Below are 44,377 nucleotides of genomic sequence, written 5' to 3'. Positions count from 1 at the left end.
ATTTGTGGCCGTAATATCACTCTGCCCTGATTTGGTTAATTTTACTGTTGCCCCACTAACAAAGTTTGTCCCCGCCAGATTCGTTATGTTTAAACTTGCATTATTTAAGCCCGAATTTGGCGTAATCGTAGTTATTGTCGGCGGAGTATTTACAGAAAAAGAACGGCAACTTGAATACCCGGAAGCTCCGGCTGAATTATTCGCCTGCATCCGCCAATAATAAGTCTGCCCGTCCGTTAATCCTGAAACTGTTCTATTGAGATTGCTTGTATTCCCACTGTAAAGACTGCTTGAACCACAACTGCCTCCGACCTGCAAATCATAAGATGTGGCGCCTGTGGCGCTATTCCAGGAAAGAGTAGCAGATGTCGTTCCGGAAGGATAAGAATATCCATTGGCAGGAGAAGCAAAACCAGGGATTGGCGGAGCTATAGTAAAGGAATAACAACCTGAGAAATTGGACACGGTACCGTTATTATTTCCACGCACCTGCCAATTATAAGTCTGACCGCTACTCAAACCCGAAATCGCCTGATTGAGATTTGTTGTATTTCCAAAGTAAACACTGTTATCTCCGCAACTACCGCCGACCTGTACATCGTAAGAAGTGGAATTTAAACTACTGTTCCAGTAAACAGTTGTAGCGGTAGTTCCTGTGGGATAAGAATACCCATTAGCGGGAGAGGAAAGCGTAGGGGTTACGGGGATGGGCGATGCAACGGAAAAAGAGTAAACACTTGACCAATGCGAGGCACCAGGTGAATCATTATAGGCTATCACTTGCCAATAGTAAGTTTGTCCATTTGACACTGAGATTGTCGCGCTGGTTCCCGATGCGCCTTGGTTGCTTATATAAGGGCTTGCAAGAACACCATACGACCCTGTAGTATTGTAAAGACTCACATTAATGGCATAACTGACAGCACCTGGCACGGAGTTCCAGGAAAGATTTGCGGATGGCGTCCCGCTTGGATACTGGTAACCGTAGGATGGAGAGGAGAGCGATGGTTGTGACATCGGAGTAATACAGACTTGATTAGATTCACTTGACCACCCGGCCGCATTGTGGGCCATGACAGTGTAACAATGGCTGGTGCCGTAGGAATATAAATCAGTTGTAGCTGTAGTAATGTTGGGGCTAAAAATCCCAATATAGGAGCTATCTGTTATTGCGTGGACATCGTACTGATCTGAAGGGGAGTTGTTCGTCCACGAAAAAGTTACATGAAGGTCATTTACCGATGCCTGAAAATTGCTTGGGGCGGTGGGTACTGAAAGTGGCGTATAAGTTAAACTGACATCATCAATGCGAAATACAGTAGTGTTTGAAACATCTGTAGTCGCAGCAAATTTTAGGGTTATTGTTTGCCCAGCGTAGGAAGAAAGATTTATTGCGGACCGTTGTTGATAACTCCCTGATGTATTGTTTACATTCGACAAGGTATCAACGATATTGGCGTTGTTAACTACAACGCTTAAAATATCATAGGCACTCCCGCCGATTTCTTGAGTTGTAATACTATACCAGTAGGTCAGTGTAACACTTGTCGCGCCACTTGGAATAGTCACTTGTTGACTCATTGAGCCATTTGCGCTGTTCTTTGCTGTCCCAGCGCCATCTACACCTCCGGCTGCATACCCAGGTGAAGTATGATAATTTGACAGATTTGTCCCTGCCCAAAAATCCCCTGACAATGTCCATCCGCTTGAGCCTGAACTAAAGCTTCCGTTTGTAATGGCTTCAGTAGCAAATATTTGCCCACATAAGGCCACAAATAGCACAAACGCCGCAACAGAGGTTCTCGTATAGGAAAATAAAAATCTTTTAAATTGGTGCTTAATGTAATCAGGCATATCCAACCCGGTTTTTTTGAATAAGTTTGTAATATTCATTCTTTATCGCCTCATCTTGCATTCCCTGAATACTTCCTCCAAAAATTGGGGGCGGAGTCACCCCACCACCTGCTTATAAAAGATAGACGCTATCTTTTAAGGTCGCATGGGAATGCGACCGCTACATTAAAAAATTGTTGTTTAAACGTCCCCGATTTCCCCCCTTCATGTTATGACAAATGCAACGCCGAACCGGCGTTTAGCAGATTTAATCAAAATACCAACTATAAGTCAACAATACAATCCACCAGTATATTATGGTTTTACACTTATGGAAGCTTTAGAATAGGGGTTGCGTATAAGAGAGAGATTGCTTCGCCTTCGGTTCGCAATGACAAAACGAAGTAGCAAAAAGGTAGAAAATAGAAAAGGTAGCGTCTACCTTTTCGTTTGCGGGTTTGAGCTTCGGGAGGGATTATGCCCAGGAACATTTACGACATTGTTGGGGAAAGGATTCGGGAAGAGCGGAAAAAAGCGGGGCTTACCATTGAACGCCTGGCCGAACTGGCGCAGATAAGTTCAAGTTTTCTGGCTTACATTGAGACCAAGGGCAGGAAAGCGAGCCTTCAAACCATACAAAAACTGGCCGAAGCCATGAGAATCCCGGTAGCCAGGCTGTTTGACACCACCCCCGGCCCCGGCAAAGACGCCGTTTACGCCGCCACCCAGCAGTTCGCCCAGCTTATCCGCGACAAAACCGCCAATGAAACCGCCGGCATCCTTGAAGTAGCCAAATCCGCCGCCAAACACCTGCGCCGGAATTAAACAGACCCATCATCTTTTTTGAATTGGAAAAATTAGCCCAGTATTTCAGGGGCGTCTACCTTAGGCGGAGGAATTTTTCCAGGTTAAGGATACCGGGAGCCGGACTTTTTTAAACCGCGCCGGAGCCGGGCGGCCTCTGCAATCAGATCAAGCCGGCGGCGCGCGTGCGCGGCCGCTTTGCGGCTTTTTAGGGCGGCAACCCAGCCGTAAGCTTTCCTGAAGCTGAAGCCTGCGGAGAAACGTAATTCCGGAAAATGGGAGAACTGCCGTTTGCGGAAAGCGGAAACATAAAGACAGTCAACAAGGGCCTTTTCGGGCTCGGCCAAAAGAAAGCCGCCAGCCCCTTCGCGCCAGCCGAAACCGCAGAAAAACGAGGGCGACAGGCGGTGCACGGTAAACATCCCCGCGCCGGTTTTTATTTCCCCGCTGTGCGCCACCGAGGCCAGTGTGACATACTGCGGAATCTGCTCAATAATGCCATGCAGATACAGAGCGCTGGTAAAAGACACATAAGCCCGCTGTTTAGGTAATATATGCGTTATTACGGCATAAGGGCCGGGCATTGAACCGCCAGCCGCCCAAACGCCGTGCGCCACCTTTACAACAAGCCCCTGCCCGCGCAGAAAAGCCAGCCCCTGTGAAACGGTTGAGGGGGATTTACCCGAAACAGCGCTTAGTTCGCGCGCGCTGAACACGGGACGGCCAAGCCCCAGCACATAGGAAATAAGCGTTTTTTTAGCCATTGTTTTTTTTAAGTTCATCCACAAAATCAGCGGCCTTAAGCTTAATTTCGTCCCAGACGGACGGCACGGAGTAAATTTTCCGGTCTTCCGGGGCCAAATAAGCCGCCACCGAATCCCGGAATATTTCAAAACCCGGCTCAAAAATCTTTTCCTTTGCCCTGGACAGATCCTCCTTATCCGGGAGCGGAACGCCGGCCGCGCCGGAGCGCACCTGCGTACTAAGCTGGTAGAGGTCAAAAATGTCCCTGGCCTGGAGTATAGAACGGGACAATACCGCCGAAATTTTCTGGGCCGCGGCTATTGCCGCCGGGTAATGCCACGCAATGAGCGGGGCCATACCGTAAGGCCGCAGAACAACCGCCGGAACAGGCTCCGCAACAGGCCCCCCCTGGAAACCGCGCCGGGAGAATTCCACCTTGGTAAAATAATCCTCGCCGGATGAAGTCATAATGTGTATCTTGAAACGCTGCGTGGTTGCGGTCTGTTTGGCTTTAATTATATCCGGCGGTTTTATTGCATTGATGCCGTACGTTTTAAGGTTTTCCCTGAACGACGGAGAAGCCAGGATGCGCATAACGCGATGTTGAACAGACTTCACCGGCAGCTCTTTAACATCCAGGTCCATATCTTCGGAATAACGTATGCTTTTAAAGAACAGGCGCAGATTAACCCCGCCTTTAAGCGCCCACAGGCCGGACGGCAGATCCGCCGCAAGATAGCGCAGAAATTCAATATGAAATATCTCCGTCAACTGCAATTGTGTATACATAATATGTATTATAATTTAGTTAAGGCTAAACTTCAAGACATTACATGAAAAATTCGCACGCTATTTCAATGCCTGCGTATAAGGGCCCCCCATGCGGCGCCCCCTAAACAGTTGGGAAGTGGTTGTCTATCAAGGGTAATTTCAATACGCCTAAACCAAAAATCCCATATCGCCAATTGAAGCCGCAATTTCGGGCAGACCGCCGAGCACATGAAACAGAAACCGAAATATTCGAGATCTTCTTCAGCCGGGGTCTTTTTCTATAAGGTCTTTAATTTCGCGCGGCAGTTCTTTTGAGGCTTTCGCGCCCAACTCCCGTATCTTTTCAGCCTTTGTCAACATGTTGTCGCGGCCGTCCTTCATCTTTTTCATGGCGTCTTCGTAAGAGCGGTTAAGCTGGCCCAGGCGGCCGCCTATTTCATTCATCACTTCCACGAAAGCCACTATTTTATCGTAAAGTTCGCCGGCTTTTTTGGCTATCTCAACGGCGTTCCGGCCCTGCTTGTCCTGGCGCCAGATGCTTTCTATCAGGCGCAGCGTGGCCAGAAGCGTTGAATTGGTGACCAGTATCACTTTTTTCTCAAGGGCGTATTCCCAAAGCCCCGCGTCGCTCTTCATGGCCAGATAGAACGCGGGCTCCACCGGCACATACATAAGCACCTGGTCAGGGGATTTCAGCCCGGGCAGCGATGAATAATCCTTGGCTGACAGTTCGTCTATATGGTTTTTAACCGATAAAAGATGCGCCTTAAGCGCTTTGGCGACGGTTTCTTCGTCTTTGGCCGAGGAATACTCCACATAGGCCGAAAGCGAAACTTTGGAGTCAATTACCACCTGGCGGCCCTCCGGCAGGTATACCACCACATCCGGAAAATATCTTTTTTTCCCCCCTTCTTCTTCGCGGGTAAGTTTTTCCTGGCGCTTATAATGCTCGCCCTCCACCAGGCCGGAACGCTCAAGGATCTTATCCAGCAGGATCTCGCCCCAGTTACCCTGCATCTTGGATTCGCCTTTAAGAGCCCTGGTCAGGTTATCCGCGTCTTCGGTGATCTGCTGATTCAAGGTCTTTAAATTCGCGAGTTCGGATTTAAGGTCCGCCGCGCGGCTTGCGCCGTCCACATTAAGCTTGCGCACCTCCCCCTCAAAATTGGTCAGCCGTTCCTTCAGCGGAATAAGTATCTCGTCAATTTTCTGCCTGTTCATATCGGTGAAGCGCAGGCTCTTATCCTCAAGTATTTCATTGGCGATATTTTTGAACTGCACCAGCATCTCCTGCTTCTGCTTATCGAGCTCTCCGGAAAGCAGGTCAAGCTCGCGGCGGGTTTTGGCGTAATCGGCGTTAAGCTGCTGCGACTTGGCCCGCTCGCTTTTAAGCTCGCCGTCAAGTTTCACCGTTTCGCCGCCTAGCTGCGAGGAACGCTCCTGCAATTTCGCGTTATCGGCGTTAAGAGACTCCAGGCGGGTCTTCATAGCCTCAAATTCCTCCCTGGACGCGCCCCGGGACCTGGCAAAGAAGTAAGCGGCAATAGCGCCCAGGCCCGCGCCGAAAAACATAAAGAAAAATTTATCCATAACTGACCTCCGCCTATATTTAATGATAAATATGGGTCCGCTGTCATTGTTATTATCCCGAATTCTGCGATTGCTGCGCTAATTTAATAATTAAGTGACCATTGTGGATTAAATTGAGCGGGGTGGCGGCAGGGGTATTTCGCAGCAGCCTCCGGAACCCGACTTGGGTTTGCCCCGCTCTTTTGGCCGCAGAACACGCACACTGGAGACTGAACATAAATTTATGGCCTACCCCTACCAAACCAAAAGGGCGGTGCTTGCAGTAAGAAAAGGGAAATTTCTCAAACGGGAAATCCAGGTTATGCAAAAGGAAGGCCGGAAACTGAAAAAGGGCAAAAAATGAGAGCCCCCGCTACCGGGGGCTCTTCACTTGGCTAACGCCACACTACACTAAGGGGCGGCTCGCGGGGCCGGAAAGCGCCGAACGCGCCTGGCCCGAACCGCCCACCCGGTGAAACCACCCAACCTGGAACCTACCGCGCACCGGGGGAACCGCGCCGGGGCCGGGGCAGCCCCCGAACCCAACCACACTCACACCGAACCGCAACCATCTAACCGGCGCACCGAGAGATCGCAACTACATATCGAGTATAGCAGAGGTTTCTTGACTTGTCAAGACCCAGGAAATTTAAACGGAAAAATCGCCAGTCAGAGCACAGTAGTCACAAGTCACAATTGAGAAATTCCCGCGCTTTATTTTACCAAGCCGGGGTTTTTTTATACGGGAAATTTGCGGGAAACATTCCATAATCACAAAAAACAACGCGACAAGACGCTGTCGCGTTGGTGTGCTATAACATAAGGGCAGCGGATAGAGGATAGGGGCTAGCGGTTAGGGACTGAATAAACAACTCCTTCTCTAACCCCTATCCGCTACACGCTATCCGCTGTCCTAAAGGAGGCCTTATGAAATGGCAGGTAAAAGAGTGGCTATATGAAAGCTATAAAGCGGAAAAGGACAACGGCCTGAAAGCCTATATATATAAAAGCGCCCTGTGGGCCGGGTTTTACCTCAAGCAGAAGAATCCCGGCTACGACGTACGCTACAAGGGCCGGACGATAGCCCGCATTTATTTTGAAAGAAAGGGGGCCACAGTGAAAGCGTTTAACACAGCGGCCGACTATCCGGAGATTTCAGATCTGGACCTGGTGGAAATTGCCATGTGGGTCAATAAATTGAGGTTCGCAAACGTTCAGCTGAATTAGGGGTTTCCGTGATCTTACTCTTCCGCGCCTAAGATGGCGTAGGAGAGGCCGCACATCACACTGGAGCGGCGGGTGACCCCTTCCTGAATATTCTGCTGGTATTCAATGTTGAGACTGGCCTTGCTGGTGACATTAAACTCAAGCCCCAGCCCGAAGGTGGGTGAAGCAAAAGTGATTTTATGGCTTTCATCACTGGAATTTTCCTTAAGCGCGGTCAGTTCCATGCCCGCAAGCAGATAAGGCCGGACAGCCTTCAGGTCCTTGCCGTTAAGCCGCGTAAGCATTATTTTGGCTAAATTCAGCCCCAGTGTGCTGGTGAGCAGTCGGTTGTCGGGCCCTTTATAGCGGTTATAGTCGTAATAAACTTCCAGCGACCACTCAAAAGCGTGGTTATAAAATTTCATATTAGAGGCGCATTCCACGCTAAGGCCCGGCCTATAGTGCACCGTCCTCGAATCGCCGGTTGTTTCCAGGTTGAAATCCGAAGTAAGCGATATGGTATTTGGCTCCAGGTCCATGCTCAGGTTTTTTAACAAAGCCGCACCGGCGCGGCCCGGAGTACCGCAGGCGAGAAGCGCGGCGAGGAAAGAGGCTTTTATTGTTTTTTCCATGCGAACACGGGTTTTTATTAATAAACAAATACCAGCAGCGGAACTAAACGAGCGCGGGAATTATTTTCGCGTTTTTTATTTTTTCGCCGTTATACGTTCGGCTATCTGCACGGAATTCAGGGCGGCGCCCTTATAGAGATTATCAGACACTATCCAAAGCTGGAATTCGTCGGGCGAGGTTTTCGCTTTTCTGAGGCGCCCGGCGAAAACCTCAAAAGTGTTATACCCCTGTTTTAACGGCACGGGATATTTATAGGGGTCGGGCGAGAATTTAAGCCCACGGGTCTTACTTAAAACGCTTTTAAGCCCCGCAAGCGTCCAGTGCCGTTCAGTTCTGGCCCATACGCTTAAAGAATGGCCCCGCAAAACCGGCACGCGCACCGCCGTTGAACTTATCCTGATCGCGGGCGAATTCCAAATTTTCTTCAGCTCGGCCTCCACCTTGTTTTCCTCAACGGAATGCCCGTTTTTATCAAAGCCGCCCACTTGCGGAAATAAATTGAAGGCTATGGGGTGCGGAAACCTGCCGCCTTTAACCTCCGGAACCCTGCCGGTTTTGAGGTAAGCCCTCAGTTCGGCTTCAAGCTGCAGCATAGCGCCCCTGCCTGCCCCGGAGACGGCTTGATAGGTGGCCAGCCGCAATTCTTTTATTTTAAATTTTTTATGCAGCTCAAAAAGAGCCACGGCGGCGCCCGTAAGCGTACAGTTGGGGCCGGCTATCAGCTTTTTTAAAGGTTTAAGCTCTACCGCGTTTATTTCCGGAATTACCAAAGGCACGGCCGGATCAAGGCGGAAACGGGAGGAATCGTCTATGCACCATACGCCGGCGGCAGCCAGCTTTTTGGCAAAGCGGCCTGACACCTCGTCGGTGGAAACAAAAAAAACGATATCGGCTTTTTTCAGGAGCGCGAAGGACGGCTTCAGGCAGGGGTATTTTTTGCCTTTAAAAACCACTGAAGCCGGCTTTCTGCCGGAGTTGAAAGGATAAAATTCGCCAACCGGGAAGCGCCGGCCCTCAAGCAGGCCAAGAAGCTCCCCCCCCACCATCCCGGAAGCCCCCACAACGGCCACATTGTAAAGTTTCATTTTATTTTTCCCCCGGTTCGCGCGCGTTAATTCTGCTGCGCCGGAGCCGGCATGGCCGGGATCACGATTTCCTTTGAATAACCGGTATTCTCAAGGTTATCGGAGGCGGCGGCGCGCAGATAGAACATATCTTTTGAAATTTCATCGCGCCTGAAGGTCCAGAAATACGGCGCCCGGAACAACAGGCGGGTAGCTCTCTGCCAGTCAAATTTATCGTAAGACACTTCAAGCCAGGTGGCCCGTATGTCTTCGCCTATGGCGGAGAAGGAAACAGTTATTTTTTCAGCGTCCACCTCGGCCATAAAGCCCTTAATAAACACCTTATATTCGTTTTGCGGCACCAGCTTTATGGCAAGCGCGGGTTTCAGGCCTGAGATAGGGGTTTCAAGCACATCGTCTCCGGAGGGAGGGTTGCCCATTATTGAGTGGTTTAGCCACACATTCTCATTCTCATCTTTATCTTCTGAGAAAGCGGCAGCGATTATGGGCGAGCTGGAAGCCGAGGTGAAGTATCGCGAAGATGCCCATATAGCAAGATAATTCGGGTTTTCGGCGGAAATTTTTGAGAGCGAGACCTCGGCCCAGAACCAGCGCGACGAATCTACGGCGTCAAGATAATCATTCGGCAGCGGCTCAAGGGGCAGATCCGCGCTGTCGGCGAGAAAATACATATTGTCCGAGTTGAATTTCGGCTGCTGGTTTATGGCCATGTATATTTTGCCCGGGATCGGCGTTTTATCCCAGGAGAGCGGCCAGGAATTTATTTTGGCGCGGCCTATTTTCGCGCCTATATACGCCCTGGAATAACCAAGCGAGGGCGCGGGCGGGAGCTTTACTATCCAGCAATTGTTGTAGCCTATATACCAGTCAGCGTGAAACCCGCCGTCGGCGTAGAGGTAATACCTGCCAAGGTTTTTTTCCGCCGCCAGATACGCGGGCACAGGGGATTTGGCGGAAAAAGAGGGAGCCTCCGCCGGAGCCTGGGCGGCGGCGCCGGGGCCGAGGGCCGCCGTTAAAAAAAAGAAAACCGTAAAAAATTTCATGCGTATCCTATTTGCCCTGAAGTCTGAAGCGCTGAAGACTGAAGCCTGGAAGCCTGTGGTTTTTCCCTCAGCTCTTCAGCGCTATCCTCTTTCCGTGTTACTTTTTCAGAATCTGTGTTACCCTGTCAAAATCATCAAGCGAGTAATAATGTATGACTATTTTACCATTCTCCGGGCCGGCCCCCGGATGAATTTCCACTTTGGTCCCCAGGATATTCTCAAGGGAAGATTCAAGTTCGGCGATTTCCGGGCTTTTATGCGCTCTTGCCGACGCTTTTGAGACGGAACGGGGCCTGCGGGCGTGAAAGCCCTGGGCGTAAGCCTCAACGTCGCGCACGGAGAGTTTGTCGGAAATTATTTTTTCGTAAGCCTCCCGCCTGCGGGTCTTGTCGGGTATTGAAAGAAGCGCCCTTGCGTGGCCTTCGTCTATCAATTCGCTCTGCAGGCCGTTCAGGATGGTTTCCTCCAGTTCAAGCAGACGCAGGGTGTTTGAAACCGTGGTCTTTGATTTGCCCACTTTTTTTGCTATTTCCGTCTGGGAGGCGCCGAACTGATTCATAAGCTGGCGGTAAGCGAGCGCCGTATCCATGGCGTTCAGACCTTCGCGCTGTATGTTTTCTATCAGAGAAAGCCCCAATTTTGACTCGTCGTCAAGGTCTTTGCGCACGATAGCGTCTATCTCGGGCAGGCCGGCAAGGCACGCCGCACGCCAGCGGCGTTCCCCGGCGATAAGCTCATAATGATCGTCGCCCGAGTCCTTCCACACGGTAATGGGCTGAAGGAGGCCGCGCTCTTTTATAGAGTCGGCCAACCCAGCCAGAGCCCCGTCGTCAAAATTTCTCCTTGGCTGGAAGCGATTGGGACGTATTTTATCAACGGGAACGCGCTGCACGATATCGCCGGAAATATCGTTATTTTCCACCTTTGTGATCAGGGAATCTATACCTCTGCCCAAAGCTGTTCTCATATGTTCTCCTTGCTAAACAGGTTGTCCGCCGGACCGCATAAATAAAATACTCTGAATCTATCCCACAAGCCGCCTAGCCGCCCAAGTCGTATTCAAGTTCGGGCTCCTCATTAACATAGAGGGACGAGTTTTTATACGATTCCACGTCCACGCCGCGGCGACTGAGGAATTCTATGGCCAAGTCCTTATAGGCCAATGCCCCGCGCGAGCTGGGATCGTAAACGAAAATGGGCTGCCCGAAACTGGGGGCCTCCGCCAGGCGGACATTGCGCGGAATGACGGTTTTGTAAAGCTTGTCGCCGTAATACTTGGAAATCTCGCCCTTTACCTGGTTGGCCAGATTTATGCGGGAATCGTACATGGTGACTATACCACCGTCTATTTTCAGCTTCGGATTAAGGGCCTGACGGATTTTTTCCACCGTATTCATGAAATAAGCCAGCCCCTCCATGGCATAATATTCGCATTGCACCGGAGTTATGACGGAGTCGGAAGCATTCAGGGCATTGACGGTTAAAAGACCCAGTGAGGGCGGGCAGTCTATTATTATGAATTTATACATACCGCGCAACTTGTCCAAAGACCTTTTAAGCACCGCCTCCCTTGAGAATTCGTTCACTAATTCTATTTCAGCGCCCGCCAGATTATGACTGGTTGGCACGATATCAAGCCATTCCACGGAGGTCTGCTTGATGGCGCTTTCTATTTCGGCCTTTCCCGAAAGCACATCGTAAATATTGTTATGCTTCTTTGTAATGTCCACGCCCAGCCCGGATGTGGAATTGCTCTGCGGGTCAAAGTCTATAAGCAAGGTCTCGTAATCAAAAGCCGCCAATGCCACAGCCAGGTTAATAGCTGTGGTGGTTTTCCCCACCCCGCCTTTTTGATTCGCTATTGATACTATTTCCGCCATAACTGGTTCTCCGTGTGTTTTTAAGATTCCCTGAATTAACCCGAGTTTTCACGTGCAAACATTATCTTCGCCTTACAGCGTCCCATACAGGGACCCCGTCTTCGTTCCTGAGCTCCAACACATAATTACCTTTTATGATCCTCGCCGGGATAAAAAATGTTTTCTTGTGCAGCGTTACCCTGACGCCTCTCACTTCTATCATGTCGTTTCTTGAAAAAGAGATTTTTTGGTTATTTATGAACCACTTGGGACCAAGCGCCAGTTCAATCGTGCCCTCTTGCGTTTTCAGCACCGCGATAACGCCTTCCGTCATACCCTTTACGGGTGAAACAGGCTTTATTCCTTCAATTGTTCCGGTCAAAAAAACAATGCCTTGCCTGTTAAACATCCGCGAAAACTCCCCATCCGCTCCCCAGCCCCCCATTTCTTGCCGCGTTTTATCCACAGCTGGAGCAACTGTATTTGCCTCGCAAAAACAAGCCAACACAGACATTGCTAACATTATAAACAGCCATCTCTTCATATGTGCCCCCACAATCACTGTTGCTGTTAACCCAAGAATACTATATTTGAAACCGGCATTTCAAGAGAAAACGTGCAGTGATTAAACTAAGACATGATTTTCGACCGGGACTGTTTGGGTAAGTTTTCACGTGAAAACCCTGGCCTATGGCCGTGCCATAACAAGGGCTATGCCCGTCAAACGGCCTGGCCTATGACCGTGCCGTATCAGGGACTATGCCCATCAGACGGCCTGATGGCGGAGGTCCGCCAGGTTTTTTGGGTTCCAGGCATGTCACGGTCTCTGGCCACTGTTGCTATGTCAATTGTCACTTTTCCATTCTTTTCGCGGCTTCGTCAGCGCTTATATCGCCTTTTTCCAATTCTTCAAGGATTTTTTTGATCTCCCCCTTCTCCCAATTGCGGCCGCGGGGGTCGGACTTGGCGCTCCACCAATGCCTCCCGAACAAGGCGTTCCAAACCGCCATTAATCCGAAAACTACAATTATCAGAGGCCAATCCCTTGAAAGACTTATGGAAAATGCCACCAGACCGAAGTTGTGCGCCCACAAAAGCCCGCCTATTACTATAAGGATGAGCCCCCAAAAGAATTTCCGCATACTGAATGCCAGCATATATTGCCTCCTGATTTTTTGCCGCTATTCTATATAGATCTCAACTCTGTTTTTGCCATTGTTTACTTCAACGATCTTACCTATTTCTCCCGACTCAAGCGCTTCCTGTATTTTTTCCAGGTCCATGGGATAGCCCTTGGCATCCAGCTCCTCCTTAATTTTCCCCCCTATGAACGGGGTCAGGAATTTTGACCAGACAAGCGGCACATTGACGTTTACTTTCGGCTCACTGGAGTCTTCTTTGTACACTCTTATTTTTAAGGTGCGTCCCTTCCCCCCGCCGGCGCCCTGCGCTTTAGAATCGAGCTTATCCAGGCTTTCCAAGAGCTGCATGGCTTCCGACGAGGAAATTTTTTTCTCCTCGAGCATTTTAAGTATTTTCATTTTTTCTTCGTTCATATTTTCCTTTTTATTTTCGCCCCGATTTTCCCCCTACCCCTCCAGCTCTTTCAGCAGTTTTATCGCTTCCTGGGCGGAAACCTCCCCCCTCTCCAGTCTATCAACTATTTCAAGCCGTTTTTTTCGAACTTCTTTACTCAGATCCCCAAGCCCCAGTTTTGAAAGCATATTTTCCAGTTTTGATTTCACCGTGGGATAGGAAATACCCAACTGCCTTTCCACTTCCTTTATATTGCCCCGAGCCGCCAGAAAAACTCTTAAAAAATATTCCTCTTCATGTGAAAGAAGAGAAAATTCGGGCAAGTCAAAAACACCTTTTATGGAAGTTTTGCACTCCGAGCAGCACAACTCAGTTATAACCAATTTTCCCTCGCAAGAAGGACACTTATTAGGAATATTCATTTTATTAATATTATCCTTAATATAATCAATTTATAAATTAACTATCTAAAGTTTAGCACAAATTCTAAACATTGTCAAGTGGTTATTTTTAAATTGGAAAATTAGCCAGGATAATGGATGGAGGGGCAGTCTGTAATCGACATGTTGTGCGGCGGAAATCCGGGCGAGGGCCTACAACCCACACATAGCCGCCTCATAACCCGCCCGTCCTCGATAGACGGTATTTTTATAACCACCCGCCTGTTGACGGACCCACCGCGCAAAAATAATATGGGATATTAACTGTAGCGCCTTTTAATACCTAAGCGAAAGACAGCTGCGCTTAAAATATTTGGATCAATCCCAGCCCATATCGCTCATTTCTGCGTCTGGCGAAGGAGAATAGGTTACGGTTTTCGTTTCATGGTGTTTTGCCGGCGGTTTTGCGGCAGGAGGGGGGGGATTGGCGGATTTCTCGTTATATGAATTTAAAACGGAAGCGGCTATGGCCCAATTACGCCCCACGCGAATAGCCGCAACCTGGCCTTTGCGCACTTTTTTAAAAACCGCAATACGCGAAATGCCAAGTATTGCCGCCGCCTCGGGAAGAGAAAAAAAATCTTTTGCCATATGATTAACCCATGTTAACCACCAATTATAGCATATAAAACAATCGTTCAGGAAAGAACAGCGCCAGTCCGGTGCGAGTCAGGGAAACAAACCCGAATTCAGTTGGAATCCGAATTGGCAGGCGCTGTATTATCCACTGGTTAACATATGTTAACCATAAAACCACAAGAGCCGACCCTTTCCTTATATAGAGAAGGAATGGGCGACATGTTATCCGGCAGGGCAAAAACACAAAACCGCTCCGCTAATCCGGAATTTTCAGCTTTACCTGCCAGGCGGCGCAAGACGCGGCCACCGCCGATTCCCCGGTCCGGGCTTAAAATAACACAAAGTTACGCAATTCCGAAAGGGGGAAAACACACAAAAGGAACCGGAAGAAAAAAAGCCTGTAAAATTTATATACTATCTGTAATTACTCAGGTGTTTAGGCTGAAAGCTATTCGGTTGTCCGTCTGTCCGCCTGAGCAATTACAAAAATCATATGAATGTAAAAGTAAAAAAGCTGCACCCCTCGGCGTTGCTGCCTGACAGGGCGCATCCCACCGACGCCGGAGCAGATCTCTTTTCGCTTGAAGCCGTGGAAATACCGCCTCAAAGCGCGGTAAAGGCAAGAACCGGGCTTTCCATCGCTCTGCCCGAGGGCACCGCCGGCATAGTCTGGGGCAAAAGCTCGCTTGAATCGCAGGGACTCATAGTAACCGCCGGACTAGTGGACGAAGGCTACAGGGGGGAAGTGCTGGTGTGTCTTTTCAACCTAACGAATGAGCCTAAAAATCTGGCAAAGGGCCAGAAAATGGCCCAGCTTCTAGTGATGCCTGTTCGCTACGTGAATTTTGACGCGGCAGAGGAACTTGAGGCTTCCCGCAGAGGCACGGGGGGATTCGGCAGCACAGGAAAGCATAAAGGAGTTTAGGCTGAAGGCTGTTAGTCAGTTAGTCCGTATTTCTGCTTCTTACCCGATAGTCTAACTGCCGACAGTCTATCCACCTAAGCCATTACCGGTTTGCTATGAAAATTCTGATACTGGGCGGCACACGTTTTTTCGGCAAGGAAACGGCGGCCCTGCTTTTTGACAAAGGCAATGAGGTGACCGTGTTTTCAAGGCGGGCGCCTGTTGAGGGACTGCCCCTTGATATAAAGCAGTCGCGCGGAGAGCGCACGGTGGAAATTGACCTTTCCCGCATGGCCGTCAAAACCTGGGACGCCGTGATAGACAATATCTGCTACACCGCCGAAGACGCGCGCAAGGCGGTAAAAATTTTCTCCGGCAGGACGGGGCTTTATATTTTTACCAGTTCCGCTTCGGTTTACACGGTGCTTGAGGGCTCTTCTTCTCCGTACAGGGAAAACCAGGTCCAGCTTTTACTCCGTAAGCCCGAATTGAAAGAAAAACACGCCTACGCGCTGGGAAAATATGAGGCTGAGGGGGTGTTTCTTTCCGCTTTCCTGGAAAAGGCTTTCCCGACCGTTATTGTAAGGCCGCCTGTGGTCATCGGCCCGCACGACCCCACACTCAGGGCCTATTCTTATTGGCTTCGGCTCGCCGACGGAGGCCCGGTTTTCCTGCCCGGTTTCGCTTTTTTAAGCCGCTATATTTTCTCCAAAGACCTGGCCAGGGTTTTTGAAACGATCATTTACTCTGGAATCACGGCCGCGGGACAGGCATTTAATTTCGGGGATTCGCTCCAGCTTACCCTTGACGATTTCGTGAAACTCTCGGCCCGCATCCTGCACAGGGACGCCAATATCCTTTACCCGCCGTATTCGTGGCTTAAAGAAAACGGCTTTAATTTTGACGCCTCCCCGTTTTCCTACGGAGGGGATTTTGTGACGGACATAGCCAAGGCCGAAAAGACTTTCGGCTGGACTTCAACGCCCATGGACAAGTGGCTTGATGAAACCATCAACTGGTTTTTATTTAAATACTGCGGCCCGCAACCCAAAAATTTTACGGCAAGGAAAGCGGAGCTGGAACTGGCGGAAAAGTGGCAACTTAAACTCTGAGGAAAATATGGTTTCAAAAAAAAATATCGCGAAAGCTAAAAAGATAAAGATCCTGCTTATGGACGTGGACGGCGTGCTGACGGACGGCAAGATGTATTTTCTTCCGGACCATAAAGGAAAAATCGTGGGGATGAAAGCCTTCCATTCACTGGACGGCATAGGCCTGCGGCTTTTAAACCAGTTCGGGATATGGACCGGAATTATCACCGGCATGCAATCGCCGGGCACGGAAGAAAGGGCCCGCCAGCTGGGAATGAACTATGCCTACCAGGGTTTTCTTTCAAAGCTCGTTCCGCTGGCCGAAATCCTCAAAGATTCGGGTCTTAAAGAGGAAAATGTGGCTTACATCGGCGACGATCTTACCGACATCCCGGTACTTAAAAAAGCGGGGCTTGCCTGCGCGCCCAAAAACGCCCTGGACGAAGTAAAAAAGGTCTGCGACCTGGTAACGCAGAAGGAAGGCGGCAGCGGAGCCGCCCGCGAGGTGTGCGATTTTATCCTTAAAAGTCAGGGGCACTGGGGAACGGTTATGGGTTACGTGGAAACCGCGCATTGGCCCGTTCCGCCGAAAAAGCCGATGAAAGTGTTTTTATATTCGGAAAAGAAGGGGGGAAAATGAAAAAATTAGCTTTGGCAATGTTTGTAACGGCGGGGCTGGTGCTTGGCGCGGCGGCCATTGAAGACGACGACTTTAACGACCAGTTGGTTTCCACCGACACCGCCAAGCAGGCGGATGAAGATGACGATCAGGCTGTCATACAGGAGTCGGACTCGGACCTGGCGGCCTTTGTACACGACTATATAACCAAGGATTCCCAGCTTAAAGGCGCGTTCTTTATCGAGAACCCGGCCAAAAAACAGATCCTCAGACTTAAACTGGTTTCACTTGAGAAAAACACAAAAGACGCCCCCGGCAACGCCAAAACACTTGCGGCGCTCTTTGCCGACGCAGGAAAGAGCTACACGGTATTGTTCTATCTGCAGAGCTCGTCCTTCGGCGGAACGGAAATAACAAAGATAGAGTTAAGCCCAAAACCGGCGGCCGTCGCCGCGGCCGGAGCCCCGCCTAAAAAATAAACAAGGATCCTTATCATGGGACATTTGATTACGGCTTTCGGAGCGGGGGTGATGTCGTTTTTTTCTCCCTGCGTTTTACCGCTTTTGCCGGGCTACCTGTCCATGCTCTCCGGCTTTTCGGCGAGCGAACTTATAAAAGGCGACCCGAAAGTGCTTACGCGCAAAGTGGTGATTTCGGCCGCTTTTTTTGTGTTGGGTTTTACCGTGATTTTTTCAATAATGGGCGCGGCCGCTTCGGCTCTTGGCGATCTGCTGGCTTCCCATAAAGAAGCCCTGGCAAAGGTATTCGGGGTAGTGATGGCTCTTTTGGGCGTGCATATGACCGGCTTGTTTAATCTTAATTTTCTTAACTATGAAAAACGCTTCTCACTGCGTGGGCTTGCCGGCGGGCCGGCGGGGGCTTTTTTAATGGGATTCGCCTTCGCTTTGGGCTGGTCGCCCTGTATAGGGCCGATACTCGCTTTCATACTGAGTCTGGCCGCCGTTTCCGGCACAGCCGCAAAAGGCGTGACGCTGCTTCTGGTTTACTCGGCGGGCATGGCCGTGCCTTTTCTGGCGGCCGCATTTTTAACCGCAAGGTTCTTTGCCTTCATAGGGCGTTTTAAAAACGCTCTTCGTTATGTGGAAATAGCATCCGGCTTGATACTTATCGCGGCCGGCGCCTTGCTTTTTTTCGACCGCCTGATGTGGATGGACTGACCCTAAAATTGCCGACTGGCAAGCCTATGGCAGTGACTCTGGCCTGTCGCGGGCCTCTGGCGCTGTCCGCGACTGTGCCATATCAGGGCCAATGGCCAACAAACGGCCTATTTTAGGAGGCTGAAGAGCTAAAGATATGGAAGCTCCGAGATCCGATAAACTTCAGACTTCAGCGCTTCAGAACTTCAGCTCTAGAATTTGCGTGACCCGGGTTTTACCAGCGGTAATTTTCGGGCGCAAAGCGGGCAGGTTTCCGGCTTGTAAAGCGTCAAGTCCAGTTTAAGCAGGCTTACGGACAGGAATTCCAGTTTCCCGGTGTCGCCCATTCTGTCTATCACCGACATCGCCCCTATAACTTCGGCACCGCAGCCGGCGGCCACCGCCGCGGCTTCGCGCGTGGATTTGCCGGTGGTAAAAACATCTTCAACAATAATTACTTTGGCGCCTTTTTTAAGACTGAAGCCGCGTCTGAGCGTCATTGCGCCATTTTCCCGCTCGGTAAAAAGAAAATCCACGCCGAAGACCCTTGCTGTTTCATGCCCGATTATCAACCCGCCCATGGCCGGCGAAAGAATTAAATCCGGTTTTTGCCCGTGCCATCGCGTCTTAAGCTCCGCCGCCATTTCAGCGGCTTTGGCCGGGTTTTTCAGCGCCAGCGCGCATTGCGCGTAGTTCGGGCTGTGCAGCCCGGAGGACAAAATAAAATGCCCCTCAAGCAAGGCTCCGCAGGCTTCAAAATACGCCCTTAAATCCCGCTCAAAACTCCTCACCTTAAAGCCTCAAGGAAAGCCATGGCCGCGGCAGCCGGGTCTTTCGCGTTGATTATCGGCCTTCCCACAACGATAAAATCCGCTCCGGCCCCGGCCGCTTCTTTCGGGGTAAGCGTTCTTTTCTGGTCGTCGCCGGCGTTTTCAAGGCGCACGCCCGGAGTGATGACGGTTATCTTTTCGCCGTGCATTTTTTTAATTTCCGCGGCTTCAAGGGGCGAACATACCACTCCGTCCACCCCGTTCTCCTCTCCAAGGTCCGCCAGGCCGCGCGCTGTTTTCAGTACGCCGCAACGGAATCCCGTCCTGAAAAGCTCGTGCTCGTCAAGGCTGGTCAGCACCGTTATTCCCCACAATTTCGGCTTTTTCTCGAGCGCCGCGCAGGCCTTCAGCATTTCCGCCCCGCCAGAGAGGTGCAGGGAAACGGAATAAACGCCAAGCGTTGCCGCGCTTTTTACGGCTGCGGCGACGGTATTGGGGATATCGTGGAATTTCAGGTCCAAAAAAACTCTTTTGCCGTACTTGAGCGCCAGCTCGACAGCGGCGGGGCCCGCGGCGGTAAAAAGCCCTGAACCCACCTTGTAAAAATCAACCAGGCCGCTCAACTGTTTAAGCAGTTCCTCCGCTTTTTTCAGGTCCGGCGCGTCCAAAGCCGCTATCAGGCCGGTTTTTTTTGTCATGCCGCTCCCCTGTAACCGGTTTTATCCATATATTCAAGAATTTCTTTCACCAGAAACGGGCCCTCATAAACAAGCCCGGAATAAATCTGCACCAGATCCGCGCCAAGTCTGAGCTTTTCCACGGCGGAGCGCCCGTCGAAAACTCCGCCCACGCCTATAATGGGAACCCGCCCGGCGGCGAGTATGGCCGTTTTTTTAAGCGTTTCGTCGGCAAGCGCTTTAAGCGGTTTCCCGCTTAAGCCGCCCTCGCGGCTTTGCCAGCGCAGAGGCAGGCCTTCGCGTTTTATGGTGGTGTTCGCGGCTATAAGCCCGAAGCCGCGCGCCACGGCGGTGGAAACAACGCTTTCAAGTTCCGCGGCTTCAAGGTCGGGCGAGATCTTTATAAAAAACGGTTTTTTTGTTTTTTGCCCTGATGCGAATTCAAGCAGCGGGTCAAGCAGGCGCTCCAGTTTCTCTTTCTGATGAAGCTCGCGCAGCTGCAGGGTGTTCGGAGAGCTGATATTAACGGCGAAATAATCGCCGTACGGGTAAAGTATTTTAAGCGCCTCCAGATAATTTTTCGGCGCGAGAGCAAGCGAACAGTCCGCATTCTTGCCGATGTTTATGCCGATAGGGATATCCAGCGGCAGAAGGCGCTCAAGCGAGCGCGCGGCCTGGTAGGCGCCCACATTGTTAAAACCCATGCGGTTGATGAGCGCTTTTTTTTCGCTTATCCTGAAAAGACGCGGCTTGGGGTTTCCGTTCTGGGGGCGCAGCGTCACGGTACCCAGTTCAAGAAAGCCGAACCCAAGACGTGAAATAAATTTCGGAACCTCGCAGTCTTTGTCAAATCCGGCCGCGAGGCCTATAGGATTTTTAAATTTCAGGCCGGCGGCGGCCACCGGGAATTGTTTGGCCTTGGAGAGCAGTTCCGTTATTAAATTCGCCAGTTTAAAACCTTGAAGCACACTGGCGGTTCTGATGGCGGTGTTGTGGGCGAGCTCCGGATTCATACCGAACAGCAGGCGCCTGACGAGTTTTCTGTATAAGAATCCCATGGTGTTATTCAATTTTACATATTACGGAGCGCGCGGGCCACTGAGGCGGCGGTTTCGTGCAGCTTACTTCAAAACACGGCCGCCGGAGAACACAAGTTTGCCCGCCACTATGCAGGCTTCGGCACGGCCCTTAAGCCGCCGGCCGATGAAAGGGGAATTTGCGGATTTTGAAAAGAATTTTTCCGGCACACTGTAAATAGCGCGCGGATCTATTATCGTTAGGTCGGCGTCAAAACCTTTTTTAAGGGCGCCCTTTGTTTTAAGACCGAGTATACGCGCGGGATTGAAACTTAAAAGCTCCGCCAGGCGCAGCCTGGTCACGCGGCCCTTGCCCACTAGCTCCGTCAGGGCGAGGGGAACCATGGTTTCAAGCCCGATAATTCCGAAAGGGGCTTTAAGAAAACCCCGCGCTTTTTCCGCAGCCGGGTGAGGCGCGTGATCGGAGGCGATGACGTCGATAGTTCCGTCGGCAAGTCCCCGTATTACGGCCAGCCGGTCGGCTCCCCTCCTTAAGGGAGGTTTCATTTTAAAATCGGCGTCGGGCCGCTTTATATCGCCGGATGTCAGCGAAAAATAGTGCGGGCAGGTTTCAGCGGTTACGGGCAGACCGAGTTTTTTAGCCGCGCGCGCGGCCGCCACGCTGCCTGCGCAGCTGAGGTGCTGTAAATGTATCGGCCCGGCCGAGCCCGCTGCAAAAATATCGCGCAAAACGGCGAATATTTCCGCTTCCCTCGCTATCGCCGGAAGTTTAAGCCGCGCGGACGCGGATTCGTCAACCACTCCAATTCCGGTCAGGTTAAAATCCTCCGGATGGTCAAGCAGCGGTATTTTAAGTTTTTTGGCGGTCTCAAGAGCAGACATCAGCAGGGCGGGACCGGCAAGCGTTGAGCCGTCGTCGGTAAAAGCGACGGCGCCGGCGGTTTTAAGCTTTTTTAACCGGGAAAGTTTTTTACCCGAGCGGCCGGCGGTGGCGGCGGCGGAGAAAAACATGTTCACCGGGCACTGACGGCGCGCTTTAATGATAAACTTTCTCAGCAAAGCCGGGCTGTCCATGGGCGGCTTTGTGTTCGGCATTAAAAGAACGGAGGTTATGCCGCCCGCGGCGGCCGCGCGCGCGGCCGTGAGCAGCGTTTCCGCGTCTTCATCCCCCGGCTCGCGCGCATGAACATGCATGTCTATGAATCCGGGAAAAACCCACAAGCCGGCGGCGTCGTAAATTTCAATTCCTGTCCGGGGGGGTGCAATGCGTTTTCCAATTGCGGCGATGCGGCCGTTTTTTATCAACAGGTCGCCCTTATGCTCGGTTTTGGAGGCGGGGTCAATGAGAAGGCCGTTTTTTATCAGCAGGCTTGGCATTTTTTTTTGCGGGAATTTTTTTTACCGCCGGGATCTGCGGCGCGGGAGAAGACTGAATGGTTACCAGCTGGTATTCAAAAGCGCGCGGGTCTTCGCGGTAAATAATCAGCTGGCCGGCCGTGGCAAATATTAAAACGGCCCATATTACATGGAAGGCCTTTTTCTCAAAGAAAAAGTGAAAAACTTTCATAAGCACGGCGGCGATCAAAGTTAAGCCCATGGCCGTGTGCGCGGTAAATACCGGATCCCAGGCCGCTTCGTTAACCCTGTAAGGCACGCTGAAGTAAAGCAGGCCTATCACGCAAAGGAATCCCAGGAAAAGAAATTGCCAAAGCCCGCCTTTTTCGCCCATGTAGAGCGCCATCAGGCGGCTCAGGCCGGCTGCCGCGAAAAACCAGGCGAAAGCCGAGAAGACATAGAAACCGCCTTTCAGTTCAAGCGCGTCGTGAAACAGCTGCAATTTCCAGCCGCCCAAAAAATAAAACATGGAGCACAGCATGAGGGCTGAGCCGAAAAGAAAAGCGGCGGGGGGAAGAAAATTTATTTTTCCTGATTTATTGCCCAGAGCGCGGGCTTCCACCGCGCCCAAAACCAAAAGGGCGGCCCCCTGTGAAACATGAATAAAAGTTGAAGCGCGCCTGAAACTTTCCGGATCGACAAAATTCATTTTTTTCTCCCTCTGCGTTTCCCGTCTTTCAAATATTGGTAAAGGACGGCAAGTCCGCCGGCAACAAGCAAAAGCCAGGCCGGCCTGGAAAAACCGCCCTGAGCGGGGGCCGCGCTTCCCTGGGCCGCCGCGGCGGCGGAAGAGTTAAGTACCGGAACCCCGCCGGGCTTGGAGGAAACTGTTTTTTTTACCGCCGAGGCGGGAGGCGGTTTTTTCTGGGCGGCTTCAACGTCGCTCAGAAACCCGGATTTTTTCTTTACCGGATCGGAGCAGGAATCCTGCCCCCTGGGGCAGCCGCTTGCGGCGAGCGCCGTTGCCGGAAAGAGAGCCGCCGCTAAAAACAGAAAAAATATTATGGTTTTCATTTCAACACCTTTTCCAACGACTGTAACCAGCTCTGCTGAATTGTGCCGCACTCGTTCCACCCACACCTGTCTCGTTTTCAGCAGCCGCCGTTAAACACGGAAAAGTCCTCCATGCTTTTTCTTTGCCGCTGGGAGGGAGCTTCGTCCGGGTAGCCCGCGGACAGTATTATTTCCACCTTCTTGCCGGGCCCTAGGCCAAGGGCGCGCGCCGCCGCCTTAGCGTTAAACCAGCCGAGCCAGCAGGTGCCGATGCCCTGCTCCGCGGCCGCCAGCACAAAATGCTCGGCGGCTATGCCCACATCCACCAGCCGGAAATCCGTGCTTTGCACACGATTGCCGAACCAGGCGCTAAATTTCCCGCGCTCCGAGACCACGAACACCAGCGCGCCGGCCCCCGCGGCGAATTTGCAGACGGAGTAAATGCCTGAGAAAGCGGCTTTTGAAACTTTTCCTTTCAGCTCAGGCTCGTCCACAACTATAAAGCGGTAAGGCTGGGCGTTGCAGGCTGACGGGGCCAGGCGCGCCGCCTCAAGGCAGAGCGACAGTTTTTCCCTTTCCACCGGCAGGGGCTTATACTTTCTTATGCTGCGCCGCTTTGCGACAAGCTCTAAAAACGGGGATTTGAGCATAGCCATATTTTATAAAATAGAACGGCGGGCTAAGTAAAAGTATTTTGATTTGAAAGGAAATAATTTATGGACAACTGGCAGGAAGAGGTTAATTTCGCTATTACGGTTTGTGACCTGGAGGGAAAAATACTCTCCATGAATAAAAAATCCGGGGAAACTTTTCAGAAAAAGGGAGGGGCATCCCTTGTGGGTGCCAATGCGCTTGACTGCCATCCCGAACCGGCCAGGGCAAAGCTTAACGCCATGCTGAAAACGCCCTGCACGAACGCCTATACCATAGAAAAGAACGGGGTTAAAAAGCTGATCTACCAGACACCGTGGTTTAAGGACGGCAAACCCCGCGGCCTGGTGGAGCTTTCTCTTGAGCTTCCGGAAAAACTTCCCCATTTCTTCAGAAAACAGGATGAAGAAAGCCATAAGCCGTAGGCTTTATGCCATAGGCAGGATACAGTTATTCTTGCTGTTTCGGAATAGGGACCGCGCGCCAACTTCCTGACGGGATATTGCCAAGCTCAAACGGGCCGAAACGGGTTCTGACAAGTTTCAGCGTCCGCCTTCCCAACGCCTCAAACATCCTTCGTATCTCGCGATTTTTACCTTCGGCAATAGTAATCTCCAGAGTCTGAGCGCCGCCTTCCTGTTTAAGGGGGAAAATATTCGCGGGACCGGTAAACTCGCCCCTGCCGATGTCTATTCCGCCGTGAATTATTTTTTCGATATCGTGCTGCGACAGTATCCCGTCTATGGTAACCTGATAAGTGCGGGGGATCTTGTAGCGCGGATCGGTCAGCCGGTTACCGAGATCGGTGTCGTTCGTGAACACCAGAAGCCCTTCCGATTCCAGGTCCAGGCGGCCTACCGGAAAGACCCAGCTTAGCGCGCCGCCCAGATAATCATACACCGTTTTCCGCCCCAGTTCGTCGCTTCTTGTGGTGACGCAGCCGGCCGGCTTGTTAAAAAGGAGGCAGATCTTTTCCCGACGCGCGGGAGGTTTGCCATCCACCAGTATTTTGTCTTTGGCCGTGGCGGGCTGTCCGGGATTGGTGGTTACCCGCCCGTTAAGGGTTACTCTGCCGTCGCGAACATACTCAACGGCCTGTTTCCGAGAGCAGAACCCCAGTTTCGAAAGCATTCGAATAATGTTATGCGACGCCTGCATATTTTTCTCCGATTTCCGCTCCAAAAGCCGCGGCAACTCTTTAGAGTCTAGAAAATTGAGGGGGATTTGTAAAAATATCTATTGCATTTTATTTAAACAATAGATAAAATCAATAAGCGCAAAATAAGCGCCAGGAGAAAAAATGCCTAAAGCTAAAAAGAAAGTCGCTAAGAAAGTAGCCAAGAAAAAAGCGAAAAAAACCTCAAAACGGAAATAGTTCCGTTCTGAAACCTAAGCATCGGAAAGCGGCACAAGAAGCGCAAGTATAAGGCTTTGAAGTGCCGCTTCTGTTTTAGTTCAACTGAGCACTTGCGAATCTCAGCGTGTTCACCCGCGTTGCGATTTCCACCAGGTCCTGCCCTGAAATCTCCGGATAGGCTGCCGCCGCATCAAATGTTTTCACCAAGGCGCCCTTTCTTTCAAAATAAATGCGGGCTATGGAATGTCCTTTATACAGCACATCGTAGCCTGGCGTTCTCCACTTAAGATAAGACCCCGCCCATAAAACGCTTTTATAAACATAGGCTTTCAAGCCATTGTCTTTCTCCAGCTTATAGCTTTCTCCCAGCCACGCTTTTACCTGCCATTTCATAAAGCCTCCTTTAGGGCTGCGGATAGCGTGTAGCGGATAGGGATTAGAGAAGGAGTTTCCTGTCCGGCCACTAACCGCTAGCCTCTATCCGCTGCCCCTATGTTATAGCACACCAACGCGACAGCGTCTTGTCGCGTTGCTTTTTATGTTTTTGCGGCAATAAAATGTTTTTCCTGAATTTTAGGACAACAAAATTTACGGGCACTAAAATGAAGCGCAAAAATCTCTCACTGGTGCCTTGCAACTGCTGTATTCTGACTGGCGGCAAGGACTATTCCGGCGCAGGCCTCGGCGTCGGAGAGTGCGTTGTGATGGTTGAGTTCTATGCCAAGACGCAGGCAGACATTGGAGAGGGTTGCCGGGCGGATCTTTAAAACATGCCTCGCCAACTGCACAGTGCACACGAACGGCTGAGGCGGTTTCGGCACTCCGGCGGCGGCGCAGCAGGCGTATAGAACCCTTTTATCAAACCCCGAGTTGTGAGCGGCGAGTGTTTCGGCTGTGCTTATGAAGTCCGCTATTTTTGGCCAGACGCCTTTAAAATCGGGCGAATTTTCCACATCCTCCCATGAAATGCCGTGAATATCGGTAAAAAGGAACTCCTCTCTGGGCGGGCGGATGAGGCAATACAGCCTTTGCGCTATTTTCCCGTTCTTTACTTTAACAAGCCCCACGGAGCAGGCGGAATCGGGCCCATAGTCGGCTGTTTCAAAATCTATAGCTATGAATTCACCCATACTGTCACCATCCTTCAGCGGATACTGCTAATAGTATAGCTCATCAATGCGACAGCGTCTTGTCATGTTAAAAAATATCGTTTTTCTATTTTCGAACCAGTTGCGAGTCGTCCGCTAAAGAGCACCTGAGCGACCGAAGCGGCGGGCGATTTCCGAGGGGGAAAGATAAAAAAGAGTGGGGCGGCCGTGGGGGCAGTGGAAGCTGTCTTTGGCGCTTTTAAGGTCTTCCAGCAGGCGCAGAGCCTCCTGCGGCTTTATGTAATCGTGCGCCTTTATTGACTTTTTACAGGCCATGGTGGCTATAGTATTCCTCTTAAGCTCCTCCGTGGATTTTGACGGGTCGCCCAAAACCTCGGAAAGATAGCCGAGGAATTCATTAAACGCTGACGGGGTAAAATAAAAAAGCGCCGGAGTAGCGCGCAAAAGCGCCGTGCCCGGCCCACCCTGCTCGATTTCAAAACCAGCCGTGGCAAGCCAGTCTTTCCACTTTAAAATGGTTTCCAGCTGAGAACGGCTGAGCTCAACTGAGACAGGCAGGATAAGCGGCTGAACTTTTATCGACCCTTTTGAAAATTCCTCAAGATATTTTTCGAAAAGCACCCGTTCCTGCGCCGCGTGCTGGTCGACCACAAGAAGGCCGCCGGCCGATTCAAAAAGCAGATAGCTTTTGGCCACCTGGCCAAGATAGACGATAGGCGGGGCATACCAGTCGGGTCGCGTTTCAGCGGTAAGGGATGCGCCTCCAGGCACGGCCTGCGGTTCAAAAAGGGAATCTCCGCCTCCGGCGGCGACGGATGTTTGCGCGGGGCCTTGTCCATAAGGGGGAGCACCCGCTTTCACCTTAACTTCGGAGGGCAGATCCGGCGCGCTGAAAGTGTTTTTGGAGGCATCGCCTGAAAAGCGGACCTCGCCTGTCTGCTTTTTTAAAAGCTCGGAATAAATCGTACCCGAAACGGCCTTGAAAATCTCATTATCGTTCGAGAATTTGACGTCTTTTTTCTGCGGGTGGATATTAGCGTCAAAAACGGAGGGGTCAAGCTCAAGAAAAAGCGCGCAGGCGGGATGTTTGCCGGCGAGCATATGCTCGTAGCCGCGGTAAAGCGCCTGCCTGAGGAGTGTTGAGACCACCGGCCTTTTGTTCACGAAAAAATGCTGGTTGAAGCGCGTGGCGCTTAAGGCGTCCGGCCTTGAAAAAAGCCCGTAAACGGCAAGCCCCGGGCGGCGGCTTTCAACGACTATAAGCCCGCCGTAAACGTTTTTTCCGAAAATGACGGCCGCCCTGTGCTTAAGGTTCTCCATATCCCCGCCGGGAAGCACCGGAAGAGAAAACATTTCAGCCCCGTCAAGTTTAAGTGTAAAAGCGGTGTTTAAATTTGCCAGCGCCGCCTCTTCCACCGTCTTCATAAGCTGACCGCGTTCCGTGTTGTCGCTTTTAAGGAACTTGGCGCGCGCGGGGATATTAAAAAAAAGCTCGGCCGCTTCGACAGTGGTGCCCTTAACCGGGGGGGCGGGCATTTCTTTTGTTACCTTGCCGCCCTCCCCTACCACGGCGCAGCCGAAATCGGCGCCTTTTTTTGCGCTTGTGATAGATAGTTTTGAAACGGCGAAAACAGAATACAGCGCCTCGCCCCGGAAGCCGAAAGTTTTTAATTTGTCCAAGTCCTCAAAAGAGCTTATCTTGCTGGTGGCATGGCGGCCGAGCGAGAGAAGCAGGTCTTCTTTATCCATACCCTTGCCGTCGTCGCGCACACGGATGAGCTTTTTGCCGGCTTTCTCTATTTCTATCTCAATTTTAGCCGCGCCGGCGTCAAGGGAATTTTCGATCAGTTCCTTAAGCGCCGAGGCGGGCCGCTCTATAACCTCGCCGGCAGCGATCTTCGCCACCACTTCTTCAGTAAGGACTTTAATTTCGGACATGTATTTATTTTACAATAAAAAGGTAGCGTCTACCTTTTTGAAAAGGACTGACGAAATAATCGGTCGCCCAAACAACCGTTACGGTCCTTATCAAGGGCTTTCCATTCTTTTTGCGGGATATTCTGATTTATAAACTCAATATACTGATTTAAAGCGCTCCCGTAATTTTCGCTGAAAAGAGCCAGGGCTTCAGAGGGGGTCTCAACCACGCCATCGCCTCCGATAAGGTATGCCCTGTGACTGGACCATCGGTAGTCTTCAGGTTTCGCAGCGATTCCGGCTTTAACCGGGTTTAAATGTATATAGCGCAGCAGAGCGAGGAAATACCTGTCCTTTTGAACCAGCCGGCTTTTAAACCTCGTCTCAAACAAGTGTCCGGTCCGCGAATATTTTGAATTGAAATACTTGGTGTAGTCCAGTGTCAGTCTGAACATCCAATCACTGATATTAGCAAGCCGTGTTTCGACGAAGAGATGCACATGGTTTGTCATTAAAGTATAAGCATGTATCCTGACATTAAACTCCGCAGCCCTGGAATTCAGCAATTTAAGATATTCAAACCTGTCCGCTGTGTCCAAAAACAGTTCTGATTTATTATTTCCACGGGTTATTACATGATAATACGCCCCTGGATAAGCTATTCGTAATGGCGCAGGCATAATTCCTCCTCAAAAAGGTAGACGCTACCTTTTGAGTATAGCAGGCCGACACGACAACAGTGTGTCGTGATGAAATGAGGGAATTTTACTGGATAAGAAAGAGACCCTGTCCCGAAAAACGAATCGCTGGAAGAATCCGGATTAAAGCTGGCCGGTGTATTCAATTACGTATGAATATTCACCGTTCGCCGCCACCACGCGGGAACTTAACACTTTAAGGCCAGCCCCGGTAAAAGCGGCCGCCTTCTCTTCCATGGCGGTGCGCGCGTCGTCCTCGTAGGAAAATGTTTCGGGGCTGTTATAGACCTTCACCGCGGGGGCCGGAGGATTTGGGCCGGGGTTGACGGAAGAAGAAGCCTTGGATATGTAGTCTATCGCGTATGAATAACTGTTGAGCGAGCCGACGGTCCTTGAGCCTACCACGGCAAAACCCGCGCCGTTCAGGACGGCGGCCTTTTCCTGCATGGCTGTTTTCGCCTCGCTCTCAAAAGTGAAGGTGTCCGGAGCTTGATAGGTTTCAATGGCGGCCGACGGGATCACTCCGCCCTGCTGGTATATATTGAACACTATAAAATCCACGCTGAAAGAATAATCGGTTCCGACGGGCCGCACTATATTGCTGACAGGGGGGACGCCGGCGCCGGAGAACACGGCCAGCCGCTCTTTTGAGGCCTTGAGCGCGTTGCTGTCAAAAGGAAAGATATCCTGGGCATCGTAGCGGGCCACGGAGAATTGCGGGCGCGCGCCGTATTTATTGGTCTTCACCACATATTCCATTTCAACGGCGTAATCGCCGTCGGGCCTTTTAACGGCTTTGCCCCTGATCGCCGGAATCCCGGCCTGCTTGAACAGCGCCGAGAAACTGTTTACGGCTTTCTGCGCCTCGCTCTCAAAAGTGAACTTGCCGCCGGTGTATTTATCGAACTGCACATCATATTCGGCAGTGGGCCTGAGCATGTTCTTCATTACATAATCCACCGCGAAAGCGTTGTCATTGCCTGCGGCGTAAAGATACGCGCTCAGAACGGGTATCTGCGCGCTCTTAAAGTTGGCGGAGCAGGAGTTCATGGCGTCCTGCGCGTCGGCTGTGCGCCAGTAGGCTGCACCGTTCTTATATGTGTCTATGATCACGGCGGGAGGAAGCTGGGCGCCGTTCTTGACGGTGGGCACGTAATCTATGATGAAAGTGTAGTTGTGGTCCGGGGTTTGCGCCACCCGGCCGCCCAAAGTGGTCAGGCCTGCGGCTTTTAGCACGGCTATCCTCGCGTCCATGGCCGGCTTGGCCTGGGTGTCAAAGCTGAATTCTTCGTCGGTGGTGTAGATGGCGATGGTAACGCCGGGAGGGGTCACCGGGTTGACCGGCGCGGGCTTTGAGGAAGCGGCCGCTTCGGTCCGTTTTATACCGCTCAAATCCACATCTTCAAGGTTTTTAACTTCGGAAAAGGCCTGCGCGGAAAGCACAAAAAATACCGCTGCGATAAATGTGACTTTTCTCATTCTATCCTCCGTGTTTTTATGGCTTCCGGTTATAAATCCAGCTTAGGAACTCTCCCCATCGGGTTTCGCGCGCGAAAGGCAGGTCCCAGTAGATCGTCTCCATATTTTTCTCAAAATCCGAGAAAAGACCCGAGGCCGCCGCCACCCTTATGGGCGGAATATGGATAGCAAGGCCATGCGCCCGGCTATAGTCGAAACCGGTGTTGGATACGCCGGTATATGAATACTTGTAAATAAGCTCCCCTGATATGAAGTCCATCAGCTCGCGGCCTTTCTGCCTGGCAAGCGACTGTTCCGGCGTGTCCTGCGACTGGCCTGCGTTCATAATGTCGACGAAATCATAGAGATCGCCCGATATGGAGAACGTGCGCGCTATAACGGCGGTGGTGGCGGTGGTTATCCCGAATATGTCGAAGCGGGCCACCTGCTTACCGGCCGCGGTTACGGCGGCCCGGTCCTTAATCGCCAGTTCCGCGTCCACCCAGGCGTTAAGTTTCCCGGCAAAAGCCGGGAACTTGGAAGTAAGTATTACTGATGCGTGCCCGCCGGGGATCTTGAAAGCCTTAATTCTGGCGATATACCCGTCGGCAAGTGTCGCGCCCAGCCGCTCGCTTGTGATAGCCGGCTCCGCGTTCAGGGTGTCCAGCATGCCTTTCAGATCATAGCCCACCGCCGACATAAGCTCGCTGGACCCCACGACCACATCGGTATAATCCTTGATCTGCCAGGCCACTTCGGCCATCTGCATAATGCAGGACGTCATAACGAACGCATCCACCCTGCCGGTCTCCGCCATAAGCAGGCGCAACTCGGGCAGTGTAACATAGTTTTGTGTATCCGTGTCTATCAGCGTTCCCTTCTGGGGGCCTTTTTTTTGGTCGAAAATGCCGTTGCCATGCCCATAAATTGCAAAAACGTACCTTTTGGCCGGATAATTGGTCTTGGCCCATTTGGTGAAATCCGCCACGCGGTGCCAGTCGCCGGAGTCCGTATTGTTTTCAGTTTTGACCATATCGGGCGCGAAAGGCGCGAGTATAGCGGCGTTGATGGGCCCGTCGCTCTCATTAAACATATTCTCTATCAGCTTATCCAATTCAGCGGCATTGCCGGCGTTACCCAGAGCCATCCTGAAAGTCGAAGTGGAAACCGAGCCGTCCGCATATTTAACCGGGATGGAGGCCTCAACCACCACGTTCACCCGGTCCGTGGAGCCGGTCTTCTTCATTTCAAGCAGCTGCCACATAAGCGTATAACGGAGCTTGTCTTTGGTGGTGGAATAGAACATCACGGTCCAATCCTTCGGACCGGAGACCCGCGGCGTTGCGACGGGCGTGCCGGCGGCCGCGCGAACGGCAGCGGCGTTCAGGCCGTCAAGGTTAAAATCGCCGGCTTTTGCGGAAAAAGAGGGAAGGCACAGCACAGCCAAGAGGTATATTCTTTTCAAAGCATTCTCCTGTAAATTAGATTCTTCTGATATTATAATATAGACGCCCCTGGAAACACTTGGGCCTAAAGGGCAATGGAATTAGGCCGAAAGGCCCAGAACGAGGTCGCCGGAGGCAGGCGGATTTTTTAGTTGTTGGTGGTTAGTTGACGTTGACAGAAGGGAAACGACGGGAAAAAACCGCCGCTTTTCTTACGGCTATTTCAAAAATACCGGTGGTTTATTTGCCCATTTGCTAACGGGGTTTACGCCCATATAGCCAGCTAAGAAAAGATCCCCACTTGGTTTCTTTGGCAAAAGGCAGATCCCAGTAATTGGTTTCACACAGGGCGTTAAAACCCTCGATATTCCCGCCTATTAGAGCCACCGGCGGAATATGAATGGAAAGGCCGTGGGCGCGGCTGAAGTCCACGCCCGTGTTGGATTTTCCGGTATAGGCGTATTTATAAACCAGTTCATTGGCGATAAAACTCATCAACTCGGTCCCGCGCAGACGCGCCGGCAGGGTTGCAGGGTTATCCTGCGGCAGGCCTTCGTTTACTATGCGGACAAAGTCGTAAAGGTCGCCCGATATCGACACCCGGCTCGCCACAAGGGTCTGCGTGGAAGCGACGGTAACGCCAAAAATATCAAAACGCGCCGTTTCCTTCACGCCGGCAAGAAATATCTTCTTGTCATTAAGCGCGGTGACCGCGTCAACCCAGGCATCCAACTTTTCGGCAAAAGCGGGAAGCTTTGCCGTAAGCAGCACCGAAGAATGCCCTCCGGACAGCTTATAATCCTTAACCCCCTGAACGTAGCTGTCCGCCAGGGAAGCGCCCAGGCCCTGAGTGGAAATACCGGGGTTGTCGTCAAGAGTCTTCACCATACCGCCCAGATCATAACCCACCGACCACAGAAGTTCACTGGAGCCGACTATAACATCCGCGTAATCTTTTATCTGGTAAGCCACTTCAGCCATCTGCATCAGGCAGGACTGCATCACAAAAATATCCACCTTGCCGATAACGGCCATAAGCTGGCTCAGCTCCGGAGTGGTCACGTAATTTCCGGTGTCGGTATCGCGCAGCGTTGCCTTGCCCGGCGGGGCGCCCTTTCTTACCGGCTTTTTATCGTCAAAGAAGCCGTTCCCGTGGCCGTAGATCACAAAAGCGTATCTTCTGGCGGGATACTCTTCCTTAGCCCACCTGCCGAAAGCGGCAACGCGGCGCCAGTCCCCTGTATCGACGTTGTTTTCGCTCTTCACGATGTCCGCCGCGAAAGGCTTGAGAACGGCGGCGTCTATGGGCCCGCCCTGCGAACTCATAAGCAGTTTAATGTACTTGTCCATCTCCGCCTCCGGAGAGCCTTTTCCCAGCGCCATGCGCACAGTGGGGGTTGAAATTACCCCGTCGGCCGATTTAACCGGAAAGGCGGCCTCCACCACCACATTCACACTATCCGTGGAGCCGGTTTTCTTCATTTCAAGAAGCTGCCACACAAGTGAATAGCGCAGTTTATCCTTGGTGGTGGAATAGTACATCACGGTCCATTCCTTGGTTTGCCGGGCGGCTTTGGAGCGGGCGGCCGGGGCCGGGGCTATTCTGGCGGCGGCTTTCCCGGGGTTGGGGATAGCCAGACCGCTGTTGCCGTCGAAACCGATCTGTTCGAGCGCGCTGCCTGAGCCGGGTGCGTCCCTCAGATCTCCGGGAACATTTACCGTTTGCTTATGCGCCGGAACAATTAAAAAAATCCCAAGCCCGATGGACAAAATGGCGGCTATAGACGCAATTTTTACGATCCTCATAATGGCTCCTTAGACTAGAGCTGAAGAACTGAAGCTCTGAAGCGGAAGAGGGTGAAAAACTTCAGTTCTTCAGCGCTGAATTAATACGGCACCTGCACAGACCAGTCTTTTTGGCTCCAATGCAAATCCAAAAGAGCGGGGTAAGCCTTGACTGAGATCTCTCACCGCTATCTAATAGGATGGCAGGGGCCGGACCAGGTGTCAAGGGTACAAAAGGCCTGAAATTACGGGCAGCCGGTTCTGATGTTTGAGATTTTAAGGCGGAAACGGATGTTCACTCCAGGCGCTTTTTCCAGTCCTCTACGGCCTGAAGGGCCTGCATGGGCGTCATGTTCTTCGGGTCGCACATTTTTATTTCGTCAAGCACCGGGTGGTTAGAGAAAATAGGCAGCATGGGGGCCGCGTTGTCTTCGGCGGAGCCGGCCTGTATGTTGCCCTTGGTTTCAAGCACGCGCAGAATTTCGCGCGCGCGCTGTATGGCGGAGTCGGGAAGCCCGGCCAGCTGGGCCACGTGTATGCCGTAGGATTTGTCGGCGGGGCCGGAGGATATTTTATGCAGGAACACCACGGCGGTCTTGCCCGCGGCGTTGGTCCATTCTTTCACAGCTATATTGAAATTTTTAATGCCCGCGAATTTCTCCGCAAGCTCCGTAAGCTCAAAATAATGGGTGGCAAAAAGAACTTTCGGGCCGCCTTCCGGTCTATAAAGCCGCTCCACCACCGCCCAGGCGATGGAAATGCCGTCAAAGGTGGAAGTGCCGCGTCCGACCTCGTCAAGCAATATCAGGCTCTTCGGCGTGGCCAGATTTAAAATGGAGGCCGTTTCGCGCATTTCCACCATAAAAGTGGACTCTCCCCTGGCCAACCGGTCCTGCGCGCCTATGCGCGTCATTATCCTGTCCACAATTCCTATGGTGGCGGCCTTGGCCGGCACAAAAGAGCCTATTTGCGCCAGTATCACTATAACGGCGGTCTGCCGTAAATACACGCTCTTGCCGCTCATGTTCGGGCCGGTAAGGATGATTATTTGGGGGTCGGTGCCGCTTATGCTTAAATCGTTGGGGACGAACTCGCCCGCGCTCAGATATTTTTCCACCACGGGGTGTCGCCCTTCCTCTATTATCAGCTCGGAACCGCTCGTAATAACTGGCCGGGCAAAGTCGTATTTAACGGCGGCCTCGGAGAGAGAGAAGAACACGTCCAGTTCGGCCGCGCTGACGGCGAAAGCGCGCAGCTCTTTCAGGGCGCCGGCCACTGTCTCTTTAAGTTCCGAGAAAAGCTGGCTCTCAAGTTTCTGCGTGCGCTCCTCGGCGCCCAGGATCTTTCCTTCCAGTATTTTCAGCTCTTCGGTAATGAACCGCTCGGCGTTAACAAGGGTCTGTTTGCGGGTGTAATAATGAGGAACCTTCGGCAAATGCGGTTTGGTGACTTCGATATAATAGCCGAAAACGCTGTTGTAGCTCACCTTAAGCGAAGGGATCTGGGTTTTGTTCCTTTCGCGCAGCTCTATTTCGGACAGCAGTTTCTGGCTGTTCCTGCGGGTGGAGCGAAGTTCGTCAAGCTCGGAACTGAAACCTTCCCGTATCACCCCGCCGTCGGAAACCTTGGCGGGGGGATTATCAGAGAGCGCGGCCTCAAGTTTTTCCCGAAGCGCGGTAAGGGCGGGGGAAATCGTTTCCAGGCGGCCGGCCAGCTCCGGCACCCGCTCAAAAAAACTGGCGGAACTTAAAAGAAGTTTCAGGCGCGGCAGCTGGCCGAGAGCTTTGCGCACAGCGGCGACATCCCGGGGGGCGGCGCTGCGGGCCAGTACCCGGCCGAGCAGGCGTTCAATGTCGGGGATCTGGGAAATTATTTCAGCGAGGCCCTCCCGGGCTTCCCGATTCTCGGCCAGGAATGCGGTGAAGTTCTGGCGGATGTTAATAGCGTGCGGCTCGGCCAGCGGCTCAAGCAGCCACCTTTTAAGCAGGCGTGAACCCATGGAGGTTTTTGTCAGATCAATGCATCCCCACAGCGTTTTTGAGTCGTCGTCATACTGCGAACTCACAAGCTCCAGCGTTTTTATGGCCGATTCGTCCAGCTGGAGGCGGTTCGTGGACTCAAAAAAAGAAGGGGAAAAAGCCTCTTTAAGCCCGGGCTGGTTCAGCCGTACATACGCGGCGGCGGCGGCGGCCGTTCCCGCGGCCAGCTTGTGGTTCTGCCACACGCTTTCGAGCCCCCAGGCCGGTCTTCCGACATGAACGTTTTCATATTCGGTAATTTCCGCTCCGGAAAAAACGATATTTCTTTTTTTCAGCTCGGCAATGGTGTGCGGCCCGGCGATAATTTCAGCGGGAGCCAGGCGCGAAACCATCGCGAGCAGGCAGGACAAGTCCGGATCGTTGAGGTTTTGAGTGGCGAAAAACTCGCCCGTGGACGCGTCCATGTAGGCCAGGCCCCAGCCCACGATATCAAGCTTCAACGCGATCAGATAATTGGAGGACCTGGTACGCAGCAGTTCGTCTTCCACTATGGTGCCGGGCGTTATCATGCGCACCACTTCCCGTTTAAAAAGCTTTGTTTTTTTCAGGTCGGCTGAAGGCGCGGTCTGCTCGCAAATGGCCACTTTGCGTCCGAGCGCCAGCAGTTTTGAGATATATCCTGAAGCGGAGTGGTAGGGAATGCCGCACATGGGCACGCCGTTCCTGGCGGTAAGAGTAAGCCCGAGCAGGGCGCTTGCCGCGGCGGCGTCTTCGGAGAACATTTCGTAGAAATCACCCAGCCTGAAAAAAAGAATGGCCTGCGGGCATGAGTTTTTTAAGGTCTGATACTGCTGCATTAACGGCGTTTCAGGGAAGTCAATTGTTTCTTTCATAACAACGGGTTAAAATGAAACGTATTTGTCTGCCATAGGCCGTATGCCATAAGCCATACGCAGAAACTTTATACATAAACCTATTTTAAGGAGGTCATAAAAAGCTTATGGCCTATAGCTTAAAGCTTATGGCGATTAGAGCGCAAAGCGCTCTAATCTGTATATTGTATCAAAAGGGCCCGGGCCTCTTTAAGGGTTTTCAGGGTCATGAAAGAAGCGCGCGCGGCCGCGCTGCCTGGCAGGCCTTTAAGCCAGTAGCCAACAAGCTTCCGGGACGAGGCAAGCCCCCGCTCCTCTCCGTGAAGCCCGGCGTTGAGTTCAAGAAACCTCAAAAACAGCTTCATGCGTTCGCTGTCGCCGAGCAATTCCGTAGAAAGGCCGTCCAGTTCCCCGGCTATTTCCCGAAAGATCGCCGGATTACGCACCGCTCCCCTGCCTATAGCCACTCCGGCACAGCCGGTTTCAAGTATGGCGCGCGCCTCGGGTGCGCCGTTTACCCCGCCATTGCCTATAACCGGTATTTTAACGGCAGCGGCCGTCAGACGCAGAGCTTCAAGGTTTATGGGCCCCGAGTGACAATTGGCGACCGGGCGGCCATGCAGGGTTATGGCGGAAACCCCCTCTTCTTCCATCATTTTCGCCAGTTCCGGGCTTAAAAGCTCTTTTTCATTCCATCCGGGCCTAAGCTTGACCAGTACAGGCACCTTCACGCATTTGCGGATCGTGCGCGCTATGTCCGCCAGTAAAAGCGGCTTTTTCATCAGGGCGGCGCCGGCGCCGTTGCGGAGTATCTTTTTTACCGGACATCCCGCATTGATGTCTATTGCATCTGCCCCCGCCTCAACCGCGGCGCGGGCCGCAAGGCCCAGAGACGCCGGATCCGAGCCGAAGAGCTGGACAGCCACCGGATGCTCCGCCGGAGAAAGTTCCAGCATTTTAAAAGATTTTCTGTTGGCGTAGCGTATGCTGTCGGCGGAAATCATTTCCGTTACAACCAGACCGGCCCCGCCTTCCGAGGCCAAAATCCGGAAGGCCTGATTTGTGATGCCCGCCATAGGGGCGAGGAAAAGGTTGCTTTTAAGTTTTAAGGACCCGATAGAAAGTTCGTGGATCAATGGCATAGTTGACAGGGATTAGGGGTTAGCGAATAGGGGTTAGGGAAGGAGTTCTTTATATTTCTTCACCCTCGCCGCTCGCCACTAATCCCTGCTTTTATGGCTTTATGGAATAATTGCCGTCATGGGAAACGCTGAAATCGCGCGGAGCTCTTCTACGCAGACTGTTAATTTCCGACTTCGGCGCGCCGATTTTACGCAGTATTTCCGCCTGGAAAGAGCAAGCCTTGGCCTCTACATCAAGAATTTCGTCAAGGCTTGTATAATCAAGGGGCGTTAGATTAACCGAGAATTTCCTCTCATCCTTCTCGCCGGGAAGGGGCGGCCTGAACATCTTTTCCCCTTTTTTGGAATTAAATTTTATGTAGGAGTGAAAGGCCTGGTGGGCGATAAGCCCGGCGCACCAGGTAAGCGAGCGCCCGGCCTGGGCGCTTGAAAGCGCGGCTACCGGCCGACCGTCGCCGTCAAAATAAAGATCCGTCTTATCTTCGTTGCGTATGACGGCGAGATATTTTTTTATAAACAGGAAATCCTCTCTGTCGGAGAGCCAGATAAGTTTAAGCGAATGAGTGACCTGACTTTTAAAATTCTCGTCGCCTTGTATGTCAAGGGCGGCCTCGGCGGCCGCCGGGCTAGTATCCGGCGCCTGACCTCCGGGCTGCCACCCCCGGGCAGGGCGGCGCGCTTTCGGGTCCTCCCGGCCGCGTTCCGCGTTCGCGCCCAGGCCGGCGTTATCCGGCGCCGGGCCCGTTCTGTTATGCTTGGCGATATAATACCAAACCCCCGCCGCCATCAGGACCAGCGGCAGCAGGGTCAGGACTTTTAAGGTTCTGAAAAAACTTTTATGTTCGGTTTCGGTCATTCAAATAGTGGAGGGTAGATAGTGTAGAGAACAGCACTAAAAAGTGAGAGTGGAGAGCGTAGAACTTAAATCTTAAATTTCAATTTAATTCTCTACACTCTCCACTCTACACTATCAACTTATTTCATCGCTTTCAGATAAGACTTATAGAAAGCCTGCAATTCGTTATCCGGGTTCTGGAATTCAAGAAGGTGTTTTTTACAGCCGCGTTTTGAACAAAACTGCACCTGGCCGCCTTCTTTAAGGTTAAAAGCCACCATCTGCGCACCGCAGGCCTCGCATTTCCTGAGTATTTTCAGGTCCGCCTTGCAGTGGGGGCAGCGGAAACCGGCTACTTTTCCGAGCGGCACATTAAGCTCGGTCTCAACCATGTAGCTGCCGTAGAGCGAACTGAGATACAGGGGGGCGTGTTTACCCGCATAGGTCAGGTTCACCTCAAGGGCCGGAACTTTGTCCAGTTTCTTGGTGGCGCTCACCAATGTTTTGCCGCAACGCGGACATTTAACGGAAATGCTTATCATTCTAGCCTCCAAAAACAATGCTTCAGGCCGGTGCGGGTATGCTTTAAGCCTGCTAACCTGCCAGTGCCTGAGTTCTACATAATATCAAATTATTCTGCCACCCGCTCAGCCCAAGGCGGACAAGTGGGGGGATTATTCGTAGCGGAGCGCGTCTATGGGCGAAAGGAGCGAGGCCTTTTTGGCCGGCCAAAAGCCGAAAACGACACCCACGGTGGCGGAAAAGCCGAACGCCAGGGCCACGGATAAAGGAGAAATATATATCGCCCAGCCGGAAATTCTGGAAAGCAACAGGGAGGAACTCGCCCCGACCAATATGCCTAAAAGCCCGCCTATTACCGACAGGATGACAGCCTCTATCAGGAACTGGAGGAGGACCGCCCGGCGGGTGGCGCCGATAGCCTTCCGGAGGCCTATCTCTTTTGTACGCTCGCTGACGCTGACCAGCATTATATTCATGATGCCTATGCCGCCCACTATGAGCGAGATGCCGGCTATGATGCCTAAAAGCGTGCTGAAGGTCTTGATGGTGCTGGTCAGCATGGCCTGCATGTCAGCCATATTCATTATGGAGACCGGGTCGTCTTTGTAATCCGGCACGCCCTGTCGCTTTCGGATAAGCTGTATTATTCTGGCCTGCGCGTCCGGCATAAGGGTGTAATCCGCGACCTCCACCCAGATGTTGTCCACGAAGTCCTTCCCCAGCAGTATGCGCATCGCCGTGTTGAGCGGCACAATAACAGTGTCATCCTGGTCCCGCGGGCCGGCCGCCCCTTTCAAAGGGAGAACGCCGATAACCGTGAAATTTTTTCTGTTGATCTTGATGGTTTTCCCTACCGGGTCTTCTTTGCCAAAAAGCTGATCCACCACCGTCTGCCCGATCAGCGCGACTTTTTTAAGCTCCTTCTCCTCGCTTTCCGAGAAGAATCTTCCATAATAAGGAGCCGCGTTGTGCATAAGGGCGTAGCTCTGGGTCGCCCCTGTCACAGAAGTCCTGTAATTTTTCGCGGCATAGACCACCTGAACATTGCCCTGGACATTACAGTCCACCCTTGTTATGTTGGGCACATAGCGTTTTATCGCCTCGGCATCATCCTTTGTAAGACGGCTTACCGCGCCCCTGCCGAGCGACATCCCGCCCTGGGACCGGTTGCCTGGCATCACGGCCAGGAGGTTAGTGCCAAGCGAGGACATCTGTTTTTGTATGGCCCTCTGCGCTCCGGTGCCCACTGCCAGCATGGCTATAAGCGCTCCCACGCCTATAATGATACCCAGCATGGTCAGAAGCGAGCGGGTCTTGTTCCCGACTATCGAATTTATGGACGAAGCCATGTTTTCCACGACTTCGCGCCAGCTGAGGAAAAAGGATTTCGGGATCTTCAGATGTGCCGCTTCACGGCTTGTCGCGCCCGGTTCCGGCTTGGCTGAATCTTCGACGATGTGCCCGTCCCTGAGTTTGATGACGCGCTTCGCCCAGGCGGCGATATCGGGCTCGTGCGTGACGATAACCACCGTTATGCCCTGATCGTTCAGTTTTTTGAAAATGCCCATTATCTCGTTGGACTGGTCGGAGGCGAGGTTGCCGGTGGGCTCGTCGGCGAAAATTATCTTCGGATTATTGACCAGCGAACGGGCTATGGCCACGCGCTGCTGCTGGCCGCCGGAGAGCTGGTTCGGTTTGTGGCCGGACCTGTCGGCGAGGCCCACCTGGCTGAGAAATTTTCCGGCGGCGGCAGGGCGGGCCTTTTCACCGAGGTATATCTGCGGCAGGGCCACGTTGTCGGCCGCCGTTATCCTGGGTAGCAGATTGAACTGCTGGAAAACGAACCCCAGTATGCGGGCTCTTAAATACGACAGCTCCAGGTCGTCCAGTGCCGATATCTCACGGCCGAAAAGCTTGTAAGAGCCCTTGCTCGGTCTGTCAAGGAGACCCAGGATATGCATCAGTGTGGATTTGCCGGAGCCGGAAGGGCCCATGATGGCCACGAACTCGCCTTCTTTCACGGAGAGGTCCACGCCCTTGAGAACCTCAAGGTCTTCTCCGCCCATCTGGTATACTTTTCTTATTCCTTTGAGTTCGATCATAAAATCAAATCCATTGCGATTCGACTGAGCCTCACAGCGCAGGTCTAGCGCATCGCCCGGGCGGCGCCCCTTGGCATGTTCGGCCGTTTGGGCATCAGCGGGTTGCTCCCGCTGTCTGCGGCCTGCTGCGGCCTGTAATTTTTGCCCGCGAACATCACGGTGTCGCCTTCTTCGAGGCCTTTGGTCACTTCCACCATATCACCCTGGTCCAGGCCGGTCTCTATTTTCGTATATATCGGTTTTTTATCCGTTACTTCCGTTATCACCGCGGTGCTGCCTGAGGGATCCACGGTAATCGCCGCCGAAGGGATAAGCAGGGCGTTCCTCTTTTTAGCCACCTCTATCTTTATATTGGCGGTCATCTGCGATTTAAAGAAAGGGGGTACCTGGCCGGGGCGTATCTTGACCTTGTAGGTGATGACATTGCTCTGGTTTTTGCCTTCGTCCAGTATCTGGAACACTTTGCCGTTGACCGGATTGTTCGGGTAGGCGTCCAGAACTATCGAGGCGGACTGGCCTTCGCGCACTTTTCCTATATCCGCTTCGTCCACATTGGCGTTCAGTATCAGGTTGTCCGAGATGGCGAAAAGTACGGTGGACTGGCCGACGGTCTGACCTTCAACCACGTCTTTCAATATTATCGTGCCGTCCAGCGGGGAAATTATCTTTATCGGCTTATAGGACTCTTTCCAGTTTTTGAACTGATCGTCACCCATGGCCCGGGCCGCGTCCAGTATCGCCACGCGGTCGGTGGAACTCATCAGGGCCATTACTTCCCCGGCCTTTATTTTGTCGCCTTCATCCACCACTATCTGTTCTATCCTGCCGCTAGAGGGGGGCTGTACCTCCACGCGGTTCATCGGGATCACTTCGCCCGTGGTCTCCACAAATTCCGAGATGTCTTTTAAGAAAGCTTCGGCTTTCGCATATTTTATTTCGCCGGTCTTTTTCCCGTTCTTGAAGTAATACCAGCCTCCGCCGGCAAGGGCGAGCACCGCCGCTATTATCAAAATTTTCTTCATATTTTTCTCCGTTTAGTTAACTCCATTGCCCCGGGCTCATGGCGGAACTGCGCAGCGTGGCGCAGTTCTTAGTCTTCCAGTCCTACGCCCAGAAGATTTTCCAGGGCGGATTTCCTGGCGTTGGCGTTCCTCAGATACTGCAGCTGGTTTTGCTGCGCGTCCACCATGCTCTGCTCTACATTTTCCAGGTCTAAAAAACTTATCTGGCCGGCCATGTATTTTATCTGGGACTCCTTATACCGCTCCTCGTTCGCCGCAAGCACGTTCACATTTGAGACCGCGGTGTCGCGGGTGTTAAGGAAATCATCGTAGCCGCTTATTATATCGCTCTCAAGGGAGATTTTAAGGTCTTTCAGCGACTCCTCCGCGCTTTGCAGGGCCAGCCTGGCCGCTTTGGTGCTGTTGGGATAATAGGTAATGCCGCTTGAAAACAGCGGAAGGTTAAGGTTCAGCCCCAGGGACCAGCTGCGTTTCCCGGGGAATTCGCTGGGACCCGACCAGCTTACGGACTGGCTGGCATTTAAGGTGGGGAACAGGCTGTACTGGGCGGAAAGGAGCCTTTCCTTATATCCCTCGATGCTTTTTTCCTGCGATATCACCTGTGGAATCTTTTCCATGGCCGCTTTGACATTTTCAACCTTTAAATCATATTCGGGCACCTTCAATTCGCCTTTGGCGGTTACCGGGCGGTCGGCGGAAACGCCCATATCCTTTACCAGCTCGCGGCGGGAAATGTTGAGGGCGCGCTCCGACTTTTGCGCGTTAGCTTTGGAAAGCTCGTAGAGCGCGGCGGCGTACATCGTGTTCCCGCGCGACTCCATGCCGCTCTCATACTTCAGCTGAATAAGCTTTGCGTTCTGCTCGCGTATGCCGAGGATCTTTTTGTCCACGCTTATCTGCTCCTGCGCGACCAGAAGGTTCATGAAAGCCGAATACAGGCTCTGCCGGAGCGAGGCCGACTCGCTGCGGTAGTCGGAAAGGGTCTTTTCATAGTTAATTTTAGAAGTCCTTATGGAAGACATCGCCGAGAGGTCAAAGAGGGGCTCCGAGGCAGAGGCGGACACCCCCCACCTGGTGGATGGGCTGGTATTGTCGCCCCCGCTGCGGCTCAACGAATGCGAGAGGCTGACCTTGGGCAGGTAGACATTATAGCCGGCAAGAAGAAGGTATTTATACTGGTCTATGATCAGTTGTTTGGCTTTAAGTCCAGGGTTATTGGCCAGCGCCTCCCGAACGCAGTCGTCCCACGAAAGTTCACGGGGAGTCTGCTGGGCGGCCGCGTAACCGGCCGCGGCCATCAGCAGCGCGAGCGTTAAAAAAAGGGGTCTTTTTTTTATGGTCATACTGGTATAACGCCTCCGGCCCGGATTTTATTGCATTTAATTTTACCTACCGGTAGATAATAAAATAGCAAATTACAAACCGCAAATTTTAACATCAAGCCTAATCTCCGTTTATTTTAGCTTTTCCTGGCCTGAGAAATTGCGCGCCAATCGGAAACCGGCCAGTATTTTCCTGTCGTCCGCGGACGGTTTTCCCGCAATGTGGGCGGCGATGGTTTCGCCGAGGCCCGGGCCCAGCATAAAACCCTGCCCGCACATGCCGACCGCCAGCACGTAGCCCTTAAGCGCCGCCGGAAAATCAACTACGGGAAACCCGTCCGGCGTCATGGGATACAGGCCGCGCCAGGTGCGCCGCACCTTGATGTTTGCCAGACTCGGCACAAGCGCTATCATGCGTTTTGAGACCTCAGGCAGAAATTCCGAGGTGGAACGGCGGTTTTTCCCGACAATGGGCGGCTGCGGGGTAAGGCAGAACACTATCTGCCCCTCGGAGTTCTGGTAAAAATAGTAATTCTGAGACTTATCGCCCGGCCTGATATCCACCACCATCGGCTCGAAAAATCTTTCAACCGGCTCGGTTATGCCGGCCTCGTGACAGTCGGGATTTACCGGAACTTTTACTCCGGCCATGCCGGACACTTCCGCGGCATCCGCGCCGGCGGCGTTTACCACCCACGGCGCGTGGTAGCGGCCCAAAGCGGTAATGACCCCTTTTACCGCGCCGTTTTCTGAAATTATCCCGGTCACCGGCTCCCTGAAGCGGAACTCGGACCCCAAAGCCAGCGCCCGCCTGTAAAAAGCGTTTATGGACAGCAGCGGGGAGGCCGAGCCGTCGTCGGGCGCGTAGGTGCCGCCGCGCAGATCCTTTCGGGCGATCCCGGGCAGCAGGGCGCGCATTTTATCCGCGCCCAGCCAATCGATATTCAGACCGAAACCGCGCTGCACCTTAAGCAGTTCCTTCAGCACGGCCTCATCGTCCTCCGTATAAGCCGGGAAGGCGTAGCCGCCTTTTATCCAGCCGATATCGTCGCCGTACTTTTCTTTCCAGGTGGAAAAAGTTTTAATGCTGCGCAGGCAGGCCTTTATCTTGGCGCCGTCGGAATGCGTGGCGCGCACGCCGCCTATGGCGCATTTGTTCTGGCCCTGCCCCACCGAAGGCATGGCGTCAAGAACCAGCGTTTTCAGTTTGCGCCCGGCCAAAGCCATGGCAAGCGGCACCCCCACGGAACCGGCGCCTATAACAATCACATCGTAATTTTTAGCTGACATATAATCTCCAGAAAGGATAGGGGCCAGGGGCGAGCGTATAGGGGTTCAGGGAAGGAGTTCCTTCCCCAATCCCTATACGCTATCCGCTTGCCCCTGCCGCTGTTAAAACCCGCTCCAGGAGGCCTT

47 protein-coding genes (1 of these 47 running past the window's edge) are annotated in these 44,377 nt (G+C 52.4%); 9 read left to right on the top strand and 38 right to left on the bottom strand.

The window, feature by feature from the left end:
* The coding region (locus NTX59_10085; GenBank protein ID MCX5786026.1) for a hypothetical protein at positions 1 to 1,893 on the bottom strand (1,893 nt) is incomplete at its 3' end.
* 417 nt (positions 1,894 to 2,310) lie between these two features.
* Here NTX59_10085 and NTX59_10080 point away from each other — a divergent pair.
* Entirely contained in the window at positions 2,311 to 2,658 is a 348-nt protein-coding gene (locus NTX59_10080; protein MCX5786025.1) for a helix-turn-helix transcriptional regulator, read from the top strand.
* A gap of 83 nt (positions 2,659 to 2,741) precedes the next feature.
* On the opposite strand, the gene NTX59_10075 is transcribed toward NTX59_10080, so the two are convergent.
* The 3 genes from NTX59_10075 to rmuC all read right to left on the bottom strand — a co-directional run bounded on the left by NTX59_10075 (position 2,742) and on the right by rmuC (position 5,742).
* Positions 2,742 to 3,419, bottom strand: a complete 678-nt coding sequence (locus tag NTX59_10075; protein MCX5786024.1) for an ArsR family transcriptional regulator — start codon at positions 3,417 to 3,419, stop codon at positions 2,742 to 2,744.
* Positions 3,394 to 4,170 (bottom strand): nucleotidyl transferase AbiEii/AbiGii toxin family protein, encoded by a 777-nt coding sequence (locus NTX59_10070; GenBank protein ID MCX5786023.1) that lies wholly within the window; start codon positions 4,168 to 4,170, stop codon positions 3,394 to 3,396. The genes NTX59_10075 and NTX59_10070 overlap by 26 nt, the downstream gene beginning before the upstream one ends.
* A 243-nt stretch (positions 4,171 to 4,413) precedes the next feature.
* Complete coding sequence (gene rmuC / locus NTX59_10065; protein MCX5786022.1) at positions 4,414 to 5,742, bottom strand: DNA recombination protein RmuC; 1,329 nt, start codon at positions 5,740 to 5,742, stop codon at positions 4,414 to 4,416.
* A 906-nt stretch (positions 5,743 to 6,648) separates the two neighbouring features.
* On the opposite strand from rmuC, the gene NTX59_10060 reads away from it, so the two are divergent.
* On the top strand, positions 6,649 to 6,948 hold the full coding sequence (locus tag NTX59_10060; GenBank protein ID MCX5786021.1) for a hypothetical protein: 300 nt from the start codon (positions 6,649 to 6,651) through the stop codon (positions 6,946 to 6,948).
* A gap of 14 nt (positions 6,949 to 6,962) precedes the next feature.
* Here the strand turns inward: NTX59_10060 and NTX59_10055 are convergent, their stop codons facing one another.
* From NTX59_10055 to NTX59_10010, 10 genes are all read right to left on the bottom strand, one after another.
* Positions 6,963 to 7,559 (bottom strand): outer membrane beta-barrel protein, encoded by a 597-nt coding sequence (locus tag NTX59_10055; protein ID MCX5786020.1) that lies wholly within the window; start codon positions 7,557 to 7,559, stop codon positions 6,963 to 6,965.
* Positions 7,560 to 7,634: 75 nt separating this feature from the next.
* Positions 7,635 to 8,645, bottom strand: coding sequence for an aspartate-semialdehyde dehydrogenase (locus NTX59_10050; GenBank protein ID MCX5786019.1), 1,011 nt, complete (start codon positions 8,643 to 8,645; stop codon positions 7,635 to 7,637).
* Positions 8,646 to 8,671: 26 nt separating this feature from the next.
* On the bottom strand, positions 8,672 to 9,688 hold the full coding sequence (locus NTX59_10045) for a hypothetical protein (GenBank protein ID MCX5786018.1): 1,017 nt from the start codon (positions 9,686 to 9,688) through the stop codon (positions 8,672 to 8,674).
* 97 nt (positions 9,689 to 9,785) lie between these two features.
* Positions 9,786 to 10,655: a ParB/RepB/Spo0J family partition protein gene (locus NTX59_10040; protein MCX5786017.1), complete on the bottom strand. Its 870-nt coding sequence runs from the start codon at positions 10,653 to 10,655 to the stop codon at positions 9,786 to 9,788.
* A gap of 73 nt (positions 10,656 to 10,728) precedes the next feature.
* Positions 10,729 to 11,568, bottom strand: coding sequence for a ParA family protein (locus tag NTX59_10035; protein ID MCX5786016.1), 840 nt, complete (start codon positions 11,566 to 11,568; stop codon positions 10,729 to 10,731).
* 61 nt (positions 11,569 to 11,629) lie between these two features.
* Positions 11,630 to 11,956 carry a DNA-binding protein gene (locus NTX59_10030; protein MCX5786015.1) on the bottom strand — a complete coding sequence of 109 codons (327 nt, stop codon included), beginning with the start codon at positions 11,954 to 11,956 and terminating at the stop codon, positions 11,630 to 11,632.
* Between the two features lie 442 nt (positions 11,957 to 12,398).
* The gene (locus NTX59_10025) at positions 12,399 to 12,704 is read right to left on the bottom strand and encodes a DUF5668 domain-containing protein (protein ID MCX5786014.1); all 306 of its coding nucleotides are present in this window, start codon (positions 12,702 to 12,704) and stop codon (positions 12,399 to 12,401) included.
* Positions 12,705 to 12,728: 24 nt separating this feature from the next.
* A complete protein-coding gene (locus NTX59_10020) occupies positions 12,729 to 13,103 on the bottom strand; it encodes a hypothetical protein (protein ID MCX5786013.1) in 375 nt (124 codons plus the stop codon).
* Between the two features lie 33 nt (positions 13,104 to 13,136).
* Entirely contained in the window at positions 13,137 to 13,505 is a 369-nt protein-coding gene (locus tag NTX59_10015; protein ID MCX5786012.1) for a DUF2089 domain-containing protein, read from the bottom strand.
* A gap of 336 nt (positions 13,506 to 13,841) precedes the next feature.
* Positions 13,842 to 14,114 carry a helix-turn-helix domain-containing protein gene (locus NTX59_10010; GenBank protein ID MCX5786011.1) on the bottom strand — a complete coding sequence of 91 codons (273 nt, stop codon included), beginning with the start codon at positions 14,112 to 14,114 and terminating at the stop codon, positions 13,842 to 13,844.
* Between the two features lie 147 nt (positions 14,115 to 14,261).
* Here NTX59_10010 and NTX59_10005 point away from each other — a divergent pair, with 147 nt between their 5' ends.
* From NTX59_10005 to NTX59_09980, 6 genes are all read left to right on the top strand, one after another.
* Entirely contained in the window at positions 14,262 to 14,642 is a 381-nt protein-coding gene (locus NTX59_10005) for a hypothetical protein (protein MCX5786010.1), read from the top strand.
* Positions 14,596 to 15,027, top strand: a complete 432-nt coding sequence (gene dut / locus NTX59_10000) for a dUTP diphosphatase (GenBank protein ID MCX5786009.1) — start codon at positions 14,596 to 14,598, stop codon at positions 15,025 to 15,027. Before NTX59_10005 ends, dut begins: the two co-directional genes overlap by 47 nt.
* Positions 15,028 to 15,122: 95 nt before the next feature.
* Positions 15,123 to 16,118 carry an NAD-dependent epimerase/dehydratase family protein gene (locus NTX59_09995; protein ID MCX5786008.1) on the top strand — a complete coding sequence of 332 codons (996 nt, stop codon included), beginning with the start codon at positions 15,123 to 15,125 and terminating at the stop codon, positions 16,116 to 16,118.
* 7 nt (positions 16,119 to 16,125) lie between these two features.
* Positions 16,126 to 16,737 carry an HAD hydrolase family protein gene (locus NTX59_09990; protein ID MCX5786007.1) on the top strand — a complete coding sequence of 204 codons (612 nt, stop codon included), beginning with the start codon at positions 16,126 to 16,128 and terminating at the stop codon, positions 16,735 to 16,737.
* Entirely contained in the window at positions 16,734 to 17,195 is a 462-nt protein-coding gene (locus NTX59_09985; protein MCX5786006.1) for a hypothetical protein, read from the top strand. Before NTX59_09990 ends, NTX59_09985 begins: the two co-directional genes overlap by 4 nt.
* A gap of 15 nt (positions 17,196 to 17,210) precedes the next feature.
* Positions 17,211 to 17,894, top strand: a complete 684-nt coding sequence (locus tag NTX59_09980; protein ID MCX5786005.1) for a cytochrome c biogenesis protein CcdA — start codon at positions 17,211 to 17,213, stop codon at positions 17,892 to 17,894.
* Between the two features lie 191 nt (positions 17,895 to 18,085).
* On the opposite strand, the gene pyrE is transcribed toward NTX59_09980, so the two are convergent.
* The 7 genes from pyrE to NTX59_09945 all read right to left on the bottom strand — a co-directional run bounded on the left by pyrE (position 18,086) and on the right by NTX59_09945 (position 23,401).
* Entirely contained in the window at positions 18,086 to 18,664 is a 579-nt protein-coding gene (gene pyrE, locus NTX59_09975) for an orotate phosphoribosyltransferase (protein ID MCX5786004.1), read from the bottom strand.
* Entirely contained in the window at positions 18,661 to 19,341 is a 681-nt protein-coding gene (gene pyrF / locus NTX59_09970; protein ID MCX5786003.1) for an orotidine-5'-phosphate decarboxylase, read from the bottom strand. Before pyrF ends, pyrE begins: the two co-directional genes overlap by 4 nt.
* The gene (locus NTX59_09965) at positions 19,338 to 20,378 is read right to left on the bottom strand and encodes a quinone-dependent dihydroorotate dehydrogenase (protein MCX5786002.1); all 1,041 of its coding nucleotides are present in this window, start codon (positions 20,376 to 20,378) and stop codon (positions 19,338 to 19,340) included. Before NTX59_09965 ends, pyrF begins: the two co-directional genes overlap by 4 nt.
* A gap of 63 nt (positions 20,379 to 20,441) precedes the next feature.
* Positions 20,442 to 21,734 (bottom strand): dihydroorotase, encoded by a 1,293-nt coding sequence (locus tag NTX59_09960; GenBank protein MCX5786001.1) that lies wholly within the window; start codon positions 21,732 to 21,734, stop codon positions 20,442 to 20,444.
* Positions 21,697 to 22,401 (bottom strand): hypothetical protein, encoded by a 705-nt coding sequence (locus tag NTX59_09955; GenBank protein MCX5786000.1) that lies wholly within the window; start codon positions 22,399 to 22,401, stop codon positions 21,697 to 21,699. The genes NTX59_09960 and NTX59_09955 overlap by 38 nt, the downstream gene beginning before the upstream one ends.
* Positions 22,398 to 22,766 (bottom strand): hypothetical protein, encoded by a 369-nt coding sequence (locus tag NTX59_09950; protein MCX5785999.1) that lies wholly within the window; start codon positions 22,764 to 22,766, stop codon positions 22,398 to 22,400. The genes NTX59_09955 and NTX59_09950 overlap by 4 nt, the downstream gene beginning before the upstream one ends.
* A gap of 77 nt (positions 22,767 to 22,843) precedes the next feature.
* Complete coding sequence (locus tag NTX59_09945) at positions 22,844 to 23,401, bottom strand: nitroreductase family protein (protein ID MCX5785998.1); 558 nt, start codon at positions 23,399 to 23,401, stop codon at positions 22,844 to 22,846.
* A 60-nt stretch (positions 23,402 to 23,461) separates the two neighbouring features.
* Here NTX59_09945 and NTX59_09940 point away from each other — a divergent pair, with 60 nt between their 5' ends.
* Positions 23,462 to 23,821, top strand: coding sequence for a diguanylate cyclase (locus NTX59_09940; GenBank protein ID MCX5785997.1), 360 nt, complete (start codon positions 23,462 to 23,464; stop codon positions 23,819 to 23,821).
* A gap of 25 nt (positions 23,822 to 23,846) precedes the next feature.
* Here NTX59_09940 and NTX59_09935 read toward each other — a convergent pair whose 3' ends face one another.
* The 17 genes from NTX59_09935 to NTX59_09855 form a co-directional block, all read right to left on the bottom strand.
* Positions 23,847 to 24,527, bottom strand: a complete 681-nt coding sequence (locus NTX59_09935) for a pseudouridine synthase (protein MCX5785996.1) — start codon at positions 24,525 to 24,527, stop codon at positions 23,847 to 23,849.
* A 319-nt stretch (positions 24,528 to 24,846) separates the two neighbouring features.
* The gene (locus NTX59_09930; protein ID MCX5785995.1) at positions 24,847 to 25,146 is read right to left on the bottom strand and encodes a hypothetical protein; all 300 of its coding nucleotides are present in this window, start codon (positions 25,144 to 25,146) and stop codon (positions 24,847 to 24,849) included.
* 227 nt (positions 25,147 to 25,373) lie between these two features.
* A complete protein-coding gene (locus NTX59_09925; GenBank protein MCX5785994.1) occupies positions 25,374 to 25,883 on the bottom strand; it encodes a 3'-5' exonuclease in 510 nt (169 codons plus the stop codon).
* Between the two features lie 114 nt (positions 25,884 to 25,997).
* Complete coding sequence (mutL, locus tag NTX59_09920; protein ID MCX5785993.1) at positions 25,998 to 27,800, bottom strand: DNA mismatch repair endonuclease MutL; 1,803 nt, start codon at positions 27,798 to 27,800, stop codon at positions 25,998 to 26,000.
* A gap of 29 nt (positions 27,801 to 27,829) precedes the next feature.
* A complete protein-coding gene (locus tag NTX59_09915) occupies positions 27,830 to 28,459 on the bottom strand; it encodes a transposase (protein ID MCX5785992.1) in 630 nt (209 codons plus the stop codon).
* A 141-nt stretch (positions 28,460 to 28,600) separates the two neighbouring features.
* Positions 28,601 to 29,956: a hypothetical protein gene (locus NTX59_09910; GenBank protein ID MCX5785991.1), complete on the bottom strand. Its 1,356-nt coding sequence runs from the start codon at positions 29,954 to 29,956 to the stop codon at positions 28,601 to 28,603.
* Positions 29,957 to 29,972: 16 nt separating this feature from the next.
* Positions 29,973 to 31,400: a clostripain-related cysteine peptidase gene (locus NTX59_09905; GenBank protein MCX5785990.1), complete on the bottom strand. Its 1,428-nt coding sequence runs from the start codon at positions 31,398 to 31,400 to the stop codon at positions 29,973 to 29,975.
* A 235-nt stretch (positions 31,401 to 31,635) separates the two neighbouring features.
* Positions 31,636 to 33,186: a clostripain-related cysteine peptidase gene (locus NTX59_09900; protein ID MCX5785989.1), complete on the bottom strand. Its 1,551-nt coding sequence runs from the start codon at positions 33,184 to 33,186 to the stop codon at positions 31,636 to 31,638.
* A gap of 274 nt (positions 33,187 to 33,460) precedes the next feature.
* A complete protein-coding gene (gene mutS, locus NTX59_09895; protein ID MCX5785988.1) occupies positions 33,461 to 36,037 on the bottom strand; it encodes a DNA mismatch repair protein MutS in 2,577 nt (858 codons plus the stop codon).
* A 152-nt stretch (positions 36,038 to 36,189) separates the two neighbouring features.
* On the bottom strand, positions 36,190 to 37,158 hold the full coding sequence (locus NTX59_09890; GenBank protein ID MCX5785987.1) for a tRNA-dihydrouridine synthase: 969 nt from the start codon (positions 37,156 to 37,158) through the stop codon (positions 36,190 to 36,192).
* Between the two features lie 91 nt (positions 37,159 to 37,249).
* Complete coding sequence (locus NTX59_09885) at positions 37,250 to 38,014, bottom strand: hypothetical protein (GenBank protein ID MCX5785986.1); 765 nt, start codon at positions 38,012 to 38,014, stop codon at positions 37,250 to 37,252.
* 119 nt (positions 38,015 to 38,133) lie between these two features.
* A complete protein-coding gene (locus NTX59_09880) occupies positions 38,134 to 38,535 on the bottom strand; it encodes a hypothetical protein (protein ID MCX5785985.1) in 402 nt (133 codons plus the stop codon).
* Positions 38,536 to 38,667: 132 nt separating this feature from the next.
* Entirely contained in the window at positions 38,668 to 40,617 is a 1,950-nt protein-coding gene (locus tag NTX59_09875; GenBank protein ID MCX5785984.1) for an ABC transporter permease, read from the bottom strand.
* A 44-nt stretch (positions 40,618 to 40,661) separates the two neighbouring features.
* Positions 40,662 to 41,639: an efflux RND transporter periplasmic adaptor subunit gene (locus NTX59_09870; protein ID MCX5785983.1), complete on the bottom strand. Its 978-nt coding sequence runs from the start codon at positions 41,637 to 41,639 to the stop codon at positions 40,662 to 40,664.
* A gap of 68 nt (positions 41,640 to 41,707) precedes the next feature.
* Positions 41,708 to 42,982, bottom strand: coding sequence for a TolC family protein (locus NTX59_09865; protein ID MCX5785982.1), 1,275 nt, complete (start codon positions 42,980 to 42,982; stop codon positions 41,708 to 41,710).
* A gap of 111 nt (positions 42,983 to 43,093) precedes the next feature.
* Complete coding sequence (locus NTX59_09860; GenBank protein MCX5785981.1) at positions 43,094 to 44,251, bottom strand: FAD-binding oxidoreductase; 1,158 nt, start codon at positions 44,249 to 44,251, stop codon at positions 43,094 to 43,096.
* A gap of 102 nt (positions 44,252 to 44,353) precedes the next feature.
* Positions 44,354 to 44,377: the end of an FAD-dependent oxidoreductase gene (locus NTX59_09855; GenBank protein MCX5785980.1), read on the bottom strand. 2,073 nt of this gene lie beyond the right edge of the window; 24 of the gene's 2,097 nt are visible here — the last part of the coding sequence; its start codon lies beyond the right edge, outside the window — the gene reads right to left on this strand; the stop codon is at positions 44,354 to 44,356.

The sequence above is a fragment of the Elusimicrobiota bacterium genome (genome assembly GCA_026388155.1).
GTDB lineage: Bacteria > Elusimicrobiota > Elusimicrobia > Elusimicrobiales > UBA9959 > UBA9634.
Note: the sequence above shows the minus strand (reverse complement) of the source record. Positions and strands in the feature narration are given on the sequence as shown.

Bases quoted from the DNA above. Each gene is read 5' to 3' on its own strand.
- NTX59_10080 (MCX5786025.1), top strand. From the start codon at position 2,311: ATGCCCAGGAACATTTACGACATTGTTGGGGAAAGGATTCGGGAAGAG.
- NTX59_10075 (MCX5786024.1), bottom strand. From the start codon at position 3,419: ATGAACTTAAAAAAAACAATGGCTAAAAAAACGCTTATTTCCTATGTG.
- NTX59_10070 (MCX5786023.1), bottom strand. From the start codon at position 4,170: ATGTATACACAATTGCAGTTGACGGAGATATTTCATATTGAATTTCTG.
- rmuC (MCX5786022.1), bottom strand. From the start codon at position 5,742: ATGGATAAATTTTTCTTTATGTTTTTCGGCGCGGGCCTGGGCGCTATT.
- NTX59_10060 (MCX5786021.1), top strand. From the start codon at position 6,649: ATGAAATGGCAGGTAAAAGAGTGGCTATATGAAAGCTATAAAGCGGAA.
- NTX59_10055 (MCX5786020.1), bottom strand. From the start codon at position 7,559: ATGGAAAAAACAATAAAAGCCTCTTTCCTCGCCGCGCTTCTCGCCTGC.
- NTX59_10050 (MCX5786019.1), bottom strand. From the start codon at position 8,645: ATGAAACTTTACAATGTGGCCGTTGTGGGGGCTTCCGGGATGGTGGGG.
- NTX59_10045 (MCX5786018.1), bottom strand. From the start codon at position 9,688: ATGAAATTTTTTACGGTTTTCTTTTTTTTAACGGCGGCCCTCGGCCCC.
- NTX59_10040 (MCX5786017.1), bottom strand. From the start codon at position 10,655: ATGAGAACAGCTTTGGGCAGAGGTATAGATTCCCTGATCACAAAGGTG.
- NTX59_10035 (MCX5786016.1), bottom strand. From the start codon at position 11,568: ATGGCGGAAATAGTATCAATAGCGAATCAAAAAGGCGGGGTGGGGAAA.
- NTX59_10030 (MCX5786015.1), bottom strand. From the start codon at position 11,956: ATGTTTAACAGGCAAGGCATTGTTTTTTTGACCGGAACAATTGAAGGA.
- NTX59_10025 (MCX5786014.1), bottom strand. From the start codon at position 12,704: ATGCTGGCATTCAGTATGCGGAAATTCTTTTGGGGGCTCATCCTTATA.
- NTX59_10020 (MCX5786013.1), bottom strand. From the start codon at position 13,103: ATGAACGAAGAAAAAATGAAAATACTTAAAATGCTCGAGGAGAAAAAA.
- NTX59_10015 (MCX5786012.1), bottom strand. From the start codon at position 13,505: ATGAATATTCCTAATAAGTGTCCTTCTTGCGAGGGAAAATTGGTTATA.
- NTX59_10010 (MCX5786011.1), bottom strand. From the start codon at position 14,114: ATGGCAAAAGATTTTTTTTCTCTTCCCGAGGCGGCGGCAATACTTGGC.
- NTX59_10005 (MCX5786010.1), top strand. From the start codon at position 14,262: ATGTTAACCATAAAACCACAAGAGCCGACCCTTTCCTTATATAGAGAA.
- dut (MCX5786009.1), top strand. From the start codon at position 14,596: ATGAATGTAAAAGTAAAAAAGCTGCACCCCTCGGCGTTGCTGCCTGAC.
- NTX59_09995 (MCX5786008.1), top strand. From the start codon at position 15,123: ATGAAAATTCTGATACTGGGCGGCACACGTTTTTTCGGCAAGGAAACG.
- NTX59_09990 (MCX5786007.1), top strand. From the start codon at position 16,126: ATGGTTTCAAAAAAAAATATCGCGAAAGCTAAAAAGATAAAGATCCTG.
- NTX59_09985 (MCX5786006.1), top strand. From the start codon at position 16,734: ATGAAAAAATTAGCTTTGGCAATGTTTGTAACGGCGGGGCTGGTGCTT.
- NTX59_09980 (MCX5786005.1), top strand. From the start codon at position 17,211: ATGGGACATTTGATTACGGCTTTCGGAGCGGGGGTGATGTCGTTTTTT.
- pyrF (MCX5786003.1), bottom strand. From the start codon at position 19,341: ATGACAAAAAAAACCGGCCTGATAGCGGCTTTGGACGCGCCGGACCTG.
- NTX59_09965 (MCX5786002.1), bottom strand. From the start codon at position 20,378: ATGGGATTCTTATACAGAAAACTCGTCAGGCGCCTGCTGTTCGGTATG.
- NTX59_09960 (MCX5786001.1), bottom strand. From the start codon at position 21,734: ATGCCAAGCCTGCTGATAAAAAACGGCCTTCTCATTGACCCCGCCTCC.
- NTX59_09955 (MCX5786000.1), bottom strand. From the start codon at position 22,401: ATGAATTTTGTCGATCCGGAAAGTTTCAGGCGCGCTTCAACTTTTATT.
- NTX59_09950 (MCX5785999.1), bottom strand. From the start codon at position 22,766: ATGAAAACCATAATATTTTTTCTGTTTTTAGCGGCGGCTCTCTTTCCG.
- NTX59_09945 (MCX5785998.1), bottom strand. From the start codon at position 23,401: ATGGCTATGCTCAAATCCCCGTTTTTAGAGCTTGTCGCAAAGCGGCGC.
- NTX59_09940 (MCX5785997.1), top strand. From the start codon at position 23,462: ATGGACAACTGGCAGGAAGAGGTTAATTTCGCTATTACGGTTTGTGAC.
- NTX59_09935 (MCX5785996.1), bottom strand. From the start codon at position 24,527: ATGCTTTCGAAACTGGGGTTCTGCTCTCGGAAACAGGCCGTTGAGTAT.
- NTX59_09930 (MCX5785995.1), bottom strand. From the start codon at position 25,146: ATGAAATGGCAGGTAAAAGCGTGGCTGGGAGAAAGCTATAAGCTGGAG.
- NTX59_09925 (MCX5785994.1), bottom strand. From the start codon at position 25,883: ATGGGTGAATTCATAGCTATAGATTTTGAAACAGCCGACTATGGGCCC.
- mutL (MCX5785993.1), bottom strand. From the start codon at position 27,800: ATGTCCGAAATTAAAGTCCTTACTGAAGAAGTGGTGGCGAAGATCGCT.
- NTX59_09915 (MCX5785992.1), bottom strand. From the start codon at position 28,459: ATGCCTGCGCCATTACGAATAGCTTATCCAGGGGCGTATTATCATGTA.
- NTX59_09910 (MCX5785991.1), bottom strand. From the start codon at position 29,956: ATGAGAAAAGTCACATTTATCGCAGCGGTATTTTTTGTGCTTTCCGCG.
- NTX59_09900 (MCX5785989.1), bottom strand. From the start codon at position 33,186: ATGAGGATCGTAAAAATTGCGTCTATAGCCGCCATTTTGTCCATCGGG.
- mutS (MCX5785988.1), bottom strand. From the start codon at position 36,037: ATGAAAGAAACAATTGACTTCCCTGAAACGCCGTTAATGCAGCAGTAT.
- NTX59_09890 (MCX5785987.1), bottom strand. From the start codon at position 37,158: ATGCCATTGATCCACGAACTTTCTATCGGGTCCTTAAAACTTAAAAGC.
- NTX59_09885 (MCX5785986.1), bottom strand. From the start codon at position 38,014: ATGACCGAAACCGAACATAAAAGTTTTTTCAGAACCTTAAAAGTCCTG.
- NTX59_09880 (MCX5785985.1), bottom strand. From the start codon at position 38,535: ATGATAAGCATTTCCGTTAAATGTCCGCGTTGCGGCAAAACATTGGTG.
- NTX59_09875 (MCX5785984.1), bottom strand. From the start codon at position 40,617: ATGATCGAACTCAAAGGAATAAGAAAAGTATACCAGATGGGCGGAGAA.
- NTX59_09870 (MCX5785983.1), bottom strand. From the start codon at position 41,639: ATGAAGAAAATTTTGATAATAGCGGCGGTGCTCGCCCTTGCCGGCGGA.
- NTX59_09865 (MCX5785982.1), bottom strand. From the start codon at position 42,982: ATGACCATAAAAAAAAGACCCCTTTTTTTAACGCTCGCGCTGCTGATG.
- NTX59_09860 (MCX5785981.1), bottom strand. From the start codon at position 44,251: ATGTCAGCTAAAAATTACGATGTGATTGTTATAGGCGCCGGTTCCGTG.